The sequence below is a fragment of the Microcoleus sp. LEGE 07076 genome, assembly GCF_015207455.1.
In the GTDB taxonomy this organism is placed as follows: Bacteria; Cyanobacteriota; Cyanobacteriia; order Cyanobacteriales; family Microcoleaceae; genus Microcoleus.
Genome location: NZ_JADEWV010000024.1, coordinates 1 through 47953, shown reverse-complemented (window position 1 = coordinate 47953; position 47953 = coordinate 1). Strand labels below are relative to the sequence as shown.

Annotated in this window: 42 protein-coding genes and 2 pseudogenes; 24 read left to right on the top strand and 20 right to left on the bottom strand. The window is 46.3% G+C overall.

Annotation, left to right across the window (positions count from 1 at the left end):
- Window positions 1-673: 673 nt before the first annotated feature.
- Complete coding sequence (locus IQ270_RS06375) at window positions 674-2263, top strand: metallophosphoesterase (RefSeq protein WP_339384353.1); 1590 nt, start codon at window positions 674-676, stop codon at window positions 2261-2263.
- Here IQ270_RS06375 and IQ270_RS30745 read toward each other — a convergent pair.
- The gene (locus IQ270_RS30745) at window positions 2260-2454 is read right to left on the bottom strand and encodes a hypothetical protein (RefSeq protein ID WP_228056119.1); all 195 of its coding nucleotides are present in this window, start codon (window positions 2452-2454) and stop codon (window positions 2260-2262) included. The two genes, IQ270_RS06375 and IQ270_RS30745, sit on opposite strands and share 4 nt — an antisense overlap.
- A gap of 23 nt (window positions 2455-2477) precedes the next feature.
- Here IQ270_RS30745 and IQ270_RS32240 point away from each other — a divergent pair.
- Both IQ270_RS32240 and IQ270_RS06365 read left to right on the top strand, forming a co-directional pair.
- Window positions 2478-3208 (top strand): annotated as a pseudogene (locus tag IQ270_RS32240) (DUF3891 family protein).
- Between the two features lie 263 nt (window positions 3209-3471).
- Complete coding sequence (locus tag IQ270_RS06365; RefSeq protein WP_193972402.1) at window positions 3472-4431, top strand: YegS/Rv2252/BmrU family lipid kinase; 960 nt, start codon at window positions 3472-3474, stop codon at window positions 4429-4431.
- Between the two features lie 212 nt (window positions 4432-4643).
- On the opposite strand, the gene IQ270_RS06360 is transcribed toward IQ270_RS06365, so the two are convergent.
- Window positions 4644-5000 carry a hypothetical protein gene (locus tag IQ270_RS06360; protein WP_193972401.1) on the bottom strand — a complete coding sequence of 119 codons (357 nt, stop codon included), beginning with the start codon at window positions 4998-5000 and terminating at the stop codon, window positions 4644-4646.
- 389 nt (window positions 5001-5389) lie between these two features.
- Here IQ270_RS06360 and IQ270_RS06355 point away from each other — a divergent pair, with 389 nt between their 5' ends.
- Window positions 5390-9997 carry an NACHT domain-containing protein gene (locus IQ270_RS06355; RefSeq protein WP_193972400.1) on the top strand — a complete coding sequence of 1536 codons (4608 nt, stop codon included), beginning with the start codon at window positions 5390-5392 and terminating at the stop codon, window positions 9995-9997.
- 19 nt (window positions 9998-10016) lie between these two features.
- On the top strand, window positions 10017-10256 hold the full coding sequence (locus IQ270_RS06350; RefSeq protein WP_193972399.1) for a hypothetical protein: 240 nt from the start codon (window positions 10017-10019) through the stop codon (window positions 10254-10256).
- A 7-nt stretch (window positions 10257-10263) separates the two neighbouring features.
- Here the strand turns inward: IQ270_RS06350 and IQ270_RS06345 are convergent, their stop codons facing one another.
- The 4 genes from IQ270_RS06345 to IQ270_RS06330 form a co-directional block, all read right to left on the bottom strand.
- Window positions 10264-10596: a XisI protein gene (locus IQ270_RS06345; RefSeq protein WP_193972398.1), complete on the bottom strand. Its 333-nt coding sequence runs from the start codon at window positions 10594-10596 to the stop codon at window positions 10264-10266.
- On the bottom strand, window positions 10584-11000 hold the full coding sequence (locus IQ270_RS06340; protein WP_193972397.1) for an element excision factor XisH family protein: 417 nt from the start codon (window positions 10998-11000) through the stop codon (window positions 10584-10586). The genes IQ270_RS06345 and IQ270_RS06340 overlap by 13 nt, the downstream gene beginning before the upstream one ends.
- 173 nt (window positions 11001-11173) lie before the next feature.
- Complete coding sequence (locus tag IQ270_RS06335) at window positions 11174-12901, bottom strand: ABC transporter ATP-binding protein (protein ID WP_193972396.1); 1728 nt, start codon at window positions 12899-12901, stop codon at window positions 11174-11176.
- 247 nt (window positions 12902-13148) lie between these two features.
- Window positions 13149-13631, bottom strand: coding sequence for an FxLYD domain-containing protein (locus IQ270_RS06330; RefSeq protein WP_193972395.1), 483 nt, complete (start codon window positions 13629-13631; stop codon window positions 13149-13151).
- A gap of 191 nt (window positions 13632-13822) precedes the next feature.
- Here IQ270_RS06330 and IQ270_RS06325 point away from each other — a divergent pair, with 191 nt between their 5' ends.
- Window positions 13823-14599 carry a Uma2 family endonuclease gene (locus tag IQ270_RS06325; RefSeq protein ID WP_193972406.1) on the top strand — a complete coding sequence of 259 codons (777 nt, stop codon included), beginning with the start codon at window positions 13823-13825 and terminating at the stop codon, window positions 14597-14599.
- Window positions 14600-14695: 96 nt separating this feature from the next.
- On the opposite strand, the gene IQ270_RS06320 is transcribed toward IQ270_RS06325, so the two are convergent.
- Window positions 14696-16417: an NAD(P)/FAD-dependent oxidoreductase gene (locus IQ270_RS06320; RefSeq protein WP_193972394.1), complete on the bottom strand. Its 1722-nt coding sequence runs from the start codon at window positions 16415-16417 to the stop codon at window positions 14696-14698.
- Between the two features lie 99 nt (window positions 16418-16516).
- On the opposite strand from IQ270_RS06320, the gene IQ270_RS06315 reads away from it, so the two are divergent.
- The gene (locus IQ270_RS06315; RefSeq protein ID WP_193972393.1) at window positions 16517-17431 is read left to right on the top strand and encodes a PPC domain-containing protein; all 915 of its coding nucleotides are present in this window, start codon (window positions 16517-16519) and stop codon (window positions 17429-17431) included.
- 293 nt (window positions 17432-17724) lie between these two features.
- On the opposite strand, the gene IQ270_RS06310 is transcribed toward IQ270_RS06315, so the two are convergent.
- Window positions 17725-18336, bottom strand: a complete 612-nt coding sequence (locus IQ270_RS06310) for a hypothetical protein (protein ID WP_193972392.1) — start codon at window positions 18334-18336, stop codon at window positions 17725-17727.
- A 52-nt stretch (window positions 18337-18388) separates the two neighbouring features.
- Window positions 18389-19564, bottom strand: coding sequence for a bifunctional diaminohydroxyphosphoribosylaminopyrimidine deaminase/5-amino-6-(5-phosphoribosylamino)uracil reductase RibD (gene ribD, locus IQ270_RS06305; RefSeq protein WP_193972391.1), 1176 nt, complete (start codon window positions 19562-19564; stop codon window positions 18389-18391).
- An 11-nt stretch (window positions 19565-19575) separates the two neighbouring features.
- On the opposite strand from ribD, the gene IQ270_RS06300 reads away from it, so the two are divergent.
- Genes IQ270_RS06300 through IQ270_RS06285 form a run of 4 tightly spaced genes read left to right on the top strand, consistent with a single transcriptional unit; the run spans window position 19576 to window position 21412 of the window.
- Window positions 19576-19821 carry a hypothetical protein gene (locus IQ270_RS06300; RefSeq protein WP_193972390.1) on the top strand — a complete coding sequence of 82 codons (246 nt, stop codon included), beginning with the start codon at window positions 19576-19578 and terminating at the stop codon, window positions 19819-19821.
- 18 nt (window positions 19822-19839) lie between these two features.
- Window positions 19840-20694 (top strand): FAD-binding domain-containing protein, encoded by an 855-nt coding sequence (locus IQ270_RS06295; RefSeq protein WP_193972389.1) that lies wholly within the window; start codon window positions 19840-19842, stop codon window positions 20692-20694.
- A gap of 17 nt (window positions 20695-20711) precedes the next feature.
- Entirely contained in the window at window positions 20712-21002 is a 291-nt protein-coding gene (locus IQ270_RS06290) for a hypothetical protein (RefSeq protein WP_193972407.1), read from the top strand.
- Complete coding sequence (locus IQ270_RS06285) at window positions 20999-21412, top strand: hypothetical protein (RefSeq protein WP_193972388.1); 414 nt, start codon at window positions 20999-21001, stop codon at window positions 21410-21412. Before IQ270_RS06290 ends, IQ270_RS06285 begins: the two co-directional genes overlap by 4 nt.
- Before the next feature lie 85 nt (window positions 21413-21497).
- Here the strand turns inward: IQ270_RS06285 and IQ270_RS06280 are convergent, their stop codons facing one another.
- Window positions 21498-22037, bottom strand: coding sequence for a cyclic nucleotide-binding domain-containing protein (locus tag IQ270_RS06280; RefSeq protein ID WP_193972387.1), 540 nt, complete (start codon window positions 22035-22037; stop codon window positions 21498-21500).
- A gap of 646 nt (window positions 22038-22683) precedes the next feature.
- Between IQ270_RS06280 and IQ270_RS06275 the strand changes: the two genes are divergently transcribed.
- Window positions 22684-23775 carry a hypothetical protein gene (locus tag IQ270_RS06275; RefSeq protein ID WP_193972386.1) on the top strand — a complete coding sequence of 364 codons (1092 nt, stop codon included), beginning with the start codon at window positions 22684-22686 and terminating at the stop codon, window positions 23773-23775.
- Here IQ270_RS06275 and IQ270_RS06270 read toward each other — a convergent pair.
- The gene (locus IQ270_RS06270; RefSeq protein ID WP_193972385.1) at window positions 23748-24002 is read right to left on the bottom strand and encodes a hypothetical protein; all 255 of its coding nucleotides are present in this window, start codon (window positions 24000-24002) and stop codon (window positions 23748-23750) included. The genes IQ270_RS06275 and IQ270_RS06270 overlap by 28 nt on opposite strands.
- Window positions 24003-24123: 121 nt before the next feature.
- Here IQ270_RS06270 and IQ270_RS06265 point away from each other — a divergent pair, with 121 nt between their 5' ends.
- From IQ270_RS06265 to IQ270_RS06240, 6 genes are all read left to right on the top strand, one after another.
- Complete coding sequence (locus IQ270_RS06265) at window positions 24124-24399, top strand: hypothetical protein (protein ID WP_193972384.1); 276 nt, start codon at window positions 24124-24126, stop codon at window positions 24397-24399.
- The gene (locus IQ270_RS06260; protein WP_193972383.1) at window positions 24392-24673 is read left to right on the top strand and encodes a type II toxin-antitoxin system PemK/MazF family toxin; all 282 of its coding nucleotides are present in this window, start codon (window positions 24392-24394) and stop codon (window positions 24671-24673) included. The genes IQ270_RS06265 and IQ270_RS06260 overlap by 8 nt, the downstream gene beginning before the upstream one ends.
- A 124-nt stretch (window positions 24674-24797) precedes the next feature.
- Window positions 24798-27917 (top strand): AAA family ATPase, encoded by a 3120-nt coding sequence (locus tag IQ270_RS06255; RefSeq protein WP_193972382.1) that lies wholly within the window; start codon window positions 24798-24800, stop codon window positions 27915-27917.
- A 298-nt stretch (window positions 27918-28215) separates the two neighbouring features.
- Window positions 28216-31545 carry a PAS domain S-box protein gene (locus tag IQ270_RS06250; protein WP_193972381.1) on the top strand — a complete coding sequence of 1110 codons (3330 nt, stop codon included), beginning with the start codon at window positions 28216-28218 and terminating at the stop codon, window positions 31543-31545.
- Window positions 31546-31907: 362 nt separating this feature from the next.
- Complete coding sequence (locus tag IQ270_RS06245) at window positions 31908-33782, top strand: adenylate/guanylate cyclase domain-containing protein (protein WP_193972380.1); 1875 nt, start codon at window positions 31908-31910, stop codon at window positions 33780-33782.
- A 103-nt stretch (window positions 33783-33885) separates the two neighbouring features.
- Complete coding sequence (locus IQ270_RS06240) at window positions 33886-34488, top strand: Uma2 family endonuclease (RefSeq protein WP_193972379.1); 603 nt, start codon at window positions 33886-33888, stop codon at window positions 34486-34488.
- A gap of 116 nt (window positions 34489-34604) precedes the next feature.
- Here the strand turns inward: IQ270_RS06240 and IQ270_RS06235 are convergent.
- The 5 genes and pseudogenes from IQ270_RS06235 to IQ270_RS06215 form a co-directional block, all read right to left on the bottom strand.
- Window positions 34605-34799 (bottom strand): annotated as a pseudogene (locus IQ270_RS06235) (YebC/PmpR family DNA-binding transcriptional regulator); the annotation flags it as partial.
- A gap of 50 nt (window positions 34800-34849) precedes the next feature.
- A complete protein-coding gene (locus IQ270_RS06230; protein WP_193972378.1) occupies window positions 34850-36874 on the bottom strand; it encodes a restriction endonuclease in 2025 nt (674 codons plus the stop codon).
- 202 nt (window positions 36875-37076) lie between these two features.
- On the bottom strand, window positions 37077-37844 hold the full coding sequence (locus IQ270_RS06225; protein WP_193972377.1) for a YebC/PmpR family DNA-binding transcriptional regulator: 768 nt from the start codon (window positions 37842-37844) through the stop codon (window positions 37077-37079).
- Window positions 37845-37888: 44 nt separating this feature from the next.
- Window positions 37889-38527 carry a histidine phosphatase family protein gene (locus IQ270_RS06220; protein ID WP_193972376.1) on the bottom strand — a complete coding sequence of 213 codons (639 nt, stop codon included), beginning with the start codon at window positions 38525-38527 and terminating at the stop codon, window positions 37889-37891.
- A gap of 171 nt (window positions 38528-38698) precedes the next feature.
- Window positions 38699-39895, bottom strand: a complete 1197-nt coding sequence (locus IQ270_RS06215; protein WP_193972375.1) for an endonuclease NucS domain-containing protein — start codon at window positions 39893-39895, stop codon at window positions 38699-38701.
- Window positions 39896-40115: 220 nt separating this feature from the next.
- Here IQ270_RS06215 and IQ270_RS06210 point away from each other — a divergent pair, with 220 nt between their 5' ends.
- The 3 genes from IQ270_RS06210 (at window position 40116) to IQ270_RS06200 (ending at window position 40971) form a co-directional block, all read left to right on the top strand.
- A complete protein-coding gene (locus IQ270_RS06210; RefSeq protein ID WP_193972374.1) occupies window positions 40116-40310 on the top strand; it encodes a hypothetical protein in 195 nt (64 codons plus the stop codon).
- A 68-nt stretch (window positions 40311-40378) separates the two neighbouring features.
- On the top strand, window positions 40379-40633 hold the full coding sequence (locus tag IQ270_RS06205; protein ID WP_193972373.1) for a hypothetical protein: 255 nt from the start codon (window positions 40379-40381) through the stop codon (window positions 40631-40633).
- Window positions 40630-40971 (top strand): type II toxin-antitoxin system RelE/ParE family toxin, encoded by a 342-nt coding sequence (locus IQ270_RS06200; RefSeq protein WP_228056118.1) that lies wholly within the window; start codon window positions 40630-40632, stop codon window positions 40969-40971. Before IQ270_RS06205 ends, IQ270_RS06200 begins: the two co-directional genes overlap by 4 nt.
- A gap of 152 nt (window positions 40972-41123) precedes the next feature.
- On the opposite strand, the gene IQ270_RS06195 is transcribed toward IQ270_RS06200, so the two are convergent.
- Window positions 41124-41807: a class I SAM-dependent methyltransferase gene (locus tag IQ270_RS06195; RefSeq protein WP_193972372.1), complete on the bottom strand. Its 684-nt coding sequence runs from the start codon at window positions 41805-41807 to the stop codon at window positions 41124-41126.
- A gap of 455 nt (window positions 41808-42262) precedes the next feature.
- Here IQ270_RS06195 and IQ270_RS06190 point away from each other — a divergent pair, with 455 nt between their 5' ends.
- Entirely contained in the window at window positions 42263-44107 is a 1845-nt protein-coding gene (locus IQ270_RS06190; protein ID WP_193972371.1) for a polysaccharide biosynthesis/export family protein, read from the top strand.
- 192 nt (window positions 44108-44299) lie between these two features.
- Here IQ270_RS06190 and IQ270_RS06185 read toward each other — a convergent pair whose 3' ends face one another.
- Window positions 44300-45040, bottom strand: coding sequence for a GDSL-type esterase/lipase family protein (locus IQ270_RS06185; RefSeq protein ID WP_193972370.1), 741 nt, complete (start codon window positions 45038-45040; stop codon window positions 44300-44302).
- A 112-nt stretch (window positions 45041-45152) separates the two neighbouring features.
- Between IQ270_RS06185 and IQ270_RS06180 the strand changes: the two genes are divergently transcribed.
- Entirely contained in the window at window positions 45153-45299 is a 147-nt protein-coding gene (locus IQ270_RS06180) for a polymorphic toxin type 24 domain-containing protein (RefSeq protein ID WP_193972369.1), read from the top strand.
- Window positions 45300-45435: 136 nt separating this feature from the next.
- Window positions 45436-45894 carry a hypothetical protein gene (locus IQ270_RS06175; RefSeq protein ID WP_193972368.1) on the top strand — a complete coding sequence of 153 codons (459 nt, stop codon included), beginning with the start codon at window positions 45436-45438 and terminating at the stop codon, window positions 45892-45894.
- Here IQ270_RS06175 and larE read toward each other — a convergent pair whose 3' ends face one another.
- Both larE and IQ270_RS06165 read right to left on the bottom strand, forming a co-directional pair.
- Entirely contained in the window at window positions 45895-46722 is an 828-nt protein-coding gene (gene larE / locus IQ270_RS06170; protein ID WP_193972404.1) for an ATP-dependent sacrificial sulfur transferase LarE, read from the bottom strand. It lies immediately after the preceding gene.
- 294 nt (window positions 46723-47016) lie between these two features.
- Window positions 47017-47880, bottom strand: coding sequence for a Uma2 family endonuclease (locus IQ270_RS06165; RefSeq protein ID WP_193972367.1), 864 nt, complete (start codon window positions 47878-47880; stop codon window positions 47017-47019).
- Window positions 47881-47953: the final 73 nt, after the last annotated feature.

Here is a 47953-nt window from a genome sequence, read left to right as displayed (position 1 = left end):
ATTTGTTCGAGCGTCAGAATCTCTGCTCGACCGCCGAATTGCTCGATCGACACCACCAAGCAATCCAATCACCGTTTTTGTTCTCCAAAACGCTCCATTGACGCACCTCCAGTGCATTCCCTGATTGTCTTGGACGCTTATTGCATGGTATCAAAATGCGCGGAGATCCTGCCATGATTCGCGACTCAAAAATTGCAGGTAGGGGGGAGGGTGCGATCGTCCGAGCGGGAGAGAATCCGAGAGTCTGAGAGCCTGAGAGCCTGAGAGTGGGAGAGAGAGAGCCTGAGAGTGGGAGAGGAGGGAGGGGAAACAGGCGAATTAAAAAATCAAAGTTTGGTGGCCAGCAGATCGAAGTAGGGCAATCGGTATCATCAGTAACAGGATATTCGATCGGCTAGTCAATAACCGCAAACTGGCGAAGTTTCAAAAAAATCAGGTTTCTAATACCAATTATCAAAACTGGTGGAACAGTGTTTGTAGGGTGCGCCACCTGCAAAAAATCCCTGGAAAAAAATCAGGTTTCAAGGATCGATCTCGAAAGCAGAAACCGGGTGAGAGTGCGCGGGCGCACAGCGATCGATTTTCACCTTTTAGAGAGATGTCAGCAGCCACTCGCTCGCTGCACTATTAACTAGGAACTGAGCAATTTGGGAGATTAGGCGGTGTGAAATTCGTGTCCGACCCGCGAATAACAGTCAAAATTAGCAAAATGAACGAGCGGGTGCGGTGGCAAGAACAGGCGCTCGTGGCTCGGGCGATCGACCAAACTCGGATTGTTTTGGAAACTCCAACCAGCGACTCTCCAGAGTTTTCATTTTTAGTCGCAGGCGACAGCGGGACGAGCAACCACCGCGGCCACAACCCGCAGCGGCAGATTGCCCAACAAATGCTCTCGGAGCGGGAAAGTTGCCGTTTCGTCCTCCACACGGGGGATGTAGTTTATCTCGTCGGTTCCAGCGAATATTACTTGCAAAACTTTATTCGCCCCTACCGAGAATTTATCGTCGGTGGCGAGCAACCCTCTCGGATTGCTTACGATCGCATGGTGTTTAACTTTCCGTTTTTGCCAGTACCGGGAAACCACGACTACTACGACTTGCCCATATTCTACGGCATTCTGTCGGCAACAGCTTTGCCCCTGCGGAAGCTGTTGGGCGCCAAGTTGGATCTAGATGTCGGCTGGCACGGTTCCGATCGCGGAAATGCCTACGCTAAAGCATTTCTCGACTACCTGATGGCTCACAAATTGCCGGGTGAACTCGATCGGCACCTAGACGCCCACTACACCGCAAGTACCAGTACAGGCCGCTGCATCCGCTACCAACCCGGACGCTTTACGCGCTTACCCAACCGCTATTACACGTTTCGCAGCGGGGGTATCGACTTCTTCGCCCTCGACTCCAACACCTTCAACGAACCGTTGCCGATCCCGAAAACCAAACAGGGCGAGATTCGCCGCCGGAATTTGGAACTCGACAGGAAACAGTTGGAACAAGACAAATTGGAAATGCTCGAAAGGTGCGATCGGCTAAACCCCAAAATTCCTTCAGAAGCCGAACAGCTAGACGACTTGGGCGCTAAATTAGCACAAGTTGACGAAATGCTGATGGATATCGACAAACAACTGTCGCCCGACAAAACAGCCACTGACTTTGAACAGCTCGAATGGCTCAAAAGGCGACTGATTGCGTCTTGGGGCGATTTGGACGTGCGGGGGCGGGTAATTTACCTGCACCATCCCCCCTACGTAACCGAGGCAACCAAGTGGAATCAAGCTCAAACTTTGGCAGTGCGGCTGCGATTGCGCGAAGTGTTCGACGGGGTGGCCGATGCAGTTGGAGATGTGGCGCGGGGTCGTCCGCTAGTAGATTTGGTGCTGACTGGCCACGCCCACTGTTTGGAACACCTGAAGACTGGGGATACCGGACACGGCGACTCTGGGATTAATTGGATTGTTTGCGGGGGAAGCGGCCACAGTCTGCGCCGCCAGCGCCCGGAAGGCCCGGTGTTGCAGGAAGCATTGAGTCCAGAAGCCGTTCGGTTGGGGCGCGAGCCCGGTTCTGAAACGGCCAGCCGACGGGTAGCGGAATCTTTGCTATTTGTCGGCCGCAGCGGTCAAGGTTCCCACAAACGCCGTCCTTATTCGTGTTTGCGGATTGATGTTCTTGACGGGACTCCCCCCAAGTTCAGAGTCACACCTTTGGTTGTCGAACGATTTGAGGGCAAATGGCAGGATGTATCGATCGAACCTTTTGTAATTTAACTGTCGTTTCTAGGTTCGATCGTTCGGACTTGGGTTCTCAGATTTTTATGAAAACCCAAGTCGGAACGAGCGAACCAATTGCATTGTTGGCGATCGGGATGGAGTTTTGCCGACGCGAAAAGCTTAATTCCTGAGTTTAAAAATCTCAAGATTCTGTCTCGCACTGGAAAATCTTCAATCTTTGCACTCAACTCCATTCAGGATAAAATAATCGATGATTGCTAACTTAACCCCAACCGGTTGGGAAATTATTTATCACCGCGCCCACGCTTGGCTCGCCGCCCAACTGGGCGGACAGTGGAAGCGCTCGAAATCTCCGATTCGCCTCTACGAAACCATAGCCGCGATTTCCCACCACGACGATTTAGAAAAAGAGTGGGAATAACATATTTTGACTGAAGCCGGCGCGCCTTGAGATTTTACCTTGGACATAGAAACTTCTGTGCCTAAAATGAAAGGATTAACCGAGACTTCTGTAGATCGCCGTAGGTGGGTAGCAATGTTGATTTCTATGCACAGGAGCTACTATCTGAACGAAGGAAAGCCGGGAGAGTCGAAGGAACTAGACGATTTTGTGGACGAACAACTCGCCAACCAAAAAAATGGCGCGAGGAGTTGCATATTTCTCAAAAAGAGTCCGCAGCAGCTTATGCTTTTTTCCAGTGGTGCGATCGGCTATCATTAATTCTTTGCAGCCGCGATTTTCCCGCCGGAGAACGAGCTTTAGAAATTAGTGTCCGCCCCGACGGGAAACGATACGATATCGTACAAAACAGCAACCAATTCGTGACTGTAACTCCTTGGCGTTTTGAAGAGGATAAGTTTACGGTGAAAGTCGAAGCGAGCCACTTGGATCAAGTCAAGTTTGAGACCAACGAGAAAAGCAAAGAAGCCCTGGGAAAAGCTCCGCGCGAAATGTTAGAGTGGACTTGGGTCAAGTCTTAATCAAACCTTTGAAAAATAGGTGAGGGTTGTTCTCCGAGTTTAACGGGCATTGCATTTGTGCAAACTCAAGGTTACAACCATGTCTAAATAAGGGTTATAATTGAGTCTTTGTCCCCCCCCCAACCCCCTTAACAAGGGGGCAAAACAACACTCAAAGTCCTCCTTGTTAAGGGGAATTTAGTGGCCAAAAATTCGATACAAACGAAAACAAATCGAAGATTTCTGTTCAGCCATTACCTATTACCAATTACAGATTACCGATTATGAAACGTTCAGCTTGCCTCATTTTTAATCCTGTCGCCGGCAACAGCGACCCCGACCAAGACTTAGCTATAATTCAAGATTTGTTAGAGCCGTTTATGGACTTGGATATTCGGCTGACAACCCCAGAAATAAACGCAGATCGGCTCGCCCGCGAAGCAGTTGATAGGGGAGTTGAGGCAATTATTGCTTCCGGGGGCGACGGCACATTATCAGCAGTTGCTGGGGCGATTGTCGGCACAAATATTCCTTTAGGAATTATTTCCCGAGGAACAGCGAATGCTTTTGCTAATGCTTTAGAGCTTCCCAATACAATTGAAAGTGCCTGCGAAACTATTTTGGGAGGGTTGACGCGGGTGGTAGATTCGGCGATTTGCAACGGTAAAATGCCGATGGTTTTGTTATCTGGAGTGGGTTTTGAGGCGGAAACTGTCGAACTAGCCGATCGCGAAATGAAGAATCGTTGGGGAATGTTGGCTTACATTCTGTCGGGAATTAAACAGTTAAACAATCTAGAAAGATTTGAAGCCGAAATCGAAACTGAAGATAAAATCATCCACGTTACTGCTGTGGCCGTTACGGTGGCGAATGCAGCGCCTCCTACTTCGATTTTAGCTCAAGGCCCGGCGGGGATTGTTTTTGATGACGGCTTCCTAGACGTGACGCTGGTGGCACCTGAAAATAAAGCTGGGGCGATCGCAGCTTCTTATCACCTATTGCAAACAGCTTTGAGCGGCAATCCGAGCGATCGCGACGACATCGGTTATTTGCGCGCCAAAAAAGTAAAAATTAGTGCCGAGCCCCCTCAGAAAGTAGTTGTAGACGGGGAACTTTTCGGCATGACTCCGGTTTCTATTGAGTGCGTTCCCGGAGGTTTAACTATTTTTGTACCGCGAGTTGAAGAAGAAGTAGCAGTGGAAAAACTCACCGGTTTAGCAGATATCGAAGTTACATTGAAATAGAGTTAGCTTTTAGACAAATCCATTCCGGCGATTAGAAACCGCGCCTGCATAAATCCATTCCGGCGGTTAGAAACCGCGTCTGCATAAATCAATTCCGGCGGTTAGAAACCGCGTCTACATAAATCAATTCCGGCGGTTAGAAACCGCGTCTACACAAACTTTCGTCCGCCTGCGCGGACTGGGAGCAAGACCGCATGGGCGGTCTTTTGTTTTTATGCTTCTAAAATTTGGCGAATCCGACGCTCCAAACGTTCGAGATCCAGTCCGCCTTCATCGCGGCTAATGCGACGTACAGTGACGTTGACATTGCTCAAATCAGCAAGCAAATCTTGCAGGATTTCTTGTTGTTGGCGGGCTTGAGTAATTTCGCGTGGTTCCTGCACCAAATCGCGGATAATTGTATCTTCAGCGCGGGAAGCAACGATCGGGTCAGCTTCGCCGTCTATATGCACGAAAGTGCGTCGTCCTGGGCCGCGTTCTTCTTCAATTGGGATTACTGCTGTTACTCGATCGGAGCGCACATATTTGCCAAATCCTAGGTGGACTAAGACGGAAGATTGTATTTTCATAGATAGCAATTTTTATTTGTAAGTTATCTATATTTTAGCTTGGAAAACCATGAGTTCACAACTAATATTAGAGATTGTTTTACTACTGTATGTGTCGGTTTTTTCTCTATTTTATGGTTGTTAAATGTTGTGAAAAATGTTAAGGTATTTGGTAATATTCCCGCTCGGCGGAAAGTACAGTTGGATCGGAATTATTTAACCACAGAGACCGCAGAGAACACAGAGAAAGAGAAGAGAGAGATGAACGGCAAATATTGAGCAGTCTGTAGTTGGCTTATGCGTTAAGATAAAAATGGAGCAGTGGGCGATCGCCCTCCGCGCATTTCAGGGACAAAGCCTACCGATTCTAGACTTGAGCATTACTCCCACCTATAAACAGGAAAGCCTAAATGATCCCCATTAGTCTCGACTTAGTTATCAGCGTCGTGACAGCCATTCCCTTCGGCACTGTCAAAGACAAGCTTCAGCGCAACGAAACAGTTATCAAATTATTAAAAAGATTCAACCTCGACCCCGATGCTCCGCCCGCAGATTTTAGCGGAGTTTATGTTTATACTTTAGTCGAGTATGGTGCTGGTAAACCTAAGCAGATTTTAGAACTGTTTCGCCAAGCAGAGATTGAATCAGCATTTCGTAAGGCTTTTGAGTCCGATAGCCCAGCCATTTTAATTAAATCCGGGGAAGATTATCTCAATGAGTCTGCTTTAGGCAAGGAAATTCGCGATTTAGGGATTGACCCCAGACGGGAATTCATGGCATTTGCAGCCGTGTTTATGGAAGTCGCCAAGCGGACGCGAACTCTTGGCGATGTGATGATGGGAAATGCGATATCCTCTTTACAAAAACGCTTATCTATGGTAATCGATCGCATCGATCGCCTGCCGACTCTCGAAGGAATTCGCACCGAATTTGCCCGGTTGGAAACTGAAGATGTTCTCGCACTTCCCGCAGCAGCCTCAACGAATATTCAAAAGTCTCAAGCTTTCATTTTATCACAACAAGTTCGAGGTTGGTTTGAAACATTAAATTATCAGTTTGAGAAATATGAAATTTGGGAAGATAACTATTTTGAATTGATTATCAATGTTCCGGTTAGACGCAAAAAGTACGATCGCATTTTAGTGCGCGGAATTGCCGGAGAAGCCGGACTCAAGGACATTTCGGCCTTGCGCGAGTCGGTGGAAAAACAGCGCACCGATGAAGGTTGGTTAGTCACCGCCCGCCGCATCAGTCGCGCCGCGCGGGATGAAGTAGAAAAAGATGAAAATCGCGATTTAGCTTGCTATACCTTCGATGAATTGCTCGACCAAGATGCCGATTTTACCGCTTATCTGGATTGGCTAGAAACAGAAATTACTAGCCGAGAAATTGATACTAAATACGTGCCGCTAGCTTGTACGAAAGAAGAAATTGACCCCGATACTCACCGCAAGATAGGCGTGAGTCATTATGACGGGCGAGATGGCTGGATCGAAGGTTATATTGACCTGTGGTTGGATGACCCAGTAAAAGAACATATTTCAGTTTTAGGAGAATTTGGGACGGGGAAAACTTGGTTTGCGATGCACTATGCTTGGATGGCACTGCAACGCTACCGAAAAGCTCAAAAAAGTGGCTTGGAACGTCCGCGTTTGCCGTTAGTAATTCCGCTGCGAGATTACGCTAAAGCAGTTAGTGTGGAGTCGCTATTCTCTGAGTTTTTCTTTCGGAAGCACGAGATACCTTTGGCGGGTTATTCGGCTTTTGAACAACTGAATCGGATGGGTAAGTTTCTGTTGATTTTCGATGGTTTTGATGAAATGGCCGCTAAGTGCGATCGGCAAGAAACCATCAACAACTTCTGGGAACTAGCAAAAACCGTCGTTCCCGGCGCAAAAGTCATCCTCACTTGCCGTACCGAACACTTTCCCGAAGGCAAGGAAGGACGGGCATTGTTCAATGCCGAACTGCAAGCATCAACAACTATTTTAACAGGCGAAATTCCCCAATTTGAAGTATTAGAATTAGAGAAATTTAACGACGAGCAAATTGGGCAAGCACTGTCATTTCAAACCGAAGCTGCTACTGTCGAAAAAGTGATGGGAAACGCGCAATTATTGGATTTAGCGCGTCGCCCGGTGATGACCGAGTTAATTTTGGAAGCATTGCCCGATATTGAAGCTGGAAAACCAGTCGATATGTCGCGAATCTATCTGTATGCCGTGCGACGGAAGATAGAGAGAGATATCAAAGCTGAACGCACTTTTACTTCGCTAGCAGATAAGCTTTACTTTTTGTGTGAGTTATCGTGGGAAATGCTGTCTACAAACCAAATGAGTCTGAATTATCGCGGTTTTCCCGATCGCATTCGCAGCTTATTCGGTTCCATCGTCCAAGAGGAAAAAGACTTAGACCATTGGCACTATGACATGATGGGTCAAACCATGCTAATCCGTAACGCTGATGGCGATTATACTCCAGCCCACCGTTCGTTATTAGAGTTTTTTGTCGCTTATAAATTTGCAGCGGAATTGGGAGTTTTGGCGGCAGATTTTACCGAATTAGTTGCGCCTGAACAGTCTTGTTTAGATCCTAATGCAGCGCCTCAAAAATACACTTGGTCTAATTATTGTCGGCTGCAAGCCCAAAAGAGAAATAAAGGTGAACTTATCGCGCCTTTGCAGGGATTTACTGCTGAAGGTTTAGGGCAACTTTGTCAGAGTTTCGGACACGCGCCGCTGACAAAAGCAGTGATGGATTTATTGTTACCAATGTTGGATGCCTTTTCTCCCCCCTTAAGAAGGGGGGCCGGGGGGGATCGTGACTTGGCTAGTAACGAGAGAACTCCCGAATTCCTATTAGAAAGAGAGGATAGTGACGATGTTAGCCAAGAGAGATCCCCCCAACCCCCCTTAACAAGGGGGGCTTTAGAGAAGTCGCCACTTTTGGAAATTCTGGAAGCAACGCGGGGAAAAACTGAAAGTGAGGTAGGTTATGTGGGAGGGAATGCGGCGACGCTGTTGGTGAAAATCGATCGCACTGCGTTAGAAACAAAAGACCTTTCTCGTGCAGTTATTTTAGGTGCAGATTTTACAAATGCTAGTCTGCGCCGCGTCAATTTTGCTGAAGCAAATTTAGCTGATTCTGTTTTTACTAAAATCTTCGCTAGTGTTCGGTCAGTAATATTTAGTCCTGATGGCAAACTGTTTGCTACAGGTGATAGTGATGGCGTAGTTCGCTTGTGGGAAGCTAGCAGTGGTAAAGAAATATTGACCTGTAAAGGACATACCAACGTGGTAGAGTCAGTAGCCTTCAGTCCTGATGGTAAAATCCTTGCTAGCGGGAATTATGACCAAACAATCAAGTTATGGGATGTCAAGACAGGTGAATGTTTAAAAGTTTTGCAGGGACATACCGAATCAGTAATGTCTGTCACTTTCAATCCTGATGGAAATATACTCGCTAGTGGGAGTTTCGATCGCACGATCAGGTTATGGGATATCCGCACTGGTGAATGCTGCAAAATTTTGCAAGACCATACTAAAGTTGTATTTTCAGTGGCTTTCCATCCTGCTGGTGAGATGCTTGCCACTGGGAGTGGTGACCAAACAATCAGGCTATGGAATATCAACAGTGGTGAATGTCTTAAAATCTTGCAGGGACATACTAAAAGCGTGTTTTCAGTTGCTTTCAATTCTGCTGGTGAAATACTTGCTAGTGGCAGCGCCGACAAAACAGTGAAGCTTTGGAATATCGGTAGCGGTGAATGTCTCAAAACTTTGGAGGGACATTTCGATCAAATACGGTCGATCGCCTTGAGTCCAAATGGCGAAATACTCGCCAGCGGAAGTCACGATCGCACAGCAAAACTGTGGGATATCAACAGCGGTGAATGCTTGAATACTTTGCAAGGGCATAACGATCGAGTAGGGTCAATCGCCTTCCATCCTGGGGGTGAAATACTTGTTAGTGGCAGTTACGATAAAACGCTGAGGCTGTGGGATATCAACAGCGGTGAATGCTTGAATACGCTGCAAGGGCATAGCACTCAAGTAAGGTCGATCTCCTTCAGTCCCAACGGTGAAATGCTGGCCAGCGGCGATGACGCACAAACAGTTAGGCTGTGGGATGTCAGCAGTGATGAATGCCCCCAAATCTTGCGCGGACACCTCGATCGGGTAAACTTAGTTGCCTTCAATCCTTCGGGTGAAATTCTTGCCAGCGCTAGTTACGACCAAACACTGAAACTGTGGGATATTCGCAGTGGTGAATGCCTTCATACTTTGCCAGATTGTGGCAATGAAACACGATCGATCGCCTTCAGTCCAAATGGTGAAATACTTGCTAGTGCAGGTTATGACCAAACCGTGAGGCTGTGGGATATCCGCAGTGGTGAATGCCTCAAAACGTTGGACGGGCATAACAATTCTGTAAACTCGGCTGCTTTCAGTCCTTTAGGCGAAATATTTGCCAGTGCAGGTTTTGATGGAACGGTGAGGCTGTGGGATATCCATACTGGTGAATGCGTCCACGTCTTCCAGGGGCATACGGGTTGGGCACGCGCGATCGCCTTTAGCCAGAACGGTGAAATACTTGCCAGTGGAAGTGTCGATCGAACAGTCAGACTGTGGGATGTCCGCAGCGGTGAATGCCTTAAAATCTTGCAGGGGCATACTGATTGGATACGTTCAGTTGCCTTTAGTTATTGTGGTGAAATAGTTGCTAGTGGAAGTGTAGATGGAACGGTAAGATTATGGGATATTCGTACAGGTGAATGTCTCAAAATCTTGCAAGGTCATACGAGTAGAATTAACTCAGTTGCCTTCAATTCAACTGGAAAACTTATTGCTGCTTGCTGTCGGGATGGCACAATTATACTTTGGGATGTTGAGACGGGTGAGTGTCTCAAAACACTCAAAAGTGACAGACCTTATGAGAGGATGAATATCACGGGTGTTACGGGTTTAACGGAAGTTGAAAAAGCCACGCTCAAAGCTTTAGGGGCTGTTGAAAATTAATCATCATAAAGGAGGAAGTATGCAGTCAGCAATACGGATTGCCACCAAAGTTCTTGCAGGAGATAAACTTGAAATTCAAGTGCCACCTGGTTCTGTGGGTGAAGAGGTTGAAGTGTTTGTGATTATACCAGAAAAACCTCAAGGTGGGCGGCGTAAAGTGTTGGAATTGCTGACAGAAATCCGCAGCCGTCATGTATCTAGAACTGTTGCAGAAATCGATCGGGAACTTCAAGAAGAAAGAAACTCATGGGACAACTAAACCTAATTTATCCGATCGCAAAATCACTCAATTTCCGCATCATCGGCGGATCAAACCCAAGTACAATATCTTCTTTGGGCACTCCCAACTCAACGAGTTCGTTAGCAATACCCACCTCAGTACCATCCTGCTGAATCCAGATTTTATTGTCCATAATATCTACGTGCAACACCGGGCCATAAACTCGCCGCTGATTGCGCCAGCCCACATAGATTAATTGATAATGATCGCGCTCAGTATCAAAGATAGTTTGAGCCTGAATTCGCTCATCCCACACCAGACTAGCGTGTTGGGAGAGTAGATTTTGGATATGTTGCCGATAAAGGTCTACATTTGCCATTGTGCAATCGCCTCCTGTTCTATGTCATAAACAATTAAATGAATTTGATTCTGTTGAACTAAAGATTGAATAAACCCCATTGTGAAAAAGCTATCATAGACATTTCCTGGTACTGCCAAGTATAAAATACGCTCATTTTCTTGTTTTTGTAAAGCTGCTCGATAACTAATGAATTGCCCTAAAGCTGTATAAAATTGGGTGATTTTGGATGGGCCAATAAAGCTTTTGATTTCAACTGCTATTTTCTGTCCATCTTTTTCGGCTGCAACTACTTTTTCTGCACCCAAGTCGATGTAAAGTTCTAAAGTTCCTGCCTGTAAAGTGTATGGATCGTGAGTAATCTGCCATCCATCTTTCTGGAGAGCGTTTTTAACGACTTCGTGAAAGGCATCTTTAGCAGACATAGCTTTACTGACTCGTTGCGTTTAGTATCTTGGATAGTTGTTGTATTTTAAGTATATACGATTTGCAGTAAATTCCGATCGAACTTACGCGCGAGTGGTCAGAAACCGGGTTTTTTCCAGAATACTTCGTTATGGCCAGCAGAAGCGGCCAAAAACCCGGTTTCTAATCTATTCTATTGACTAAATTGCTGAGCGTAATAACGAGCATATCGAGATCCCTTTTCCAACAACTCCTCATGAGTCCCCGATTCCATGATTCTACCTTTTTCCAAAACCAAAATTCTGTCAGCTTTCCGCACAGTTGCCAAACGGTGTGCGATAATAAACACAGTCCGATCGCGCATCAATCTTTCCAACGCTTCCTGTACCAAAGCTTCCGACTCCGAATCCAGCGCTGAAGTAGCTTCATCGAGAATCAATATTCTGGGAGCAAGCAGAACTGCACGGGCGATCGCAATTCTTTGTTTTTGTCCCCCAGATAAATTTACACCCCTTTCTCCAACCCAAGTTTGATAACCGTCGGGAAATTCACTAATAAATTGATGGGCGTTAGCAATTTGCGCCGCTTTTTCCACATCTTTTAGTTCATAATAAGATTGACCAAAAGCAATATTTTGAGCAATCGTACCAGAAAATAAAATAGTTTCTTGTGGTACAATTCCGATTTGTCGGCGTAGGGTATTTAATGTCACATCTTGAATATCAATCCCGTCAATTAAAATCTGTCCTGCTTGCGGATCGTAAAATCTGGGTAACAAGTTTACTAAGGTAGTTTTCCCCGCACCGGATGCGCCGACAAGCGCAATCATTTCTCCCGGAAGTACCAGCAAACTCATACTTTGTAAAATCTGTGTCTCTGAGTTATAGGCAAAGTTAATGTTGCGGTATTCGACTTTTCCGGTAACGTGGGGAAGTTCGATCGCACCCGGTTTTTCGACGATTGCGGGTACAATGGCTAAAAGCTCAAAAATGCGATCGCTAGAAGCCTCTCCCTGCTTGAAATCGCCGTAATTTGCAGTTGTAATGGCGATCGGATCAATTAACAGTGCTACTCCTGCGATATAACTAATAAATTGCGTACCAGTGAGATTTCCTTGAGCAATTTGCCAACCTCCTAGGAAAAACAGCAAAATCACGCTCATCGCTTCCAGAAAGCCAACTACGACGAACTGAAGCGCTTTTATTCGTTCTGACAAATACTTAGCGCGGCGGTTTTGTTCAGCTTCTTCTGCAAAGCGGGCAATTTCGTAGTCTTCAGCTACAAATGCTTTGATTAAACGAATGCCGCTAAATACTTCTGTTAGCAAAGCTGATAAATCAGAAATCCGATTTTGACTTTCTCGCGAGTAACTGAGAAGTTTCTCCCCAAACCAGCCAATTAAGATAGCCATCAGCGGTGCAATAATTAATGCTCCTAAAGTTAATTGCCAGTTGAGATAAATCATATATCCCATGACGGCAATTAGCTGCAACACACAAGGGATAAACTGATGGAAAAATTTATTTACAACTTCGCCAATCCGGTCAATATCTTCGGTGAGGCGGTAGGATAAATCTCCGGTTTTGGCAGTTTCAAAGTAGCCGATATTGAGTTTTTGCAGGTGTGCGTAAACTTTTTTACGGATTTCTAAAGCAATAGTCAAAGCTGCTTTAGCCATCAGCGTATCTTGACCGTACTGGGCTGTACCGCGAATCAAAAATATAACTGCGCTGAGTGCAGCAATTTGACCAAATCCTTGTAAATCTCCTTTACCTATAAATTTGGCTGTTTCGCCAACCAGCCACGCGATAATTGGCCAAAATATGGTAAATACTACGGTACAAGCTAATGCTTTACCGATGGTTTGTTTTTGGGGACGGAGGTAGGGTAAGATTTGCCAGTATGTCGATCGAGTTTTCAAGATATTTTGCCCTCGGAAGTTCTGTTTATATAGATTAGGGTTTACGCATTTCGCTCCCCCATAGGGTATTTTCAAACCCGGAGATCCCCCCTAACCCCCCTTAAAAAGGGGGGGACAAGATTCTTCTCAAAGTCCCCCTTCTTAAGGGGGATGCGAGGGGGATCTCTGCGTTACTCATTGCGTAACTCATAGACATATTTGAGTCAGAATATAATAACATAGCAGCGATCGGCTAAACACTCGACAATCATTCCTGAGCGTCTGTATGAGTCGCCTGCACCTTAGCCCCCGCGACAACAGCACCCCGAAAGGCTGCTGACTCTCCGGGTGCAATAGTAGCTGGTTGAGCGTCTATAAATCCGTTGTCAATTAAACTACCTGACTCGTCCAAAACTTCATAATTGACTTTCACATTCTTGATTATTTTGCAGCCTTGATTGAACACTTTACCGCTAAAAATTTTGCCATCATAATTTGCCTGCGTAATTGACACTTTTGCCGCCATGTTGGAACCAGTAATGCAAGTTTGGGAAGTTCCCGAAGCTGGCGGTTTTTCGCACAATTTGCCCAAGTCTACGGTTTTGCCGTCGGGGGTTTTCATGTAGCAAAACGGCTCGTCAATTTGTGAAATTTGAATTTTCGTATTTGTAGAATCTGCCAGCAAAGGACTAGCTGAGATTGACGAGATTAGCAAAATTGATAAAGCTACCGTTAAATATAAAAAGTTCATTTTTTTGTTAGCATTTTATGAGATTAATTGTACAATAAAATTTGCATAAATTTGACAACTTTATAAGCTGGCGCCCATCTAATTTTAACAATTCTGTTTATTTAAACTCTTGTAGTCTGGGCTTTGAGCAGCGCCCAAAAATTACCTTACAGTATGTTATAATGAGCTATCAAACTTTAGAAAGTAAAGTCATGGTCGCGACTCAAGATAACCCAAAACAAAAAACGGTAGCAATGACCGTAACTTGGGAGAAGTTGCCAGACGACTTCCAATTAGAAGAAAAACCAGTGGAGAATACAGGTCAACCGCTAATTGCTGGAGCACTGCGAGAAATCTTAGAATTGAGAGGATTAATCGGCCCACTCATGCTGATTGCTAGCAACTTTGGGATTTGCGCTACTGTTAATGGCGAGTTAGTCATCAAAGCACCAGATTGGGTTTATGTACCTTCCGTATTGCCCGTAGAATCCAGAAGAGACCGCAAAAGCTATACCCCAAACTTGGAAGGAGAAATCCCCAGCATTGTGATGGAGTTTTTGTCGGAAACAGACGGTGAGGAATATTCTATTAGACGTACTTTTCCTCCCGGAAAGTGGTTTTTTTACGAACAAATTCTGCAAGTACCAACTTACATCATTTTTGACCCAGAAAGTGGATTGCTGGAAGTGTATCGCTTGCAAAATGGCAAATATGAACTAGAATTTCCTGATGAGGAAGGTCGCCATTGGATGGCAGATTTTGGTTTGTATTTGGGAACTTGGCGAGGGGAAAAAGAACAGCGTACAGGTTATTGGTTGCGCTGGTGGGATGAAGCAGGAAATCTGCTATTGTGGGGTGTAGAACAGATAACAGCAGAACGGGAACGGGTCGAACTCGAACGCGATCGCGCCGATCGCGAACGTCAACGAGCCGATCGCCTAGCTGAATATTTGCGTGATCGGGGAATTAACCCGGACGACATTGTTTGATGAGTTGTAAGGTGGATCTGTTTCTAGTTTGATCGTTCGGACTTTAGTCCTTTATAAGAAGGACTAAAGTCCGAACGATCAAACCTCGATCGACTTCTATCTTCTAATAGTCGGCTTCCTATTCCGAAGATTCCGCACTCCGGGAACTTTCCGACTGGGACGGCGCTGGTTCAAACTGCTCGCACTTCGAGTATTCAAAGCCTCAGCAGAACTTGTTAAACCCAAGTCTTGCAAAATTTCAACAGCCGCCCTTTGTCCAGTTTCGCAACCGCCTTCCATGTAACCTTGATTTTCCAGCGAAGTGTGTTCGCCAGCAAAATATAAATTGCCAACTCGTTCGCCTTCTACGCCGTACATTTGCGTCCACTGTCCGACTAAATAGCAGGAATAAGAACCTTTAAAAAAGCGCTCTCCCGGCCAAAAAGCTCGTACTGCTTTGCCGTTTCTTAAATTACTCACTCCGGGAAAAACTCTTTCAAATTGTCCCAAGAATTTTTGTGCTTGGTCTTCAGGAATTCCGCTGCCGATCGACAAACCTTGTCTGCCTCCTGTAAAATTAGTAACTAAACCGTTAGCAGTAGGAGCAAAAGGCGTGGCTTCCCAGCTATTTTGAAATCCTAAGTCGGTATAAACAGAAGCAGTTGATTGATAAACTTCTCGCCAAATGCGACTGCGGTAGCCAGTAACTAATTTAGAATTGGTACCGTAACCCAATTGCTCGATCGCCCTGCGCTTTGGTTGGGGCAAAGGTACGTTAATCTGAACGTCTCGCAGAGTGCTGAAAGGCAAAGTTAACAAAACTCGCTCGTAAGTGCGCTCGAAGGCGCTTTGTCCCGATCGCAAATTTACTCGGTAGCGGCCGTCCGGTAACAGAGTAATCGCTTCCAAAACCGTCCCCGTTTCGATCGAACCCGACAATTGACCGGCCAAACGGTTGATAATTTCACTGTTGCCGCCCTCTATTTGATAGCGCTCGTCGCTGTTACCGTACAACTCAAAAGTGTTAGGTTCAGCACCGATTAAAAACAGCAGATTTAACGCCGACTGTTCCTCGGCATCTCTGCCGTATTCGGTGATGTAAGCAATGCGGAGCAACTGCCGCACAATCGTGCTAGTATCAGCTCTGTCTAGATATTCAGCGATCGAAAGATTGTCTAATCTTTCTGCTGCTTCCGTAAAATCTTGATAGCTAAATTCATCTCCTACTTCTTCCAAATCAGCACTAATTTTAGTGGCTAGCGGCGCAAAATCTGCAATTAATTGCTCGAGAGAAAAGCGCCGTCTGTCAAAGAAAAAAGTATCTTTTACGAATCCACTCTGTACTTGAGCTAAGTCGATCGCCCGCAAGCCCAATTCCGTCGCCAGCGAGATTAAAGTAGTATGGCCGGTGTCAATAAATTCTCCTCCCAAATCCGCCGGAATCAGCGTTCCTGCCACCTTTGGTACAGTGCGAATCCGCCCCCCCACGCGGTTGGTTGCCTCAATGATATCGGCACGCACGCCCCCCTGACGCAAGCGATAGCCCGCCGTCAAACCGGAAATCCCAGCACCGACAATCAAAATGGGCGATCGACCCTGCTGAGCAAAAGCCCCCTCCCGGGTAAAAGTCGCAGCAGCGACAGCACTCGCTGCCGCCAAACCCCCGTGCAGCAACTGGCGTCGAGATATGGGAAAATTGGAAGTGCGATTCCCTAGGGGATAGCTTCGCTTCGCCGTCAGCATCCCCAGCAGTTCATCAGCCGGAATGCCAGTTTCCCTCGATTTTTGGGCAATACTCGCAGCGCGGCGCAGCATTGCCATCAGTGCAGATTTAGCCATAATTGAGACGCCCTCACAAAAATTTGGTGTAAACTGGATTCTCGATCGAATGTGATTATGCACTTTCCAGACTAAAGTACACAGAGATTTTTTTGAATCATGCTAACCCTCAGAACACTGTTCGATAGCAAATTTTATCTCGAAAACAACCCAGATGTCGCCGTAGCAGTTGCCAGAGGCACCGTATCGAGTCCCTTCGATCACTACCGAAAAATTGGCAAATTTGAAAATCGCGATCCCAATGCCCTGTTCGATGCCAGCTACTATTTAGAAACGAACACAGACGTAGCAGAGTCTGCCAAAAACAACGGATTTTCTGGGGCAGATCACTTGATCAGATTCGGTCAATTTGAAAGGCGCAACCCCAACCCGTTATTCGATGTTAGTTTCTATCTAGCAAGCAACCCAGACGTTCAGACAGCAGTCCAAGCAAATCAATTTACCGTATTTGAACACTACTTGAAAGTCGGTCAATTTGAAAACCGCAAACCGAGCATTTTCTTCGATCCCAGCTTTTATCTAGAAAAATATCCGCTGATAGAAGCTGCCGTCACCAGCGGCGCTATTCAAAGTGCGATCGACCACTACATTCAATTCGGTCAACAAGAAGGACTGTTGAGCACACTCCCCGATCCTGCTGACAATTTAAACGCAGCCCAAAACCTGGGCATTCTGACAGAAATTCAAACAGCGAGTGATTTTGTCGGCGCGGCCCAACCAACAGACATTTACAGTTTCATCCTGAATACTCCGAGCCTTTTCAGTGCAACTTTAGACGGTTTGAGTGCAGATGTTGATGTAGAATTAATTCAGGATCTCAACGGCAACGGCGCAGTAGGATTAGATGATATTATTGCTTCGTCTAACAATTTAGGTACGGCTTCGGAAACAATAGTCAGCAACGGGGCTTTGGCTGCGGGGACTTATTTTGTCCGCGTTTCTCAATTTCAAGGAGATACAAATTATAACTTGAGACTGCTATCGGCTCCCTCAGTAATACCGCCCCAAATTTAAAATCTAATTAACGCCTGTAGCAAGCATAAAATCCGTCAAACGAACAGGGATTCTTCTCCGCTCTTGCTTCGCGCTCTTTGCGCCTTTGCGGTTCGTAAAAAAGAATGGTTCAGATCACGTCCGGTGGGTTACTCTCACAAAAACGCATCGCCCGCGATCGATGCAAGTCCTCCGGCTGAGAGCGGACTAAAGTCCGCACTACAAACCTTGCTTATTGCGATCACTTTGACTTGCGATAAAATTGGCTTCGATAGCGGTAAATTCAACATTACCAATTACCAACTCCAGAAGTTTTAATTATTAGTTTCCGACCCGCCGGGAGAGGGCAAAGATTGAGCCGGTGTCGGAGGCAAATTAGAGCGACTTTTGCTGAGAGTGGCCGACACCAAAGCATAGCCTAAAACAGCAGGCAGGACGATCGCGCTCAGAAACACGATCGCCCCCGCCCAAGTCATCGCATTCGACATCGGGCCGTAATGAGTGCGGTAAGGGTCAAAAGTTGGTAAATTAGCCCTCGGGGCTTCCCGCAGTGCGATCGGACGTTTGAACCGCACCCGCCTGTCATCAAGCTTTTCGAGCAAAATCCAGCCAATTTCCGCCTCTTCCCGGCACAGCTTGTGAAAAATTGCCGGATTCCGAAACAAATCGCTGCTAGCCCGCACAATCTTGTACTCCCAAACTGTCAAATCATCAGCATTGCGATCGGATTTAGGATTGCCATTCGATCGCAAATTTTCCGATTTATTAATATTATTCTCTTGAGATTCGTACCGAGTCAAAACTTCTTCCTCCTCATTGCATTTTTGCCCCGCAACCAATTGCTCGCGGCTCACCAAAACACCCACGAGTGCAACCTCCAAGCCGAGACTGCCAACCATCAAACTCCAAATTAGAATTTCCAGCATAAAAGGAGTTAAAAGTTAAAAAGTTAAAACTCAAAAGACTCGCTTTTTACTTTCAATCTTTAATTTTCAAATAGCCTTCCACCACACAATCTGCACCCACCGCGCGCCAAGAAACCCGCTCTAAACTCAAAGCATCAGTCATTGCCGAAAATCCCAAATCTCCCACAGGAGTTGGAGCATCTCGACCTCCGACAATTTTAGGAGCAATAAAAGCCATAATTTTTTGAACGGCACCTTCAGCAATTGCCTTAGCCGCCAAAGTGCCCCCGCATTCCCAGAGTACAGAAAGAAAAGATCGATCGTACAAATAAGCCATGACATTAGTCGGTGTCAGCGGCGAGAGTTCCACAACTTCCACCCCTTTTGCCATCAAAAATTCCTGAAATTCCGGGTTAACCCCAGGTTCAGTCAGCACCAAAGTAGCCGCCGAGGAGGTTTCCCACAACCAAGCCGACTTCGGCAAATCCAGAGTGCGGCTCATCACCACCCGCAGGGGATTGTTCCAGTCGGGCTGGTGGCTCGTCAGTAGGGGATTGTCCAGACGCACCGTATTTCCCCCAACAATCACAGCATCGCAACCGACGCGCACCCGGTGCACCTCGCTCCGAGCCTCGGAACCAGTCACCCAGGCGCTGTGGCCGCTACTGGTAGCAATTTTACCGTCCAAAGTCATGGCATATTTCAAAATTCCCAAAGGCCGGCGGTACAAAATCCGGTGTACAAAAGCCTCGTTGAGTTTCTGACAAGCTTCCCCTTCCACTCCCGCCACCACTGAAATCCCGGCTTCCCGCAACCGGGCGAGTCCAGTTCCGGCTACCAAAGGATTCGGATCGACCATCCCAGCGACTACTTTTGCCACCTTGGCCTTGACTAAAGCTTCGGAACAGGGAGGAGTCCTGCCGTAGTGGTTGCAGGGTTCCAGGTTCACGTAAACCGTCGCTCCTGCGGCGAGTTCTCCCGCTTCCCGGAGCGCAAAAACTTCGGCGTGAGGTTGACCTGCACCGGGATGAAATCCTTCGCCGACAATCTTGCCGTCTCGGACAATTACACAACCGACGAGGGGGTTGGGTGCGGTTTTGCCGAGGGCGCGGCGGGCCAATTCTATGCAGCGGCCCATCATGGCTCGATCGAACTCTTGAATTTTGCTGCTGTCCTGTTCTTTTGTAACTTGCTGCTGTCGGTTAGCTGAGGTGGCGATCGCTTTAGCGTCCGCCGGAAAAGTTTCCATAAGATTTTGGTATGATATCTATCCTGAGTGTACTGACTTTGATGCTAGTTTTGGCTGTGTTGCGGGTGTTGGATTGCCACACCAAACTTTTTGCTGCGATCGGAAATATTGCACCATTCTCGCTCGCACAGGCTGTCGGGCCTGTTCGACAAGAGATTATTAATGGTGTAATATCTCAGCCGGAGCAAATCGCAATTCGCCGACGATCGGCTCTGCACCCCCGAACAAATAGCTTTAACATTGAGAAAGAAGAATAGCAGGCGCTTGAGAAAACAATGAGTCACGACATGAAGCGGGAATTTGGCAGCCGCGACGAATTAATTGCCTACCTCAGCCAACACTTCCCCGAAGCCGCCGCCCGGGACAGCAACGTATCCCAGATCCCAGGCGGGCGCAAAGCTGCTGAAAAAGCGCTGCAACCAATTGACCCCGGCAAATACGCCTCAACCCGAAATTTCCTCAACGGTGCCGTAACGCGCTTGTCACCCTATTTGCGCTACGGCGTTTTGAGTCTTGCCGAAGTCCGGGATGCCGTACTGGAGAAGGTGCGACATCCAGAAGAGGCCGTGAAACTTGTCAACGAGTTGGGTTGGCGGGATTATTGGCAGCGACTGTACGCCGAATTGGGCAACGGGATTTGGCAAGACCGGGAACCGTACAAAACTGGTTACACTGCTACAGATTACAGCGAAACTCTCCCGCAAGATGTCATCGAGGGTACGACTGGTAACGTTTGTATCGACAGTTTCAGCCGCGAGTTGCGAGAAACAGGTTATTTGCACAACCACCAGAGGATGTGGATGGCCGCTTATCTCGTACACTGGCGCCACGTGCGCTGGCAAGCTGGAGCTCGTTGGTTTTTGCAACATTTGCTAGATGGAGATCCGGCGAGTAACAATCTTTCTTGGCAGTGGGTAGCCAGCACTTTTAGCCACAAACCTTATTTTTTTAATCGGGAAAATTTGGAGCGTTACACTAAGGCGGTTTATTGTCGCGATTGTCCTCTGTACGGGCAGTGTGATTTTGAGGGAACTTATGAATATTTAGAAAGCAAGTTGTTTCCGGATGGCGAAAAGGTCGATCGCACGGGCGGTTCTAAAAGTTGGCAACGCCATAAAAAAGGTCAGTAGTCAGTAGTCAACAGTTATTGGTTATTGGTTATTGGTTATTGGTTATTGGTTATTGGTTATTGGTTATTGGTTATTGGTTATTGGTTATTGGTTATTGGTTATTGGTTATTGGTTATTGGTTATTGGTTATTGGTTATTGGTTATTAGTCAACAGTCAACAATCAACAGTCAACAGTCAACAATCAACAGTCAACAATCAACAATCAACAGTCAACAATCAACAGTCAACAGTCAACAATCAACAATCAACAGTCAACAATCAACAATCAACAATCAACAATCAACAATCAACAGTCAACAATTTATGAACAATCCGATTATTTGGGTACACGGCGACTGTTTGAGTCCTGAAGGCCCGGCTTTTCAAGCGCACCCAGATGCGCCGGGAATCTGGGTGTGGGACGACGCGCTCATCGATGAATGGCAGTTGAGTCTCAAACGAATGGTGTTTATTTACGAATGTTTGCTGGAGTTGCCGGTAGTGATTCGGCGCGGCGGTGTGGCAGCAGAAGTTGTCGCTTTTGCGATCGAATCCGGCGCGAATCAAGTAGTCACAGCGGCAAGTCCCAGTCCTCGGTTTCAGGATATTTGCCAGGAAATTAGACGATCGATCTCTGTAGAAGTTTTGCCGCCAGAACCCTTTGTCCGCTACGATGGTTACATTGATTTGAAGCGTTTTTCCCGCTACTGGCGCGTCGCTGAAAAATATGTTTTTTAAGCAAATTAGTCATTGGTCATTAGTCATTAGTCCTCAGTCATTGGGAATGGGTGTTAAATCGGTTAAATCCGTTGCAGAAATTCCTTCAACTCTCCTTCAAACGCTTCAACAGCCATTGAAATCTCGATTCAGCCAAATCTGGATTTTCGACATTAGGCGCGATCGCAAATTCGTCCTTGGGGTCTTGATATATTAAAGAATGAGTCTCTTCGCCGAAGCGTTGGACTGTACCCCGCAGTCTCGACGACAGAAACTTGGTAACTGCCCGATAAAACCGCAGGGAAAAAAGCACGTCTTGCTCCATTTTTTCTGTTAGCAGCCGCCTCGGAATTGACAAGATGAGGCACTCATCAATTGTCGTGACGCTAGCAGAAGGAAGTCTTCCGTCTACAAAAGACATTTCGCCCAACACTTCCCCGCAGATGATTTTTCCAATTTCTTTTTGGCCCATAACTGATGCAGTAACGCTCAAAGTTCCCTCCAGAAGTATGTACAGGGCGTCTAAGGGCTTACCTTCGACGATCAGGGTGATGCCGGGGGGTACTTTGGTGCGACTGCTGTTGGCGATCATCCAATCGATGTCGCGGTCGCTCAATTCGCCTAATATGATTAGAACTTTGTTCATAAAGTCAGGTTAAGATCGGATACTTGGTATTTTTTACTTGTGTAATAGCGTGCTGTTGTTAAATAGTCTGACCCTGAGCGAGAGCGAAGGTTAAAATTTAATAATAAAACGCTCTACTTGATACGATTCTAATAATATTTAATAATTTTGACAGGATCGATCGACAACTGTTTTTTGGATAAGTGACATCATACATCACTTGGAGGGACGGTGCAGCAGTCGATCGCCCTAGCGCCACCGCCCTTGCTTTAGCCCCCTGGATTCCCAAAACAATTTTGAAAGCTTGATGTCTGTCGGTTTCGAGTCGGTACCCCCTCGAAAACCCAATTTTTCGATCGTGGCTGCCGGTACAGCGCCCCCAAGTACAGAATTGTAGAATGCTGCGCGCCCCTGAATTCAAAAGAGCGCGAGGGTGAAATCCCCCCCAGGATTGATTTTTATTAGCTCGCTGTGTAAATTTAAATTAACATCTAAACCCGCTGTCGGTTCTTGAATCAAATCAGCTTGAGAGTTGACTGTTCAACGCTTGAGTGCCAATCTAGGAACAACACAACTCATATTTGTGTCATTTTTCAACAAAGCTCTTAACACGAGCCCTCAAACACTTACACTTTTAACACACCGTTCATTTCATTGAGGAGTGTCTATGAAGAGTCTATTTTCCAAGTCTAGTTTTGCGTTAATAAATCTTGCAGTGTTAGCTGTTTGTTGCGGTACCCTGTCAGCGAAAGCTGAAACCGGCAACTTGCCCGATGTCGGTACAACGGCAAATGCGGCCGCTCAAAATATTGACCAAATTTTTGAGCCGGTGGCAACTTCAGCAGTTAAACTTGATGCTGAAACCGCAGCTACTAATACAAAAATTGATTCTATCAGTTGGAGCAAACTAACAGAAGCGGCAGAGCCAGCAGCCTCCGCAACAGCAGCCAACTTGCCAGTACCTGTTGTCGCACCGTCGGAATCTGCAGCAACAACATCAGAAATTGCTGGGACAGAAACGGCGAAAATCGAGCAGGCATCGATTGCTGCTGAGACACAAAACTCGCAAGAAACAGCTAAAATTTCTGATAATAGCGTCAAAGTGCAGCCAACGGTCGAGATTGCCGAAAAGCTCGATCGCCCCAATTCGGAACTGACAGCAGCAAAGGAAGAAAAAGAAGTCCAAACAGCACAAGAAGTGTTAAGCAATCCTGTCAGCACTTCCGCCTCGACCCTGACAAACCAACCGAAACTTGCCGAAAAACCCGCAGCAGTCTCCGAAAAACCTGAGATATTGGCTCAACCAACTACTATCAGACCGGGTAGAGCCACCCGTTCTGGCCCCAGCTACATCGGCATTGGCGGCAATCTAGGTTTTGGCGGAGATTCAGCCCTAGGCGACAGTTCGTTTGCGATTATTAGCAAAATTGGTTTGACAAACAATTTCTCGGTGAGACCGACTATTTTGTTCCGCGATGAGTTGACATTTTTACTTCCCGTCACCTACGATTTTGTATCTAGAGAAGCCGTCGGAGTCACCGATGATTTTGTGATTACTGCTGCTCCTTACCTGGGTGCTGGCGTAACAATTTCTACTGGCGATAACAGTAATTTTGGCTTCCTGATTTCGGGCGGTGTGGATGTGCCGCTGTCGAGGAATTTTACAGCAACAGCGGGACTTAATGTTGGTTTTCTCGACGGAGCTGAAGTGGGATTATTACTCGGTGTTGGCTATACGTTCCCGAATATTTCCCGGTAGTATTGCTGTTTGAGCAAATACAAGGCGACAAATAAATAGGCGCGGGTTGGCTGTAGGAATACGGTCAACCCTTTTTGATGGTGGAAAATCTGCCTGTGCGATCGATGTAGGGTGCGCCACAAACAGAGACCGCCGAGATTGATTTTTGTGAAAAATATAATGATGGTTGGATCGATCTGATATGTTGCACCATTCGTGTGGAACCTGTAGGGGCTGGCTTCACCCATAGCTTTAAAAGCAGCAGACAGGTTAAATAAACCCGTCCCAACCCGCTCAAAAACCCCTTATTGACGGCAGGTGCAATATATCAGCTCGATCGTACTTTCCAACGTACCACCCGAAAAAATCATGACCAAAACAGAAATCTTAGCAGCACTCAAAAATCTGACAGCAGAAGAACGTCTAGAAATCATCGAAACAGCTTCGCGGATGATGCGCGACGACATAGAACAAAAAGCCCAGCGCAAAGCCGAGAGAAAGCTCAAACTCAGAGCCTCCGCAGAAGCAGCAGTCAAAGATTATATGCCGGGAGGTATTTTACATGATTTGTGGTCTTCTGACAGCGAACCCTATTTTGAATCTGAGGAAGAATACCTGAATGCAGGGGTCAAGACTAATGCGTAGAGGTGAAATCTGGCTGGTTGCACTTGAACCTACCGTGGGCGCTGAAATAGGCAAAACCCGTCCGGTAGTAATTGTTAGCGATGAAACTGTGGGAATTTTGCTGCTTGAAGTTATTGTTCCCATCACTGACTGGAAAGAACGATACACCGAGAGAAATTGGATGGTTCGATTAGAACCAAGTAGCGAAAATGGCTTGGCTAAAGTCTCCGCCGCCGATACTTTTCAAGTCCGTTCCGTCTCGCGACAAAGGTTTGTCCGACAGCTCGGAACCTGATCCGATAAAATTATCGAAGACATTTCCGAAGCACTGACAATTGTTTTGGATCTGGATTGAATAACTAGCCAACAGCGCACAAATAGTGTTAATTATAGATAGATTGTACGGCGCGATGGCCTAAATGATTCCTATACAACTTACACTCAAAAATTTTCTCAGCTATCGCGAAGCTGCTTTAGACTTTCGCGGCTTGCACACCGCTTGCATTTGCGGGCCTAACGGTGCTGGCAAATCTTCTCTCCTAGAAGCGATCGCCTGGTCGATTTGGGGCTGTTGTCGCAGCGATACAGAAGACGATATCATTCATATCGGCGAAATTGATGTGCGCGTTGATTTCACTTTCTCCACCGGCGGCCAAATCTACCGGGTGATTCGCAACCGCCGACGCGGACAATCGGGAAGTTTAGAATTTCAGGTTAGTTTGAATGCTGCGCCGACTCAGGACGAACTTTGTTTTCGCACGCTCACTGACAAGGGACTCAGAACTACTCAGCAGAAAATCCTCGAACACATTAAATTAGATTACGATACTTTTATTAACTCGGCGTATTTGCGGCAGGGGCGTGCTGATGAGTTTATGCTCAAAAAGCCGATCGAACGCAAGCAAGTTTTAGCCAGCCTGCTCAAACTCGATCGATACGACACTTTGGCCGAACAAGCCAAGGAAAAGTCTAGAGAATTTAAAGCTAAAGTTGAAGTCCTCAAACACAGTTTGCAAACCGTACAAGAGCAACTGCAACAAAAAGACGATCTCGTCTCAGAACAAATTCAATTGCAGCAAGCAACCGATTTGCTCTCTTCACAGCAGCAAGCCGAGACAGCCGAGTTACAGCAACTCCAACTCCAGCACCACAACCGCCAAACTTGGCAAAAACTCCTCGCCGGTCACCAACAACAGCACTACAATATTTCTCAAGAATGCCGCCGCTTGCAGCAAGAACTCGTCGCGGTCAAACAGCAGGAAAATGAGCTGCAAGCCCTCCTCAAACAAGAAAATGAGATAACAGAAGGCATCGCGTATTTCCAAAACTTGCAAGCCACTGAAGAAACTCTGGCTGGGAAATTTAAGATCAACCAACAAGCCCAAATTCAGCGCCAAAAATTACAAGAACAGCAGCGCGACGAATTGAGCTTTTTGCAAAGCAAAATTCAGCAGTTGCAAGCTCAATTAGATGTTTTAGAACAAGATGAAAAAGAGGTTCTAGATGTTCTCAAACAGCAGCCGGAGGTTGAAAAAGGACTCGCGCAGTTGCAAGCAGTTCGATCGCGCATCAACGAACTTGACCAACTGCAACTGCAAGTTTCGCCGCTACTCCAACAGCAGCAGCAAAAGCAACAAAAGCTCGATCGCGCCCGCGCCGGCTTAACCGCCCGCTTAGACGAAATTAACCGACAGGTGCAAGTTCAGCAGCAGCAGCGCCAACCGCAATTGCAACAGGAAATCTCCGCCATCGCCAATCAGATTTTGCAGTTGGAAAACAAGCGAGTTTATCAAGAACGAGTCCGCGAAAAAGGCCAAGAAAGGCACAGCTTTCTGGAAAACCTGCAAGCCAAAAGCCGCGACTATCAAACCAGACTTGCCGAAATTGACCAAAAACTGCAACTGCTGCGGAAAAATGAAGGAGAAACCAGCGCCGGCGAAGGTAAAGCCTCGAATTTTGCTGAAAACGAGCAATCGAATTCGCGTTTGATGGTGCGGGATGCAAATTTTGGCAATTGTCCTTTGTGCGATCGACCTTTAGACGAACACTACTGGAATTTGGTAGTCACAAAACACCACTCCCAACAGCAGGAAATTTGGAACCAACTGTGGGTTGTGCGCGAACAGTTGGCTGTCTCCGAACGCGAAATTCAAGTCCTCAGACATGAATACCGCGAACTAGAACAGGAATTAGCGCCCTACCAAGAATTGCGGGAACGCCGCAGCCATTTGCAAGCACAATTAGATAGCCTCAGCCAAGACGAAAACAGGCTGCAAAGTATGCGTCAAGATGCGGAGGAAATAGAGCGTTTGCTGCGCGCGGGCGAGTACGGGGCTGATGATTTGAGCGAACTCCAGCAAATAGAACAGCAACTGCAACAGCTCAATTACAGCGATCGCAGTCACTCGCTCGCCCGCAGCGATGAAAAGCGCTTGCGGTGGGCGGAAATTAAGCAAGCTCAAATCAAAGACGCTCAGCAGAAACTGCATAAAATTAATGCCCGCCGGCCGGATTTGCAAACTCAATTAGCCGCCCTACAACAACAGTTAGAACAGCAAAAAAATAGCTCCCAAATTCAGCAGCAAATTCTGTCTTTAGATAGATACATTGCGGAAGTTGGCTATAATCTGGAACAGCACGAACAAGTCCGCAGCGAAATGCGCCGGACGCAGTTTTGGATTACTAGGGCCGAAAAATTGCGATCGGCAACTGTGCAGTACCCGCAAGTGCAGCAGCGGCTCAACGAAATCGCTAATTCCATCGCCGTGCGCGATCGAGATTTGCAAGCTGTCAGCGCTCAAACTTTGGCGATGAACCAGCAGTTACAAGAACATCCCGATCCTACAGCCCGAATAAGTGCGATCGAACAGCAAATAAGTCGCCGCCGCCAGCAGCTAGACCAACATTTGGGAAGTCTTGGACGACTCCAGCAGCAGCAGCAAAATTTGGAAGCTCTGCAACTTCAGCTAGTAGCTCAAAAAGAGCAAATGCAAGTTGTAAAGCGCCAGTACCGAGTTTATCAAGAGTTGGGTCAAGCATTTGGCAAAAACGGTATTCAAGCTTTAATGATTGAAAATGTTTTGCCTCAACTCGAAGCGGAAACCAATCAGATTTTGTCGAGATTGAGCGCGAATCAGTTGCACGTTCAATTTATCACTCAGCGGGCGGCTGCTTCTAAAAAAGCAACTAAATTGATTGATACTTTAGACATTTTAATTGCTGATGCTCGCGGAACTCGCCCCTATGAAACTTACTCGGGCGGTGAAGCTTTTCGGATTAATTTTGCGATTCGGCTGGCGCTGGCGAGACTGTTGTCTCAGCGGGCGGGCACGGCTTTGCAAATGTTGATTATTGATGAGGGATTTGGGACTCAAGATGCGGAAGGGTGCGATCGGCTGATTGCTGCAATTAATGCGATCGCCCCTGACTTCGCCTGCATCCTCACCGTTACCCACATGGCGCAGCTCAAAGAAGTTTTTCAAGCCAGGATTGAAGTAAGCAAAACTGCTCGGGGGTCTGCCATTAGTTTGTCGGTTTAGCAGAATTGACTGGTCTTTGCGAAGCAGGAGAATCAAAAAGTAGAAAGGGACGTGTCAGGTTAACAAATAACAATTATCAAGTCGTTTGTAGTGAGGACTCAAGTCATGATTAGCCTACAATTTAGCTTTGACGACTTGGGCGATCGCTACAAAGTTGACGGTAGGTAATTTACCGGACATCACATGACTCTGTTCAAAAGGCTAAATTAATCATAAGATCGTAAAATAAGAATACCTCAAACTATTTATAATTTTTTATAGTTCTGTCTGCTCCTTGAGAGTGTGAGTATTGACACCGATGAACACAGACTATTTGCACCGGTCTCTTCTAGAACGGGCGATCGCCGCGTCTAGCAGCAGCATCCTGATTGCAGATGCTACGAAGCCTGATACACCTATTATCTACTGCAATCGTGCTTTTGAGAAACTGACTGGTTACAGCAGCGAAGAAGTTATGGGACGCAACTGCCGGTTTTTGCAAGGCCCGGATACCGATCGCGCCCAATTAGACCAACTCCGCAGCAGTTTGCGATCGGGTACGGAAATTAAGGTAATTCTCAAAAATTACCGCAAAGACAAAACTTTTTTTTGGAACGAATTAACCGTTTCCCCCGTGTTAGATGGCGAGGGAAAATTAACTCATTTTATCGGAGTTCAGAACGATATTACCAAAAGAGTCGCAGCCGAAACAGCCAGGGAAGAAAGCGAAGAAAGATTGCGGGCGATCGCCACTGCGACTCCCGTTCCCATGATAATTACGCGCTTGGAAGACAGCACGATATTTTACGCAAATCCAGCCTTCGGGGAAAGCTTGGGTGTGAGTTACCAAAAATTGGTCGGCAGCAAAAAAAACGACTTTTATGCCAATACAAGCGACCGCTGTCACTTGCTAGAATTAGTCAAACAAAACGGCTTTAGCGACAGCCAACAAATCTGCCTCAAAAAAGCAGACGGCAGTTTTTTTTGGGTAAAAATGTCGATGCGAGCGATCGATTTTAACGGCGAAGCAGCAATTTTATCGGCATTTTACGATATTAGCGATCGCGTAGAAGCAGAAACAGCACTCAGAGTCAGCGAAGCGAGGTTCCAAAAACTAGCCGCCAACCTTCCCGGCATGATTTATCAGTTTCAGTTAGCAACAGACGGTAGTGTGTCATTTCCCTACGTTAGTTCCGGCTGCCGCGAACTCTGGGAATTAGAACCGGAGGCGATCCAAAATTCTGCTACTCCCGCGATCGAAATGATTCATCCTCATGATGTGCAAAGCTTCCAGGAATCTGTCGCTATCTCGGCTAAAACTTTAGAGGCTTGGCGCTGGGAAGGCAGATTTGTTTTACCGGGCGATCGTATCAAGTGGATTAGCGGAGCTTCCCGACCAGAAATCGGCGAAAAAGGTGACATTATTTGGGACGGATTGTTGATTGACATTAGCGATCGCAAACAAGCAGAATCAGCACTGCGGCAAAGCGAAACCCGATTCCAAAAAATGACCGCCAACGTGCCGGGAATGATTTATCAATACTTGCGGCATCCCGACGGTTCCAATCAATTCACTTATGTCAGTCCCGGCAGTTGGGAACTCTACGAATTAGAACCAGAAAAACTACAAAAAAACGCAGCTTTTCTGTGGTCTGCCGTGCATCCAGACGACATCCAATATTTATTAGAATCCCTAGCTATTTCCGGACAAAATTTACAACCTTGGAAATATGAAGGGCGGATCGTTACCAAGTCAGGAAAACTGAAATGGATTCGCGCCATTGCCCGCCCCGAACAGCAACCCAACGGCGATATAGTTTGGGAAGGGGTGACAATCGATATTAGCGATCTCAAGCTAGCAGAAATCGCTTTGGGCGCGTCAAAAATCGCCCTGCAACAAGCCAATCAAGAACTTGAAAAGCGCGTCCTAGAACGCACGGAAGCTTTGCAAAGTTCCCAAAAAATGCTGTGGTTGGTCATCAACAACATCCCTCAGTTTATCGCCTGGAAAGATCGAGATTTAGTTTACCTCGGCGGCAACAAAAATTTTGCCAAAGTAGCAGGTTTCAATCACCCGAGTCAAATTCCCGGTCTCACCGACTTCGATATGCCCTGGAAGCCCGAAGAAACAGAATTTTTTCGAGCCTGCGACCGCCGCATCATGGCAAAAAACACCCCAGAATATCACATTATTGAGTCGCAACTGCAAGCCGACGGCACCCAGCGCTGGCTGGATACAAATAAAATACCTTTGCACGACAATTGCGGCAATGTTGTCGGCATTTTGTGTACTTTTGAAGACATCACCGACCGACTTTCCCTACAAGCTAAAGTCCGGGCCAGCGAGGAACTATTTCGCAAAATTTTTGAAGATGCACCCATAGGTATCTACTTAGCCAATTTAGACGATAACAAGTTAGTGCGAGTCAATAAAGCTTACTGCGAAATGCTGGGATATACTGCTGCCGAATTGCTCGGGAAAACATTCATAGAAATTGGGCATCCTGCGGACAATCAAACAAACCTTCAAGTTGCTGCTGCTCTCCACCGGGGAGAAATTACGAGCTATCAAATCGAAGTCCGCCAGATTGCGGGTACAGGTAAAATTGTTTGGGTAAACGTGACATCTACTGCGATCCGAGACGGCGAAGGAAAACCTATTTACAACTTAGGGATGGTTGAAAATATTACCATTCGCCAAATTTCCGCCGCAGCACTCCAAGCTTCCGAATCTCAATTGAGAAAACAAGCAGCCCAATTGCAAGAAGCCTACGAACAGCTACAACACACTCAAATCCAATTAGTTCAATCTGAAAAAATGTCGAGCCTGGGTCAGATGGTGGCTGGCATCGCCCACGAAATCAACAATCCTGCAACTTTTATTCACGGCAATATTTCTCACACTCACAATTATTTTCAGGATTTAATAGAACTGTTGAATCTCTACCAGCACTGCTACCCTTCCCCAGTTGCTCAGATTGTTGAAAAAATTAAGGAAATAGAGTTGGATTTTCTCAAGGAAGATTTGCCAAAAATGCTCAATTCTATGCAGGTAGGAGTAGAAAGAATTAGTAAAATTGTGCTGTCGCTGCGGAATTTTTCGCGGCTGGACGAGTCAGAAATGAAGTTTGCAGACATTCATGAAGGAATTGACAGCACGCTGTTAATTTTGCAGCACCGATTGCAGCCGAAAAGTGACAAACCCCAAATTGAAATTATTAAAGAATACGCAAAAATATCGAAAATCTACTGTTGTGCGGGGCAGTTAAACCAGGTATTTCTAAATATTATTAGCAATGCGATCGATGCTCTAGAAAACCAACCGCAACCTCGGACGATCGTGATTCGCACCCTGATGAAAAAAGCCTTGTTGACCGATCGCAATCAAAGCCAGGTCGATGGGTGCGATCGCATTGTCGTTTGTATCGCCGACAGCGGCCCGGGAATGACCGAAGAGGTTCGTAAACGGATATTTGACCCTTTTTTCACGACCAAACCGGTCGGGTCTGGCACAGGCTTGGGATTGTCCATCAGCCATCAGATTGTGGTAGAAAAACATAGGGGAAGTCTGCGGTGCATCTCAGCGCCCGGAGAGGGAGCGGAATTTTGGATTGAAATTCCGTGCCCAGCGATCGTCCAGATCATCTAAAAGTTTCAATATTTAACTTTTAATTGCCAATTGCTGTGGGTGCTAGAGCGATCGGGGTTTTGAATTAAGCCGTTAGTGTCAACAAACAGGTCAAATGTAGTACCTGTCTGCTGTCTGACGATTGAGAGCAGAACCCTCCGCTACCCCCGCAACGATTCGGGGGAACCGGAAGCAGCTCTGGCGTCTACCCCTAGTCCCCAACAATCAGGGGGGATGCCACGGAAGTCTGCTTTTGGATATAAACCAGATAGACAAAGGTTTTCAGGGAATTGTTAACACCAGTGGAATTAACCGCACTCACAGGCCGAAATTAATTGCATTCAGCGGTGCGCTCATCTGCTGCCCTTATTCATTAGGCAATTATGCTGAAAAAATTACCTTTCTCGTGGTCTCGCTACATTCCAGCCGGGTTGACGCTCGTTTTGGGTGTGGGACTGTCGGCCCTGGCATTTGCCTTGGTTTGGGACTGGGAAGACAAGCGCCGCGACTACGAAATGCACCGCCGCATTGACGATATTTCGATCGGCATCGAACGCCAGATCAACTCGGACTTAGACGCAGTTCTCGCCCTCAGCGACTACATGAAAGCCTTCAGCGCCGTCGAACGTTCCTCTTTTGCCAGCTTTGTCGGCCGTCCCCTATCCGTCCACCCCAGCCTGCAACTGCTGGCTTGGGCCCCCCGCGTCCCCAGTTCCGAGCGGCTCAACTACGAAGCCAAAGCCAGAACCGAAACCGACTCCAGCTTCGAGATTACAGAGCGCGGCCCCCGAGGAGAACTGCGTAAGGCCGACCAGCGTGCCGAATACTTCCCGGCTTTCTACGTGGAACCAACAGCCGGAAACGAGACAGCGTTGGGCTTTGACCTCGCCTCTGCTCCGAAAATCCGGGCGGTGATCGATCGAGCGCGCGATACCGGAGAAATGATTGTCACCAGCTACATCGGGCTAACTGAGGGCAATTCCGCCGAACCCGGTCTTTTGGTAATAGTTCCGATTTACCAAAACAGCACTAAACCGATTACCCTCGAATCGCGCCGCCAACTGCTGCAAGGATTTGTTCTGGGCATATTTCGAGGCAAAGATATTTTTCAAACCTCTTTAAAAGGACGCAATACCGACTACCTCACCATTTATCTCGCCAGCGAGGCTTCAGACAAGCAACCAGCAGTGCCGCTGTTACCGCCAACGGGGAAGCCGATTCTCAAAGATCGGGCTCCTGAGAGCCAAATTCAGCAATTTGCGTTGATTTTCCAATCAGCCACCCAACAAGTGCTGACAGCATCGGCCGCGGCAGAGCGAGAGCTGCGTTCCAACTGCCCGATTCAGGACGATCGAGATCCAAATCGCACAGCCTGTCAAAGGATGCTAAAAATTAGCGGCCGCCAGTGGTCTCTGTATGTGTCCGCAACGCCGGAAATTCGCAAGATTCGCAAGCACTGGCGCTCTTGGGGAACTCTGACTATGGGGATGCTGTGGACTCTGATTCCAGTCACATATATGCTGACTGCTTTGAGCCGCACCGCCCAAATCGAAAAGCTAGCCCGAGAAAGAATTAGCCAAGCCGAAAAGTTACAGACTGCTTACCAACAGTTGGAACTCGAACAAGTTAAATCCGAGGAACTGCTGCTGAACGTTTTGCCGGCAGCGATTGCGCTGCGTTTGAAGGACAACGAACACAATATCGCCGAAAGTTTTGCGGAAGTGACTGTGATGTTTGCCGACATTGTGGGCTTTACAGAGCTTTCGTCGAGAATTTCAGCTACTGCGGTGGTGCAAGTTCTCAACGATATTTTTTCGGCTTTTGACCACTTGGCCGATCGCCACGGTTTAGAGAAAATTAAGACTATTGGTGATGCTTACATGGTTGTCGGCGGTTTACCTACGCCGCGAGAAGATCATGCCGAGGCAATCGCCAATATGGCGATCGATATGCTGCACGAAATTCGGCTTCTGAGTTTAGATCATTCAGAACCTTTCAGCATTCGGATCGGGATTAGCAGCGGCCCTGTAGTTGCCGGTGTCATCGGCTTAAAAAAGTTTATTTACGACCTTTGGGGCGACACAGTAAATATTGCTTCGCGCATGGAATCCCACGGCATAACCGGCTGCATTCAAGTCACCGCCGAAACCTACGAAGTATTAAAGGATAAATATACATTTCAGAAGCGCGGCGCTATTCAAATTAAGGGCAAGGGATACATGATTACTTATTTGCTGACAGGCAAAAAATATGATTGACACCGCCCGAAAGCGGATACAAGGCTGCGAATCGCGATCGCCAAGCTAAGATACGATAAGTTCAAGGTATTCTGTCACGCCTCCACCAAAAAAAGGAAAAACCATGACGACGCTGCTAATTCAAAGCATGAGCGTCCCACTGACTGTCAATCTCCCTGCGATCGAATCGATGACAGTTGAACAGTTCTATGAATTCTGTCTGGTTAATCGCGATTTGAGAATTGAGCGTACAGCCAGCGGGGAAGTTATTATTATGCCACCAGCCTTTTCAGATACAGGGAACCGCAACGGTAAGATTGCCGTACAATTGGGGAACTGGGCAGAACAAGATGGCACAGGTGAAGCGTTTGACTCCAGTGCAGGCTTTAACTTGCCGAATGGAGCAACCCGCTCTCCCGATGCCTCATGGATTAAACTAGAGCGCTGGAATGCCTTAACTGAAGCACAAAAAGCCTCATTCGCACCGATTTGTCCCGACTTTGTGATTGAATTGCGATCGGCTAGCGACACTCTCAAGGGATTGCAAAACAAGATGCAAGAATATATTGACAACGGTGTATCGCTCGGCTTTTTAGTCGATCGCAAAAACCGAAAAGTCTACATCTACCGTCCCGATCGCGAACCTGAAATTTTAGATAATCCTGAAACAGTCAGCGCCGATCCAGAGTTACCGGGATTTGTCTTGCGGATGGCAAAAATCTGGTGATTTAGATCGTTATATCGTTTCCGGTTGCATCGGAATGATTTAACCGCAGAGAACACAGAGGACACAGAGGGAGAGAATAGATATCTGAATACAGGACGATGCTACCGGATTTGATATTACACCATACTCAAAGACATTAATTCATCGGTCATTTCAAAATTAGCCGTCACGCTTTGCACGTCGTCCAAATCTTCCAGCGCGTCCATTAACTTCAGGAGCGATTTGGCTTTTTCAGGAGTTTCTATTTCCACTGTATTGCTCGGAATCCAGCGATTTTTTGACTGCAAAACTGTAAAATTTTGTTGTTTCAAATGACACTCCCCGCTCTTTCAGAGACTGGGATTCTTGGTTCATAGATACCTTATTTTTTAGCTCGAATCACTAAATCAATTAACTGTTCTCTTCCCCAGAGTTGTACCCCATTCGCTTTAGCCAGTTTATGAGCATTGGATGTAAACATACTGTTTGTAATAACGATCGCATCTTGCGCTCCGTAATACTTAACCGCACTAACCACTTCTTGCACGGCGGAATTTCCCACTTTTCCTTGATAGCGTTTTGCCTGGACAACGGTTTTCTTGCGGGCTTTAGAGAGAATCAAGTCCGCACCAAAATCCCCTGTTTTGGGTGTCATTTCGACCGCATAACCGAGATTACGGAAACAGCAAGCTAAAAATTCCTCAAACTCTTCTCCTGTCATGCGATCGACCTGATCGATTAAATACCCAATCTCTGCCACTTCTAACCGCGTAGAACCTGCTAAAATCTGCTTGAATTTTTTCAGCAGAATTGCACTCAACTTAGTAGAAGGAGAATGAGAAGATAAGGGAGGAGCTTGTGATTCAGTATCTATTAAATTCGCAATCTTTGGCACGTCTAATCGCCCAGCAACTTTTAGGATTTTTTGGAAATTTTGCAGCATACTCGAACTCAAATTATTAGTAGAAGGAGAATCAGAAGATAAAGAGGGAATTTGTGATTCAGCTTGGACTTCAGTTTGTGCTTCAGTGGGTGGCGGTACCGCAGCCTCGATCCAAGTTTGCTGGGCTGGCTTTTGAGCTTGCTTTCTTTTGCTCAAAACAGCCCGTTGAATTGTCAGCAAAATTTTCCCCTCTTGTTGATTAATTTCACCGTCAGCCTCGATCATCTCAGTGCATCGCTTTAAAAGTGGTTCGGCAAAGTCAAGTTCGAGTTGTGCAAGTAAAATATCCAACTTGGGAAGCAATTTAGATTTATTTGTCACAGCTTCAATCTCAGCTAAAGTCCTGGGATTTAAATTCGCCGCTCGTAATTCCGGTAATAACTCATCCCATCGAGTGAATTTTTTGCTGGCATAGACGACATACACCAAAATCCAATCCATCACCGTTTCTTGTGCGATCGCTGTCTCTAAATATTGCTCACTTTCCGCTTGCAATACCTCTTGTAAATCTTCGAGCTTGGTTTCGATTTCAGAGGAATCGAGATCGGCTTCATAAAACCGACAAGCACCGTATCCCAGCGCGTAAATCATTGCCGCACTGGCGCTAGCATTAATTACCGCACCCGCCAAGGGAATATTGCTGACAAGCGTAACTCCAGCTTCGATCGCTAAATTGCTCCCCAAGGATAAACCGAAAATAGCGACAACTTCTTTTTGGCGATCGCTCGATTGCAAATCCATTCCATAGGCGGCAGCTATTTGATAAACCAACTCGGCGGATAACGCCGTAATTGCCGCTAAATCCATGCCAGCCAATGCCAAAGCTGCGCCCGGAACTAAACTGCTAACCAAGCCACTTCCTGCCGCTAGCAAGGCTTTTTCCACCATTAAGCGATGTGCGATTTCTTGAGGTTTCTCGTGAGGATATTGGCGCTGCAACTCTCGAACTTGCGCCTCGGCAGTCACGACATCAACTTTATTGATCGCACTAACTAACCAGTCGATTTTGAAATTTTGGGTCAGTTTTTTCAGGATAGGACTCTGCGAAATAAAAACTAGGGATGAACCAAAAAAATTGGGAACTTGCATTGCTGCACTTCCCGCACTCGCCCCTGCATTCCCCACCGCACTCGCGGTATTAACAAAAATCGCACTTCCAGCACTGACGGCTGCATTCCCCACCGCACTCGCCGTATCAACAATCGCACTTCCAGCAGTGCCGGCGGCATTCCCCACCGCACTCGCCGTATCAACAATCGCACTTCCCGCACTCGTCGCCGCATTTCCTACTGCACTCGCGCTTGCAGAGACGGCTCCGAACACGGAACCGAACCAATTGGATTTACCCCCTGGTTCAGCCTGCACCTTTGATTCGGATCGATCCTTGGTTTCTGATACTTCGGTTGCTGAGAGAACTTCTTCTGAGTGGGTGCTGTCTATTTTGCTTTCGTTTTTATCTAGCATGGCTTTACTGTGGGTTGAGATTTACTGTGGGTTGAGATTTTCAATGCAGCTTTTTCAGCAATGCGTTGGATTGACACTCCCCCCTTGCGTACAGATGGGGATTCGTTTCCTGGTAATAGTGTAGCGCGATCGTCCTGCTGGCGAGTTTTCGTCTTTTTTTGCAGTGCCAGCAGGATGCTCCCGATCCCTCATCTTTCAACCATTAAACCATACTCAAAGACATCAATTCATCTGTCATTTCAAAATTAGCCGTCACGCTTTGCACGTCTTCCAAATCTTCCAGCGCATCCATTAACTTCAGGAGCAATTTAGCTTTTTCAGGAGTTTCTATTTCCACTGTATTGCTCGGAATCCAGCGATTTTCTGACTGCAAAACTGTCAAATTTTGTTGTTTCAAAACCTCAGCAAGCTTTTCCAAATTAGCCACATTTGTAAAAACCTCTGCACCTTCAGTATCCTCATCAATTGATATCAAATCATAGGATTCTGCTTCGCCTTCTAGGGAAGCTTCAAACAATTGTTCCTCATCAATCGGGCCGCCCACGGTACAAACCCCTTTCTGGTCGAACATCCAGCCCACACAACCAGTTTCGCCCAAATTGCCGCCATTTTTACTAAAAGCTTCTCGCAAGTCAGCCGCCGTGCGGTTGCGGTTGTCTGTCAGGGCTTCAATCAAAATCGCCACCCCGCCAACGCCGTAACCTTCGTAGCGAATAGCTTCTAATTCCGAACCCCCCCCGGCCAAACCAGCACCTTTGGCGATCGCCCTTTCGATGTTTTCATTAGGAATATCCGCCGCCTTGGCTTTTTCAATAGCTGTCCGCAGTTGAAAATTGCCGGCGGGATCGGGAACTCCGCTGCGGGCCGCGACAATAATTTCGCGAGATATTCTAGCAAAAACCTTGCCTTTAACAGCGTCAACTCTCGCTTTTTGGCGTTTAATATTCGCCCATTTACTGTGTCCAGCCATATCGATTATTGTTAGTCAGTAGTCATTAGTCAGCAGTCATTTTTCTAGTTAAACCGGATCGCAGTTTCAGCGTCCGTCAGGTGGGAAGTATCGCCATTAAGTTCGATCGACCATTGTACATCTTCCCGCACCACTTTCACCAAACAGCACAGAGAAGCGTTAATTTCCGTTTCAGCACCGCCCGCCAGCCCGATCGCACTTCCCAAAACCGACGCACCGTGACCTACTAATAACATATCTTCGGGAAACTCAGCAGCGAGGCGTTTAGCAGTTTCCCCCGCCCTTTTGAGACAAGCTTCCCCAGTTTCGGGATAACTAGCAATACCGCCTTTGTAAGCAGCATCAATCCTGGGAAAACGCCTGCACAAATCTGCGACAGACTCAGTTTCCGGCATTTCCGTCATCCATTCAGGATTCAGCCATTCGCAAAGTCCCCACTCTAGTTTTATCGACAAATCAAGAGCTTCTGCCGCGTGATTGGCAGTTTGGACAGTTCGCAGAAAAGGGGAAGCAAAAATATGAGAAATTCCTTCACCTTTGAGGCGATCGGCGAGTTGTTTGGCTTGAATGTGACCGTCTTCGGAAAGGTGCGGATCGTAGCGGTGTTCTGCGGTGAGAAACCAGTCGGGGTTTACGAAGTCGATGCGGTTTCCGTGTCGTGCGATCCAGACTGTTTGTGGCATTAGTTGGTTTTAGTTTGGCTTCTTGATGTAATATTATATCAAGGTTTGGTAGTTGGATTTGTTGCCAAGCTATTGATTTGATGTTTTTAACCGCAGATGCACGCAGATAGACGCAGATGGATTGGGTAAGGGGGTGATGCGGTGATGGGTGCGATCGTCGAAATTTTACCCTTAAAGTCTTTCCAGCCATTTTTGCAGGGCTAAATCAATTAATTGACCTGAAGTAAATTTACAGGCGCGCTTATCTAACTCGTCTATAGTTTCTAAGATATTCGGATAGTGTTCGGCAATTTTCATTTCAATAAAAATAGTTTTTACATCTTTAGCTAAATCTATATATTTCATTTCTTCATAAGTGAAAATTTTAGATTTGACAGAGCTTTCAATAAGTTTAATTGCGCTGTTTATATACTCTATCAAGCTTTTTTGGATAAAATAAGTATGTGTATAATTTTGTCGCCATTGTTGGATGTTTGTTATGTTTTGCTTGACTTTTTCTGTTTGATTACCTATTACTTTCTTGCGAGAGCTAATTTTAGAACCAATTCCACTTGTAACATAACCCTCAATCAATGCCTTGTCATTCCAATCTGTCCAAACTCTTGCTCTTGAAATAGTTTTACTTGTCAGACCTTTTAAAGGTAGCCACAAAAACAAGATGAGATTTCCTTTACTGTCAGAACATAACTCTGCACAGAATTTACTGGTCTTACTGTTGCCATTTCCGAACTTAATACTGCCACTAGCAGTGATTTCTTCCATTCGTCCATCGAAGCTAAGAATTTTATGCCTGATTTTCAATATGTCTTCCTGTTCACTAAGCTCGCACTGACTTAATAGTTTTATAAATGCTTTAGGTGGACTCGGTATATTATCAGTCCTTTCTGTTTGCCGATCTGCAATCTCTACTCGTGCAATATGTTCGGTATCTACATCTTTCAGTTGTAAAGATAATTTTTCCCCGTCAGGAACGATCGCAAATTGCAAAAACTGAAAAAATAGCCCGTGATACTTCCTGTCGGTAAGATTATCCCTGTGAAATTTTGGCGTAATTGCGATTAAGCGAACGGGTTGAGCGTAATCCACGCGATCGGCAAAAGGTTTGTGTTCCAACAAAGCATCGTAATAACGAGTTAACTGCTGGACGATATATCGATCTTCAGCGTTTTTTAACTCCACCACAACTAACTGTTTATTCTCGTCCACCGCTATAATATCGCATCTTTGTTCGTTAACAGTGAATTGCCGCTTGATGACCGTCAAACCGAGTAAACTTTGCAAGTGAACTTCGACAAAATCCTCTACAGCCTCTTCGCTGACAAATTCCCACCCTGTCCCTGTTTTCCTCAATGCGGCGCTGCTTAGCATTTTGACAATTCTTAAAGTCTTTAACCAATTTTACCGCAACTATGGGTTACGAGCGCCGCAAGTATTTAACATTGCGCTAAAATTAAATCAGTCATTCTCTATTATCCAATGGCTCAATCTATAAAGCAACTCCAGGCTTAAATTCAGGTCAAGCCCAGCGATACCGTTAAGGCGATCGTACTTTCATGGCTGAATCTGTCCAACGCTAATCAAGCGCGACTTGGAACGCCTAATCGCAGAAATTACTGAGGAAAGCGAGGGATATCAGTGGGGAGAAATTGACACAGCAAACGAGTTTCAACCTCTGGGCCAAGAACAAGCCATCGCAATGAGTCTCTCCGTCTTGGAAGATTACCAAAAAAGCAAGATGGGCATTTCGGGCGATCGGGTTAAGGCATGGGCAGATAATTTATGAAGCGATGTTTTGGCTACCTATGCCAAAATAGAGTTACAAAATAAAGTTAACCATTCATCATAACTTTTATGACCCTTACACTCACCTTACCCCCCAAACTAGAAGCACTGCTGCGCCAACGGGCTGAAAGTACAGGACAAGATATAACCAGCGTTATCCTAGCTGTTCTCGCGTTCGGACTTAGCTTTGATGAAAGCGATTTCTTCGAGGCATTGGAAGGGATTCAACGCGGACTTGATGACTTCGATCGGGGTCAATTTTCTAGTCTGGAAGATTTTGTCGATCGACAAAACCAGAAATACGGACTTTCTTTGGAAGCATGATCGTCTATCGCATTGAATTTTCCAGTACAGCTCAATCTGAAGCTGATGCAGCGTTTCTGAATTTTTCCCAATTCACGACTCCCGATCGCGCTCAAGCATGGTATCAGGGTCTGATTAAAGCGATTTCCTCACTTCAAGAAATGCCCCGTCGTTGTGTTTTAGCCCGTGAAAACGCATTCTTCAGCCAAGAGATTCGCCAGCTTCTATATGGAAGTGGTAAAACCACCTATCGCATACTATTCACTATTCTTGACGATCGACCCATACCAACGGTGAGGATTATCCACATTCGCAATGCACTCCAACGTGCCATTGGCGAACCCCAAGAAGAGGCATAACTTTATGCTTAGCTTATCTAATTTTTGGGAAATAAGCGATCGCGAATTCCATTCGCCCGGTAACTTCTTCCAGTCCGCAGAGGCGGACATCGTTTGTACAGCCGCGAATTCCATTCGCCCTGTAACTTAATTTGTAGAGACGCGAATTACATTCATCTCCTAACTCGCAGCATCTTATTTCCGCCTTTTTGAAACTCATAAGGAGTCTCTTGAATTTCTACGCGAAAATTTCTATTTTTCAATTCGGTAATAATCGGACTTAAATGCTCAGATTCCTCTCCGCTAAAACTTTGCAACAGCGGAAACACCCGCACTTCCTTAGCAACCCGACACATTTCCATAATTGCTTCTAGATGAAATTCTTCCGAAAGCAGGTGAGAATAAGCAAATAAGAAATGGCTGCACAAAGCTAAATCAAACTGACCGTCATTGAAAGGCAAAATCGGCAATTCAGCATTTATGTAGCGGCCTTGCTCCAAACCAGAGGGAAAATCTGCTAAAAATTCCTGCATCGCCTTCATTCGCACTTCACCTAGCTGGTACGGCGATTCAAAACTGTTCCACAAATAGCCGTCTACATTTGCCTTAACAGCGTCAATCACAGTTTGATATGTTTCTTGGATGCGATCGCCAATTTCCACCGCCGTAAACTGATACACTGGATCGCAAGAAATTACCTTTCTACCTTGGCGAGTCATTTCGGCATTGAAGCTCGCCGGGCCGCCCGCACAATCAAGAATTGCTAGCTTCAGATCCGTTGATGTCAGGCTAAACATTCCTATGTATTCATCCAAGCAGCGTCCCCAGGGAATTACTTTATCTAATTTTAGTGACACTTGTTCTTTGTCCCGCAGAGAGAATTATTTAATATTTTACATCAACAGGACTTGCGCGTCGCAGTTCAAAAACCCGGTTTCTTCATCAATGTATCGAGAAAGCAGCCACTATTTTCAAAGAAACCGGGTTTTGTAGGGGTAGTGCCAAGAGTGCCTACCCCCTCCACGGACGATCCAATCAAGGCGATTTCTTTCTCTCCCTTTTCTGGGGCGGGTTGATTTGTATCCTGAGTTGTGTATAAATAATTTTGGTCAAACAAGCTCCTAATTCTAACAACAGCTTGCTTGCTTTACACTTTCTTTACAAAAGACAAGCTCGATTGCCTCACAATTTTATGATTCCACCTGTGGATTTTGTAACCAAGCGAGGCTACACTAGACAACAGGGAAAATAACCTAAAATCAACTAGCTAACTTGCTCTCATTCATTGGCAGGCTTCAACCAGGAAACAAAGATGAAACATACCGTTAAAACCGCTACAAATCTGAGTTTTTCAGCACTCCTGGTGCTGGGCAGTTCGCTGCCCTGTACAGCTCAGTTGCCTGCCGTCAGAAATCGTGCACCCGTACCGCCGCCTCCTCCTCCGGGTTCTAGTTTGCCTAGAGGCAATTCGGTTGGTTCGCTGATACAAGAAGCAGCTTATTCTTTAGGTTCGGGCGATCGCATTGCTTTAGATATCTTCGGCGTTCCAGAATTCAGCAAAGAATATCAAGTGTTAGTTGACGGGACGCTCAATTTGCCAATCATTGGCAGCGTCTCAATTCAAGGATTGACGCTGCAACAAGCCGCTAACGTCATTACCAAGCGCTACGAACCCTTCATCAATGTTCCCGTTGTCACCGTGACTCTGATGCTCGCTCGCCCCCTAAATATAGGTATTGCAGGTGAAGTTACTCGCCCCGGTTCCTATAAAATTAATCCTGTCAGAGAAGGCTCCGGAGGAGGACTAAAATTTCCGACTTTGATGGAAATGCTGCAACTTGCAAAAGGGGTGACATCAGCAGGAGATATGCGAAACGTCCAAATTCGCCGTCCCCGCAGAGGTGGGCCAGAACAAGTTACTACAGTGAATTTGCAGGATTTTTTAGACACGGGAAATTTGCGCCAAGATGTCACAATCCGAGATGGCGATACAATTTTTGTACCGACAGCAAGTGCGCTGAATACTCAAGAAGTCCGTCAAAGAGCAAGTGCTAATTTTTCCGCTGATATTACTAAACCAATTGGTGTGGTAATTGTGGGAGAAGTGAACCGGCCGGGGCCTTATACTGTATTTGCTTCGGATGTGCGATCGACCAACCAACAAACAGATTTGAGTTTTGTAGCTATCGACCAGCAGCAAGGAGCCGTTGTGGGCTTGCCAACAATCACTAGAGCGCTCAAAATTGCCGGCGGTATCACTACAGAAGCTGATATTCGCCGCGTGCAAATCCGCCGCCAAGTCAGAGGCGGCAACGAACAAACTATCATGGTAAATCTGTGGGATTTGTTGCAAAAAGGCGACTCTACTCAAGATATTTTGCTGCAAGAAGGAGATAGCGTGATCATCCCGACAGCATCTACTGTAGACTTGACTGAAGTTGCTCAAATCGGAAGTACCAGTTTCTCTCCAAATGCGATTAGCATCAATGTTGTGGGGGAAGTAATCAGGCCAGGAGCTTTACTGGTTAAACCCAGTACATCCCTGCACCAAGCTTTGCTCACCGCAGGCAGTTTCAATCAATTGCGGGCGAAAAAAGACAAGGTAGAACTGCTGCGTTTGAACCCGAACGGTACTGTTACTCGCCGCACTATCGATGTGGATTTTGCTCAAGGGTTGAATCCTGACAATAACCCAGTTCTCCGCAACAATGATGTGATTCTCGTAGCGCGAGCGGGCTATACCAGGGTAGCAGATAATATCAATAGTTTCTTGCAGCCCGTCGTCGGAGTTGCAAGTGGTATCAGCGCTGTTAGCGGAGTTTTTACTGGGTTTCAAGCAACTATCAACGCTTTTCAAAACTTGTTTTTGGGAGGAGATTTCGAGCGGAAAAATCAACTCAGACAGATTCGCGAACAACGTCAAGACAGACAAGAGCAACGTGAAGACAGACAGCTAGAAAGAGAGATACAACGTGAAGATAGACTACAGCAAGCAGAAGACAGAAGACTGCAACTCGAAGACAGACGCTTGCAACTCGAAGACAGACAGCGGCAGATAAATCTTGAGAATCGGCAACTAGAAATCCAGCAGCAGCAACTTCAGCTCCAAAATCAGCAGCAAATGCAGCCGCAGCAAATTCAGCCAATGACTCCTTGATATTTAGTCCTGTAAAATAACCGTTACAGCTTATTCCATGTAGGTGCAGTACGCAATCCCAGCCGAGTTTCTTTGCAGTTCGAGACCTGTAATATCGGGTTCGGCTAAATAGATATAATACCAAATCCGGGTTTGGACTCCTCTCGCTCAACCAGTCAGCCTCCGGCCGACATCGTTTGTGCAAACCTGATTTCAACCTCCGGATCGTAAAGGGGGTATGTTACTGCGCGCTGTTAAGGGAGAATTTAAAATATCTAACAGAACTTTTCTGTATATATCTAAACCTTTAGCATTGAGGTGAACGCCATCAATTGTTAAATCTGCATTCAGAGCTTTGTCCTTAAACAATGCTTGGATGCCGCGAGATTCCACAGGAATATTTTCGTCGGAGGCTACTCGATCGATGAGAACATTGATTTCGTCAACTCTAGCAATTGTGCCTGCAAATTTAGGATTGTAGCTAGCGGCAAGAGTTGAGTAAAAAGCAGGAATCAGAATAATCTGTTTTGTTTCGAGCGATCGCATAATTGCGATCGCCTGTTTTAAATTGCTGACAAACTGCTCGTCGCTAATGCCGTACATAGCATCATTTGTGCCGATCGCCAAAATCGATTTTTTGCAGGTAAACCCCTGGGGTACTACAAGTTTTAGCTGTTCTAGCAGCGAAACAGAACTCATGCCGCCGATCGCAAAATTAAAGTTTTTTTCTCCCAAAGAATCGCCCAGGGCCGAAGAAATAGAATCGCCCCACACGCAACCTTCATATTGGTGCTCTTTAATTTGTTGTACCTGATTGTAAACCGAAACTTGCCACCACAGTGCAGAGCTAACAGTATCACCCGAAACTTGCGGGTTAGCTAACACCCGAAATGGGATGTACGCGGATAGCGACAACGCTAAGAGGACGGAAATCAACCTAAATTTAACTTTCATAAAACTTGCTTTAGCTTCCTGTTACTTCAGTTTATGCTATTGCTTTAACCAGCAGTCAGGATTTCTGCAAATTTAGCGAAATTGCGATTTTTGACATACTCACCCACCTTTGATGTACGGTGAGTATGTCAAAGGAAAGGCTCCTGCAAATGTGCCGACACCTCACGCCGTTGAATACAAACATAACCAAAACCCAGCCGGAGACATTTTCGTGAAAGCTGAGAAAACAGTTAGGCAAGCTAGATTGGATGAAATATAGCAATCCTAAATGATTCAGATAAATTTGTAGGGGTAGTGCCCCCGTGCCTACCCCCCCTATCTATCGGGTTCTTTACGAGGGGATTGCCCCTACAATAATTATGCAAATGATTTAGGATTGCTATACCCTAGAAATTATGTTCATCAAACAAATATCCTTGAATGCAGATAAAATAAGCGATTTCCAGCAGTGGAAAAAAGCCAACGGCGATGATTTTTCACTCTGGGATTATCTTTTGGGATCTGCTAATATTGAAATTGCCATAGCTTTCACAAAACTATTCTGGCCAGATTTTGTCGAACATGAAGGCGGCATCTTTTTGTCCGAAGCCTTTGACAATCAAATATACGAACAGTGGAAAATCGAACTGGGGAATGATGTCGCTGCAATTGAGCAGGTGATCAACCACCAGCACATTGATGACATTCTCCCCGGTGCCCAAAACGCTAGCAGTGACAATTTATTGTATTTGGGACAAGCATTAGCTCAGATGTGGGAAAGTCGCCTAAAATCGCTTTACCTTCAGCGCCGTTTTCAAGTTAAATGCGATCGCGACGAAGACACTGTTGTAGTGACATTTTTTCAAGATAATTAATCAACCTTTCGTCGCCAAAAGCTCAGGCTGCAAAACCTGATTTAATTTGCCGCTGCGAAACCCCTCCAAATCCAAAGTCGCGTACACAAAACCAAACTCTTGAAACACCGCCACCAATGCAGGCAAATCCGTATTTATCACAAACTCTTGAATCTCCTGGGCCGGCAATTCAATTCGCGCCGTATCTCCATCCGATCGCACGCGCAGATTTTTCAGTCCCAACTGCCGCAAATATCGTTCAGCGCGCCCCACTCTTTGCAACTTGGCAACGGTGATTTCTTCGCCGTAGGGAAAGCGCGAACTCAAACAAGGTTGAGCCGGTTTGTCCCACCAAGGCAAGCCCAATTCTTTTGCCAATTGCCGCACTTCAAATTTAGTCATGCCAACTTCTGCTAAAGGCGATCGCGCGCCCCGTTCCTTCGCAGCCACAATCCCGGGACGGTAATCCTTTAAATCGTCAGCATTCACCCCATCCACCACATAAGGATAACCCTTTTCTAGTGCTAGCGGTTTCAAAGTATCGTGCAGTTCGCTTTTGCAGAAATAGCAGCGATTAACCGGGTTAGAAGTGTAATTGGGATTTGCCATTTCCTGAGTTTCTACTTCCTGGTGGGCGATGCCAATTTCTGCGGCTTGAATCCGGGCATCTTCCAAATCTTCTGGTAATAGAGACGGAGAAACAGCCGTCACAGCCAAAGCGCGATCGCCCAACACGTCAAAAGCAATTTTTGCCACCAAAGTGCTGTCAATGCCGCCAGAGTAGGCAATCAGCGCTCGTTCCATCAGCGCGAAAATGTCTTTTAATTCTTCGAGTTTTTTCACTAACATAATTTCAACTTTCATTACAAATAGATAAGTTAGAACAATGGTTCGGACACTTTTTTTAGTGCTGGATGACGTATCCTCTAGGGTTTCGGGTTGCCAGCGATAATTAAATCAATGTCACGTCTGAGCCTCAGTTGCATTTTATTCGTAATTTCTACGATCTATACGCTGTAAAGCTTGTGGTTTTGTTCTAAAAACTGTCCGGAGTATTGTTAGAAAGCAGACTAAATAAAGGAAGATGAAGAAAGTACATCTCGCTCGGCTTTCCTTCTTCCTTATTCCTTCTTCCTTCTAATCTTATTCTGGATCGATACCGAGGGCTGCCAATCGCGCCAAAAGTTCTTGATTGCGCTGTCTTTCCTGTTCCAGCAGCGTTTGGGCGGACTCTTTATCTTGCTGTTCGCGATTTGCCCGCTGGCTTTGGGCTTCTGCCCGCTGGCTTTCGGCTTCTGCCCGCTGGCTTTGGGCTTCTGCCCGCTGACTTTCAGCTTCTGCCCGCTGACGTTCTACTTCCGCCCGTTCTTCCGGCCACAAAAGCAACTCTCCGTCTGCATTCCACCAGCGCAGCCAATTTCCTGTTCTACCTTCCCGAGTTCCCACCCAAACTCCCAAAAACAGATCCATTCCAGGTATCAAATAACGCCCATTTTCATCAGGATCTTGATTGTTGTATCGCTCCGATTCCAGCGCATAAACTTCTAGTCTGCCCGTATGCGGCCGAAAAATGACATAGCGAGGAACTTTGATTACTTGTTCGTAAAAGAACCACTTGCCGATTTCTTCTGTGTGTTCTACGGAGTATTCATCGCCGTAAGTAGCTGAGAGAAATTCCATCACTACAAAAGGCACTGTTCCTTCGGTATGAGGGGTGTAACTGCGGCGGGGATAGCTGTGAGGCCAAGGTTGTACTGGTTGCACGTACATCCAGTCTGGGGCTTTGCAAATAGTGCGATCGTCCACAGCAGCACACAAAGCAAAATTAGAAACTATCAGGGCATCTTGCGTTAGTTCCGGGGAATCCACTACAGACTGGCGCAAAGCACTAGCAATTAAAGGATGTTCTATATTTTCCACGGGGTCATCTGGTAGAATAAAATCATCGGGAAGCAGCGGCCAGGTAATTTTTAGCTGCGATATCGGTTTTTGAATTACAGCAGTCATAAGTCACCTCATTTTACCAATGAAAATTTGAGTTTTAGTCGAAATTGCCGATCGACAACCTTCTCTATATCTT

Bases quoted from the DNA above. Each gene is read 5' to 3' on its own strand.
- IQ270_RS06365 (WP_193972402.1), top strand. From the start codon at position 3,472: ATGAAACGTTCAGCTTGCCTCATTTTTAATCCTGTCGCCGGCAACAGC.
- IQ270_RS06360 (WP_193972401.1), bottom strand. From the start codon at position 5,000: ATGAAAATACAATCTTCCGTCTTAGTCCACCTAGGATTTGGCAAATAT.
- IQ270_RS06355 (WP_193972400.1), top strand. From the start codon at position 5,390: ATGATCCCCATTAGTCTCGACTTAGTTATCAGCGTCGTGACAGCCATT.
- IQ270_RS06350 (WP_193972399.1), top strand. From the start codon at position 10,017: ATGCAGTCAGCAATACGGATTGCCACCAAAGTTCTTGCAGGAGATAAA.
- IQ270_RS06345 (WP_193972398.1), bottom strand. From the start codon at position 10,596: ATGGCAAATGTAGACCTTTATCGGCAACATATCCAAAATCTACTCTCC.
- IQ270_RS06340 (WP_193972397.1), bottom strand. From the start codon at position 11,000: ATGTCTGCTAAAGATGCCTTTCACGAAGTCGTTAAAAACGCTCTCCAG.
- IQ270_RS06330 (WP_193972395.1), bottom strand. From the start codon at position 13,631: ATGAACTTTTTATATTTAACGGTAGCTTTATCAATTTTGCTAATCTCG.
- IQ270_RS06325 (WP_193972406.1), top strand. From the start codon at position 13,823: ATGGTCGCGACTCAAGATAACCCAAAACAAAAAACGGTAGCAATGACC.
- IQ270_RS06320 (WP_193972394.1), bottom strand. From the start codon at position 16,417: ATGGCTAAATCTGCACTGATGGCAATGCTGCGCCGCGCTGCGAGTATT.
- IQ270_RS06315 (WP_193972393.1), top strand. From the start codon at position 16,517: ATGCTAACCCTCAGAACACTGTTCGATAGCAAATTTTATCTCGAAAAC.
- IQ270_RS06310 (WP_193972392.1), bottom strand. From the start codon at position 18,336: ATGCTGGAAATTCTAATTTGGAGTTTGATGGTTGGCAGTCTCGGCTTG.
- ribD (WP_193972391.1), bottom strand. From the start codon at position 19,564: ATGGAAACTTTTCCGGCGGACGCTAAAGCGATCGCCACCTCAGCTAAC.
- IQ270_RS06300 (WP_193972390.1), top strand. From the start codon at position 19,576: ATGATATCTATCCTGAGTGTACTGACTTTGATGCTAGTTTTGGCTGTG.
- IQ270_RS06295 (WP_193972389.1), top strand. From the start codon at position 19,840: ATGAGTCACGACATGAAGCGGGAATTTGGCAGCCGCGACGAATTAATT.
- IQ270_RS06285 (WP_193972388.1), top strand. From the start codon at position 20,999: ATGAACAATCCGATTATTTGGGTACACGGCGACTGTTTGAGTCCTGAA.
- IQ270_RS06280 (WP_193972387.1), bottom strand. From the start codon at position 22,037: ATGAACAAAGTTCTAATCATATTAGGCGAATTGAGCGACCGCGACATC.
- IQ270_RS06275 (WP_193972386.1), top strand. From the start codon at position 22,684: ATGAAGAGTCTATTTTCCAAGTCTAGTTTTGCGTTAATAAATCTTGCA.
- IQ270_RS06270 (WP_193972385.1), bottom strand. From the start codon at position 24,002: ATGGGTGAAGCCAGCCCCTACAGGTTCCACACGAATGGTGCAACATAT.
- IQ270_RS06265 (WP_193972384.1), top strand. From the start codon at position 24,124: ATGACCAAAACAGAAATCTTAGCAGCACTCAAAAATCTGACAGCAGAA.
- IQ270_RS06260 (WP_193972383.1), top strand. From the start codon at position 24,392: ATGCGTAGAGGTGAAATCTGGCTGGTTGCACTTGAACCTACCGTGGGC.
- IQ270_RS06255 (WP_193972382.1), top strand. From the start codon at position 24,798: ATGATTCCTATACAACTTACACTCAAAAATTTTCTCAGCTATCGCGAA.
- IQ270_RS06250 (WP_193972381.1), top strand. From the start codon at position 28,216: ATGAACACAGACTATTTGCACCGGTCTCTTCTAGAACGGGCGATCGCC.
- IQ270_RS06245 (WP_193972380.1), top strand. From the start codon at position 31,908: ATGCTGAAAAAATTACCTTTCTCGTGGTCTCGCTACATTCCAGCCGGG.
- IQ270_RS06240 (WP_193972379.1), top strand. From the start codon at position 33,886: ATGACGACGCTGCTAATTCAAAGCATGAGCGTCCCACTGACTGTCAAT.
- IQ270_RS06230 (WP_193972378.1), bottom strand. From the start codon at position 36,874: ATGCTAGATAAAAACGAAAGCAAAATAGACAGCACCCACTCAGAAGAA.
- IQ270_RS06225 (WP_193972377.1), bottom strand. From the start codon at position 37,844: ATGGCTGGACACAGTAAATGGGCGAATATTAAACGCCAAAAAGCGAGA.
- IQ270_RS06220 (WP_193972376.1), bottom strand. From the start codon at position 38,527: ATGCCACAAACAGTCTGGATCGCACGACACGGAAACCGCATCGACTTC.
- IQ270_RS06215 (WP_193972375.1), bottom strand. From the start codon at position 39,895: ATGCTAAGCAGCGCCGCATTGAGGAAAACAGGGACAGGGTGGGAATTT.
- IQ270_RS06205 (WP_193972373.1), top strand. From the start codon at position 40,379: ATGACCCTTACACTCACCTTACCCCCCAAACTAGAAGCACTGCTGCGC.
- IQ270_RS06200 (WP_228056118.1), top strand. From the start codon at position 40,630: ATGATCGTCTATCGCATTGAATTTTCCAGTACAGCTCAATCTGAAGCT.
- IQ270_RS06190 (WP_193972371.1), top strand. From the start codon at position 42,263: ATGAAACATACCGTTAAAACCGCTACAAATCTGAGTTTTTCAGCACTC.
- IQ270_RS06185 (WP_193972370.1), bottom strand. From the start codon at position 45,040: ATGAAAGTTAAATTTAGGTTGATTTCCGTCCTCTTAGCGTTGTCGCTA.
- IQ270_RS06180 (WP_193972369.1), top strand. From the start codon at position 45,153: ATGTACGGTGAGTATGTCAAAGGAAAGGCTCCTGCAAATGTGCCGACA.
- IQ270_RS06175 (WP_193972368.1), top strand. From the start codon at position 45,436: ATGTTCATCAAACAAATATCCTTGAATGCAGATAAAATAAGCGATTTC.
- larE (WP_193972404.1), bottom strand. From the start codon at position 46,722: ATGTTAGTGAAAAAACTCGAAGAATTAAAAGACATTTTCGCGCTGATG.
- IQ270_RS06165 (WP_193972367.1), bottom strand. From the start codon at position 47,880: ATGACTGCTGTAATTCAAAAACCGATATCGCAGCTAAAAATTACCTGG.